The 57,404-nt window shown below is 55.8% G+C and carries 55 protein-coding genes (2 of these 55 cut by a window edge); 46 read left to right on the forward strand and 9 right to left on the reverse strand.

Annotated features, from left to right (window positions below; translation table 11 throughout):
• Together tyrS and PEL01S_RS11560 are read left to right on the forward strand one after the other, a co-directional pair.
• A protein-coding gene (gene tyrS, locus PEL01S_RS11555) for a tyrosine--tRNA ligase (protein WP_127460404.1) crosses the window boundary here: on the forward strand, positions 1-829 show its 3' portion. It extends 428 nt beyond the left edge of the window; the window shows 829 of its 1,257 coding nt (coding positions 429-1,257); its start codon lies beyond the left edge, outside the window; the stop codon is at positions 827-829.
• 180 nt (positions 830-1,009) lie between these two features.
• Positions 1,010-1,303 carry a hypothetical protein gene (locus PEL01S_RS11560; RefSeq protein ID WP_127460405.1) on the forward strand — a complete coding sequence of 98 codons (294 nt, stop codon included), beginning with the start codon at positions 1,010-1,012 and terminating at the stop codon, positions 1,301-1,303.
• A gap of 253 nt (positions 1,304-1,556) precedes the next feature.
• On the opposite strand, the gene rpsD is transcribed toward PEL01S_RS11560, so the two are convergent.
• Positions 1,557-2,156: a 30S ribosomal protein S4 gene (rpsD, locus tag PEL01S_RS11565; protein WP_063177714.1), complete on the reverse strand. Its 600-nt coding sequence runs from the start codon at positions 2,154-2,156 to the stop codon at positions 1,557-1,559.
• A gap of 336 nt (positions 2,157-2,492) precedes the next feature.
• Here rpsD and PEL01S_RS11570 point away from each other — a divergent pair, with 336 nt between their 5' ends.
• From PEL01S_RS11570 to PEL01S_RS11585, 4 genes are all read left to right on the forward strand, one after another.
• Positions 2,493-3,080, forward strand: a complete 588-nt coding sequence (locus PEL01S_RS11570; RefSeq protein ID WP_127460406.1) for a TVP38/TMEM64 family protein — start codon at positions 2,493-2,495, stop codon at positions 3,078-3,080.
• Between the two features lie 30 nt (positions 3,081-3,110).
• Positions 3,111-4,229 (forward strand): aminopeptidase, encoded by a 1,119-nt coding sequence (locus PEL01S_RS11575; protein ID WP_127460407.1) that lies wholly within the window; start codon positions 3,111-3,113, stop codon positions 4,227-4,229.
• Between the two features lie 100 nt (positions 4,230-4,329).
• Positions 4,330-4,578, forward strand: coding sequence for an HPr family phosphocarrier protein (locus PEL01S_RS11580; RefSeq protein WP_010498192.1), 249 nt, complete (start codon positions 4,330-4,332; stop codon positions 4,576-4,578).
• 240 nt (positions 4,579-4,818) lie between these two features.
• Entirely contained in the window at positions 4,819-5,106 is a 288-nt protein-coding gene (locus PEL01S_RS11585; protein ID WP_010498194.1) for an Fpa/YlaN family protein, read from the forward strand.
• A 46-nt stretch (positions 5,107-5,152) separates the two neighbouring features.
• Here the strand turns inward: PEL01S_RS11585 and cax are convergent, their stop codons facing one another.
• Positions 5,153-6,205: a calcium/proton exchanger gene (gene cax / locus PEL01S_RS11590; protein ID WP_127460408.1), complete on the reverse strand. Its 1,053-nt coding sequence runs from the start codon at positions 6,203-6,205 to the stop codon at positions 5,153-5,155.
• A 101-nt stretch (positions 6,206-6,306) separates the two neighbouring features.
• Between cax and PEL01S_RS11595 the strand changes: the two genes are divergently transcribed.
• Together PEL01S_RS11595 and PEL01S_RS11600 are read left to right on the forward strand one after the other, a co-directional pair.
• Complete coding sequence (locus PEL01S_RS11595; protein ID WP_127460409.1) at positions 6,307-7,092, forward strand: SDR family oxidoreductase; 786 nt, start codon at positions 6,307-6,309, stop codon at positions 7,090-7,092.
• 155 nt (positions 7,093-7,247) lie between these two features.
• Complete coding sequence (locus PEL01S_RS11600; RefSeq protein ID WP_010498201.1) at positions 7,248-7,637, forward strand: Asp23/Gls24 family envelope stress response protein; 390 nt, start codon at positions 7,248-7,250, stop codon at positions 7,635-7,637.
• Positions 7,638-7,659: 22 nt separating this feature from the next.
• On the opposite strand, the gene ftsW is transcribed toward PEL01S_RS11600, so the two are convergent.
• Positions 7,660-8,802 (reverse strand): putative lipid II flippase FtsW, encoded by a 1,143-nt coding sequence (gene ftsW / locus PEL01S_RS11605; protein ID WP_063177722.1) that lies wholly within the window; start codon positions 8,800-8,802, stop codon positions 7,660-7,662.
• 13 nt (positions 8,803-8,815) lie between these two features.
• Positions 8,816-9,163, reverse strand: coding sequence for a YugN family protein (locus PEL01S_RS11610; protein WP_036688821.1), 348 nt, complete (start codon positions 9,161-9,163; stop codon positions 8,816-8,818).
• 243 nt (positions 9,164-9,406) lie between these two features.
• Here PEL01S_RS11610 and PEL01S_RS11615 point away from each other — a divergent pair, with 243 nt between their 5' ends.
• The 3 genes from PEL01S_RS11615 to PEL01S_RS11625 all read left to right on the forward strand — a co-directional run bounded on the left by PEL01S_RS11615 (position 9,407) and on the right by PEL01S_RS11625 (position 12,502).
• Positions 9,407-10,594, forward strand: a complete 1,188-nt coding sequence (locus PEL01S_RS11615; RefSeq protein ID WP_063177724.1) for a M20 metallopeptidase family protein — start codon at positions 9,407-9,409, stop codon at positions 10,592-10,594.
• A 162-nt stretch (positions 10,595-10,756) separates the two neighbouring features.
• Complete coding sequence (locus tag PEL01S_RS11620; protein ID WP_063177726.1) at positions 10,757-11,194, forward strand: CBS domain-containing protein; 438 nt, start codon at positions 10,757-10,759, stop codon at positions 11,192-11,194.
• Positions 11,195-11,335: 141 nt separating this feature from the next.
• Positions 11,336-12,502, forward strand: coding sequence for a Gfo/Idh/MocA family protein (locus PEL01S_RS11625; protein ID WP_063177820.1), 1,167 nt, complete (start codon positions 11,336-11,338; stop codon positions 12,500-12,502).
• Between the two features lie 71 nt (positions 12,503-12,573).
• On the opposite strand, the gene PEL01S_RS35220 is transcribed toward PEL01S_RS11625, so the two are convergent.
• Both PEL01S_RS35220 and PEL01S_RS35225 read right to left on the reverse strand, forming a co-directional pair.
• Positions 12,574-12,672, reverse strand: coding sequence for a thermonuclease family protein (locus PEL01S_RS35220; protein WP_231884570.1), 99 nt, complete (start codon positions 12,670-12,672; stop codon positions 12,574-12,576).
• The gene (locus PEL01S_RS35225) at positions 12,669-12,791 is read right to left on the reverse strand and encodes a hypothetical protein (protein WP_255320103.1); all 123 of its coding nucleotides are present in this window, start codon (positions 12,789-12,791) and stop codon (positions 12,669-12,671) included. The genes PEL01S_RS35220 and PEL01S_RS35225 overlap by 4 nt, the downstream gene beginning before the upstream one ends.
• Before the next feature lie 201 nt (positions 12,792-12,992).
• Between PEL01S_RS35225 and PEL01S_RS11635 the strand changes: the two genes are divergently transcribed.
• The 3 genes from PEL01S_RS11635 to PEL01S_RS11645 all read left to right on the forward strand — a co-directional run bounded on the left by PEL01S_RS11635 (position 12,993) and on the right by PEL01S_RS11645 (position 17,271).
• On the forward strand, positions 12,993-14,687 hold the full coding sequence (locus PEL01S_RS11635; RefSeq protein WP_127460411.1) for a DNA repair helicase XPB: 1,695 nt from the start codon (positions 12,993-12,995) through the stop codon (positions 14,685-14,687).
• On the forward strand, positions 14,684-16,735 hold the full coding sequence (locus tag PEL01S_RS11640; protein ID WP_127460412.1) for a helicase-associated domain-containing protein: 2,052 nt from the start codon (positions 14,684-14,686) through the stop codon (positions 16,733-16,735). Before PEL01S_RS11635 ends, PEL01S_RS11640 begins: the two co-directional genes overlap by 4 nt.
• 89 nt (positions 16,736-16,824) lie before the next feature.
• The gene (locus PEL01S_RS11645; RefSeq protein WP_063177733.1) at positions 16,825-17,271 is read left to right on the forward strand and encodes a YlbF/YmcA family competence regulator; all 447 of its coding nucleotides are present in this window, start codon (positions 16,825-16,827) and stop codon (positions 17,269-17,271) included.
• A gap of 41 nt (positions 17,272-17,312) precedes the next feature.
• Here PEL01S_RS11645 and PEL01S_RS11650 read toward each other — a convergent pair whose 3' ends face one another.
• The gene (locus PEL01S_RS11650; RefSeq protein ID WP_127460413.1) at positions 17,313-18,332 is read right to left on the reverse strand and encodes an asparaginase; all 1,020 of its coding nucleotides are present in this window, start codon (positions 18,330-18,332) and stop codon (positions 17,313-17,315) included.
• Between the two features lie 53 nt (positions 18,333-18,385).
• On the opposite strand from PEL01S_RS11650, the gene PEL01S_RS11655 reads away from it, so the two are divergent.
• The 6 genes from PEL01S_RS11655 (at position 18,386) to PEL01S_RS11680 (ending at position 25,367) form a co-directional block, all read left to right on the forward strand.
• Entirely contained in the window at positions 18,386-18,652 is a 267-nt protein-coding gene (locus PEL01S_RS11655; RefSeq protein WP_063177736.1) for a YlbG family protein, read from the forward strand.
• Between the two features lie 222 nt (positions 18,653-18,874).
• A complete protein-coding gene (locus tag PEL01S_RS11660) occupies positions 18,875-19,315 on the forward strand; it encodes a hypothetical protein (protein ID WP_127460414.1) in 441 nt (146 codons plus the stop codon).
• A 158-nt stretch (positions 19,316-19,473) separates the two neighbouring features.
• Positions 19,474-20,385, forward strand: coding sequence for a selenium metabolism-associated LysR family transcriptional regulator (locus PEL01S_RS11665; protein WP_127460415.1), 912 nt, complete (start codon positions 19,474-19,476; stop codon positions 20,383-20,385).
• A gap of 44 nt (positions 20,386-20,429) precedes the next feature.
• Positions 20,430-21,278: a PHP domain-containing protein gene (locus tag PEL01S_RS11670; protein WP_127460416.1), complete on the forward strand. Its 849-nt coding sequence runs from the start codon at positions 20,430-20,432 to the stop codon at positions 21,276-21,278.
• Positions 21,275-22,141, forward strand: coding sequence for a UTP--glucose-1-phosphate uridylyltransferase GalU (galU, locus tag PEL01S_RS11675; RefSeq protein ID WP_127460417.1), 867 nt, complete (start codon positions 21,275-21,277; stop codon positions 22,139-22,141). The genes PEL01S_RS11670 and galU overlap by 4 nt, the downstream gene beginning before the upstream one ends.
• A gap of 217 nt (positions 22,142-22,358) precedes the next feature.
• A complete protein-coding gene (locus PEL01S_RS11680) occupies positions 22,359-25,367 on the forward strand; it encodes a CheR family methyltransferase (protein ID WP_127460418.1) in 3,009 nt (1,002 codons plus the stop codon).
• A 61-nt stretch (positions 25,368-25,428) separates the two neighbouring features.
• Here PEL01S_RS11680 and PEL01S_RS11685 read toward each other — a convergent pair whose 3' ends face one another.
• A complete protein-coding gene (locus tag PEL01S_RS11685) occupies positions 25,429-27,198 on the reverse strand; it encodes an Rqc2 family fibronectin-binding protein (protein WP_127460419.1) in 1,770 nt (589 codons plus the stop codon).
• 196 nt (positions 27,199-27,394) lie between these two features.
• Here PEL01S_RS11685 and PEL01S_RS11690 point away from each other — a divergent pair, with 196 nt between their 5' ends.
• The 19 genes from PEL01S_RS11690 (at position 27,395) to spoVM (ending at position 48,452) form a co-directional block, all read left to right on the forward strand.
• Positions 27,395-30,187, forward strand: coding sequence for a calcium-translocating P-type ATPase, SERCA-type (locus tag PEL01S_RS11690; protein WP_127460420.1), 2,793 nt, complete (start codon positions 27,395-27,397; stop codon positions 30,185-30,187).
• Positions 30,188-30,336: 149 nt separating this feature from the next.
• Positions 30,337-31,173 carry a diaminopimelate epimerase gene (gene dapF / locus PEL01S_RS11695; RefSeq protein ID WP_127460421.1) on the forward strand — a complete coding sequence of 279 codons (837 nt, stop codon included), beginning with the start codon at positions 30,337-30,339 and terminating at the stop codon, positions 31,171-31,173.
• 32 nt (positions 31,174-31,205) lie between these two features.
• Entirely contained in the window at positions 31,206-33,101 is a 1,896-nt protein-coding gene (locus PEL01S_RS11700) for a bifunctional homocysteine S-methyltransferase/methylenetetrahydrofolate reductase (RefSeq protein ID WP_127460469.1), read from the forward strand.
• 29 nt (positions 33,102-33,130) lie between these two features.
• Positions 33,131-34,012, forward strand: coding sequence for a YicC/YloC family endoribonuclease (locus PEL01S_RS11705; RefSeq protein ID WP_127460422.1), 882 nt, complete (start codon positions 33,131-33,133; stop codon positions 34,010-34,012).
• A 151-nt stretch (positions 34,013-34,163) separates the two neighbouring features.
• Positions 34,164-34,424 carry an extracellular matrix/biofilm regulator RemA gene (gene remA, locus PEL01S_RS11710; RefSeq protein WP_009672664.1) on the forward strand — a complete coding sequence of 87 codons (261 nt, stop codon included), beginning with the start codon at positions 34,164-34,166 and terminating at the stop codon, positions 34,422-34,424.
• On the forward strand, positions 34,414-35,055 hold the full coding sequence (gene gmk / locus PEL01S_RS11715; protein WP_127460423.1) for a guanylate kinase: 642 nt from the start codon (positions 34,414-34,416) through the stop codon (positions 35,053-35,055). The genes remA and gmk overlap by 11 nt, the downstream gene beginning before the upstream one ends.
• 1 nt (position 35,056) lies before the next feature.
• Positions 35,057-35,272 carry a DNA-directed RNA polymerase subunit omega gene (gene rpoZ, locus PEL01S_RS11720; RefSeq protein ID WP_054974465.1) on the forward strand — a complete coding sequence of 72 codons (216 nt, stop codon included), beginning with the start codon at positions 35,057-35,059 and terminating at the stop codon, positions 35,270-35,272.
• Positions 35,273-35,347: 75 nt separating this feature from the next.
• Positions 35,348-36,553 (forward strand): bifunctional phosphopantothenoylcysteine decarboxylase/phosphopantothenate--cysteine ligase CoaBC, encoded by a 1,206-nt coding sequence (gene coaBC, locus PEL01S_RS11725; protein WP_127460424.1) that lies wholly within the window; start codon positions 35,348-35,350, stop codon positions 36,551-36,553.
• 7 nt (positions 36,554-36,560) lie between these two features.
• Positions 36,561-39,065 (forward strand): primosomal protein N', encoded by a 2,505-nt coding sequence (gene priA / locus PEL01S_RS11730; RefSeq protein ID WP_127460425.1) that lies wholly within the window; start codon positions 36,561-36,563, stop codon positions 39,063-39,065.
• 103 nt (positions 39,066-39,168) lie between these two features.
• Entirely contained in the window at positions 39,169-39,651 is a 483-nt protein-coding gene (gene def, locus PEL01S_RS11735) for a peptide deformylase (protein WP_063177759.1), read from the forward strand.
• Positions 39,648-40,604: a methionyl-tRNA formyltransferase gene (fmt, locus tag PEL01S_RS11740; RefSeq protein ID WP_063177761.1), complete on the forward strand. Its 957-nt coding sequence runs from the start codon at positions 39,648-39,650 to the stop codon at positions 40,602-40,604. The genes def and fmt overlap by 4 nt, the downstream gene beginning before the upstream one ends.
• A gap of 32 nt (positions 40,605-40,636) precedes the next feature.
• The gene (gene rsmB, locus PEL01S_RS11745) at positions 40,637-42,121 is read left to right on the forward strand and encodes a 16S rRNA (cytosine(967)-C(5))-methyltransferase RsmB (protein ID WP_127460426.1); all 1,485 of its coding nucleotides are present in this window, start codon (positions 40,637-40,639) and stop codon (positions 42,119-42,121) included.
• A 94-nt stretch (positions 42,122-42,215) separates the two neighbouring features.
• Complete coding sequence (rlmN, locus tag PEL01S_RS11750) at positions 42,216-43,301, forward strand: dual-specificity RNA methyltransferase RlmN (protein ID WP_108530449.1); 1,086 nt, start codon at positions 42,216-42,218, stop codon at positions 43,299-43,301.
• A gap of 8 nt (positions 43,302-43,309) precedes the next feature.
• Positions 43,310-44,080, forward strand: coding sequence for a Stp1/IreP family PP2C-type Ser/Thr phosphatase (locus PEL01S_RS11755; RefSeq protein ID WP_063177830.1), 771 nt, complete (start codon positions 43,310-43,312; stop codon positions 44,078-44,080).
• A gap of 7 nt (positions 44,081-44,087) precedes the next feature.
• A complete protein-coding gene (gene pknB, locus PEL01S_RS11760) occupies positions 44,088-46,292 on the forward strand; it encodes a Stk1 family PASTA domain-containing Ser/Thr kinase (protein WP_371860696.1) in 2,205 nt (734 codons plus the stop codon).
• On the forward strand, positions 46,292-47,203 hold the full coding sequence (gene rsgA / locus PEL01S_RS11765; protein WP_127460428.1) for a ribosome small subunit-dependent GTPase A: 912 nt from the start codon (positions 46,292-46,294) through the stop codon (positions 47,201-47,203). Before pknB ends, rsgA begins: the two co-directional genes overlap by 1 nt.
• 1 nt (position 47,204) lies before the next feature.
• Positions 47,205-47,873: a ribulose-phosphate 3-epimerase gene (rpe, locus tag PEL01S_RS11770; protein ID WP_063177767.1), complete on the forward strand. Its 669-nt coding sequence runs from the start codon at positions 47,205-47,207 to the stop codon at positions 47,871-47,873.
• On the forward strand, positions 47,874-48,125 hold the full coding sequence (locus PEL01S_RS11775) for a hypothetical protein (RefSeq protein WP_063177769.1): 252 nt from the start codon (positions 47,874-47,876) through the stop codon (positions 48,123-48,125). It begins immediately after the preceding gene.
• Positions 48,126-48,371: 246 nt separating this feature from the next.
• Positions 48,372-48,452 (forward strand): stage V sporulation protein SpoVM, encoded by an 81-nt coding sequence (spoVM, locus tag PEL01S_RS11780; RefSeq protein WP_014652194.1) that lies wholly within the window; start codon positions 48,372-48,374, stop codon positions 48,450-48,452.
• A gap of 181 nt (positions 48,453-48,633) precedes the next feature.
• Here spoVM and rpmB read toward each other — a convergent pair whose 3' ends face one another.
• A complete protein-coding gene (gene rpmB / locus PEL01S_RS11785; RefSeq protein ID WP_010498258.1) occupies positions 48,634-48,822 on the reverse strand; it encodes a 50S ribosomal protein L28 in 189 nt (62 codons plus the stop codon).
• Between the two features lie 192 nt (positions 48,823-49,014).
• Between rpmB and PEL01S_RS11790 the strand changes: the two genes are divergently transcribed.
• From PEL01S_RS11790 to hmpA, 7 genes are all read left to right on the forward strand, one after another.
• Positions 49,015-49,377 carry an Asp23/Gls24 family envelope stress response protein gene (locus PEL01S_RS11790; RefSeq protein WP_063177771.1) on the forward strand — a complete coding sequence of 121 codons (363 nt, stop codon included), beginning with the start codon at positions 49,015-49,017 and terminating at the stop codon, positions 49,375-49,377.
• A 78-nt stretch (positions 49,378-49,455) separates the two neighbouring features.
• Positions 49,456-51,270, forward strand: a complete 1,815-nt coding sequence (locus PEL01S_RS11795; RefSeq protein ID WP_503826318.1) for a DAK2 domain-containing protein — start codon at positions 49,456-49,458, stop codon at positions 51,268-51,270.
• A gap of 61 nt (positions 51,271-51,331) precedes the next feature.
• Positions 51,332-52,183 (forward strand): DegV family protein, encoded by an 852-nt coding sequence (locus tag PEL01S_RS11800; protein WP_127460430.1) that lies wholly within the window; start codon positions 51,332-51,334, stop codon positions 52,181-52,183.
• A 1-nt stretch (position 52,184) separates the two neighbouring features.
• Positions 52,185-54,239 (forward strand): ATP-dependent DNA helicase RecG, encoded by a 2,055-nt coding sequence (gene recG / locus PEL01S_RS11805; protein ID WP_127460470.1) that lies wholly within the window; start codon positions 52,185-52,187, stop codon positions 54,237-54,239.
• 138 nt (positions 54,240-54,377) lie between these two features.
• Complete coding sequence (locus tag PEL01S_RS11810; protein ID WP_127460431.1) at positions 54,378-54,665, forward strand: stage VI sporulation protein F; 288 nt, start codon at positions 54,378-54,380, stop codon at positions 54,663-54,665.
• Positions 54,666-54,781: 116 nt separating this feature from the next.
• On the forward strand, positions 54,782-56,137 hold the full coding sequence (locus tag PEL01S_RS11815) for a right-handed parallel beta-helix repeat-containing protein (protein WP_127460432.1): 1,356 nt from the start codon (positions 54,782-54,784) through the stop codon (positions 56,135-56,137).
• Positions 56,138-56,335: 198 nt separating this feature from the next.
• Positions 56,336-57,404: the 5' portion of an NO-inducible flavohemoprotein gene (gene hmpA / locus PEL01S_RS11820; RefSeq protein ID WP_127460433.1), read on the forward strand. Its footprint extends 182 nt past the window's final position; the window shows 1,069 of its 1,251 coding nt (coding positions 1-1,069); its start codon is at positions 56,336-56,338; the stop codon falls past the right edge of the window.

Genomic DNA, 57,404 nt, shown 5'->3' on the forward strand with positions numbered 1-57,404 from the left:
GCTCACGTTCGTCGATGTCGTAGAGCTGTCGGCCAAGCTGACGGTGGCGCGCATGCTGGAACGGGACGATTTTTCCAAACGTTATGCGGGCGGCCAGCCGATTCATATCCACGAGTTTTTCTATCCGTTGATGCAGGGCTACGACTCGGTGGCGCTAAAGAGCGATATTGAGCTGGGCGGAACGGATCAGAAGTTCAATCTGCTGATGGGACGTACCTTGCAAAAGGAATACGGCGTCGATACGCAGGTAGCGATCATGAACCCGCTGCTCGAAGGGCTGGACGGCGTACAGAAGATGAGCAAGAGCCTTGGCAACTATATCGGAATCGACGAGGAGCCGAATGAAATTTACGGCAAAGCGATGTCCGTGCCGGACGAGCTAATGCTCAAATATTACGAGCTGGCAACCGACCTTTCGAACGAAGAGCTGCAGCAGCTTCGCGACGGACTCGGCAACGGTACCGTTCATCCGCGGGATGCCAAGATGCGGCTCGCTTACACCTTTGTCCGGATGTATCATGGTCAGCAGGCTGCGGAAGAAGCGCAGCAGCATTTCGTGACCGTCTTCCAGCAGCGTGCGCTGCCGGAGGATATCCAGGAAGTAGCCCTGCCGCAGGAGGCGCTGGAAGACGGTAAGATCCGCATTGTGAAGCTGCTCGTCACGCTTGGTCTGCAAAGCTCGGGCAGCGAGGCGCGCCGGAGCGTGCAGCAGGGCGCGGTGAAGATCAACGAGGAGAAAATCGACGATCCGAATGCCGAGCTCGCGCCGCAGGGCGGCGAAATCGTGCAGGTCGGCAAACGCAAATTTGCCCGTATTAAGTTAGGTTAAGCCATATAACAAAAGGATGCTCCGCAAGTCGGTATCGACGGCGGGGGCATCCTTTTTTAAAAAAAAGAACTTGACAAGCGGATGGAAGTGTGGCGAAGCCCCTTGAAAAAACGATTTTTACTCGAAAGAAAAAACTGCCCTTGACGTGGTATATTTATATTAGAAATGTGGTAACGCACATTGGAGGTGGATAATACGAAAACCGTTAAGCTTTATAAATGGGAGAATTTACAGGCGGATAGTGATTGGAAGGTAAAACGTAGTTTCTCTATGTGGTATTGTGGCCATTATGATTTCGTAGATTGTGACGAGGGCGTTGAATATGTTTTACCTGAAGGTTATGTAATAGCAGAAAATGACTTAGGTGAGGAACTTATTTATGACCATACTGGTGACTATTGCGAAATTTCCATATCTCATAATAAGCCTGTTTTGTATAGTAACGCTGGGCGCGTGGAGTTGGTTAGGGCATGAGTTAAGTTTAAGGAATAATTGAACAAACCAAAGAACCCAGAGAATAGAGCTGGGTTCTTTTTTTATCTGGCGCTTGAAATATAAGAGCGTCTGCCCACATTATTTTTAGCCCCAAACCAGCCCCATTTAGCCCCAAATGGATGCATTATAGTGCATTAACTTGCAATATTGATTGAATGAAAAAAAAGCCCGGAACCCTTGATAAACAAGGGTTTTTGGGCTTTTTGTCGTAGTAATTTGCGCGTTAATTCTATTAGCGGCTGTAGAACTCGACGATTTGTTTTTCGTCGATTTCTTGAGCGAGCTCGGAGCGCTCAGGCAAACGAACGTACTTGCCTTCCAATGCGCCTTCGTTGTATTCGAGGTAAGCTGGCAGGTAGTTGCGGTTTGCCAAAGCTTCTTTAACGGAAGACATGTTGCGGCTTTTCTCGCGAAGGCCGATAACGTCGCCAGTGCTTACCGTGTAGGAAGCGATGTCGACTTTCTTGCCGTTAACCGTTACGTGACCGTGGGAAACCAACTGACGCGCGCCGGCGCGGGAGTTAGCGAAGCCCAGACGGTATACGAGGTTGTCCAAACGGCTTTCAAGCAGGAACATGAAGTTTTCGCCCGCGATACCTTGCAGCTTGGTAGCTTTGTTGAACAGGTTGCGGAATTGCTTCTCGTTCAAGCCGTACATGTGGCGAAGCTTTTGTTTCTCTTGCAATTGAACGCCATAGCCGGACAGTTTCTTGCGTTGTCCCGGACCATGCTGCCCCGGAGGGAAAGGACGTTTCAATTCTTTACCAGTACCGCTCAAGGAAATGCCGAGACGGCGGCTTAATTTAAATTTAGGACCAGTGTAGCGTGCCATAAGTTGGGAAGCTCCTTTTATCAATAATTTGGTTAAGTTAATAAACGGGTGAAGCGTGTGCCCGATTTTGCCTAAAGCGTTTCTTAACGATCCGCACCCGACAAGAAGAACCAGCCGCGGTCCTGTCGGCAGCAAAATCTTACAGAGGGTGACGCAAGCCTCCACCATAAGCACGGGCTGCCAGAGCAGCAATTCCGATGCTTATTCTCGACTTCTTATTTTATAAGATGGATATGGTTGTGTCAAGCATAGGAATGCGGTAAGCTCTCGAGCCAATAGGTTCGTGATCAGAAGCAATTTCTGGTACAATATGATATGCGAAGGGAGGCTTGACCATTGGCCAATTGGAATGTCCACCAGTTGTCTGAAGCGCTCCGTTCTCTCGGATGGATAGGTCATGTCGCGGGGGCGCTGCTCGTTGTGCTGCAGACGCTTTTCCCCGTTGTGCCTTTTGTCTTGGTAGCCGGGGCTAACGTCTTGATTTTCGGATTGTGGCGAGGGTTTCTGGTCAACTATGTGTTTGCTTGCCTTGGAGCGTTTATTGCGTACTATACGGCGAGGAATTACGGAAAGGCATGGGTGCAGGCGAAGCTTGCGAAGTATGATTTCATCGAGCAATGGAGCGGGAGACTGGAGCGGCACGGGCTTTGGTATATCGCAGCCAGCCGGATTATTCCGGTGATTCCTTCCTTCGGCATCAACTTGGGCGCTGCGGTCATGAAGGTCAAACCAAGGGATTTTGTGATCGGTACTTTGATCGGCAAAGCGCCGATGATCTTCCTAGAATCGGTTATCGGGCACGACCTATTCCATCTCGGCCGGTATAAAGGAAGACTTTTTGCCGCATTAGCCTTGTTTTTCGTCCTGTTGATCATCGGGAATTATTACAAAAACAAATGGACCAAAAACGGCAGCAAATCTTAACATCGTTAATGGAAAAAAGGAGAAGATTCGATGCGTGATCCCCGTTTAGAGCAGCTGGCTCGTAATCTTGTAGGGTATTCTTTGAATGTACAGCCCGGCGAAAGAGTGCTGATCGAGATGATCGGCTCCGAGCGTGAAATCGTCAAATGTCTCGTCCAGGAAGTGCATGCCCGCGGCGGCCATCCTTATGTGGAGCTGACGGACTATGCCGTTACGGCGGCAGTGCTGCGTTCTGCGACGCCTGAGTTTCTGGAACATTGGGCTGATATGCACCATCGTCGCATGAAGGATATGGACTGCTACGTTGGTGTTCGCGCCGGCGAAAACGTAAGCGAGCTGTCTGACGTGCCTGAGGATAAGATGAAGCTATACAAAAAAATTTACAGCCAAAAGGTGCACATGGAGCAGCGGATCAAGCATACCCGTTGGGTCGTGCTGCGTTATCCGAATCCGTCGATGGCGCAGCTTGCCGGCATGAGCACGGAAAAATTCGAAGATTTCTACTTCGACGTCTGCAACCTGGATTACGCTAAAATGTCCGATGCGATGACGCCGCTTCAGGAGTTGATGAACCGGACCGACCGCGTGCGCATCGTGGGGCCGGGGAAAACGGACATTTCTTTCTCGATCAAAGGTATCGGCTCCGTCAAATGCTGCGGCCGCCGCAACATCCCGGACGGCGAGCTGTATACCGCCCCGGTACGCGATTCCGTGAACGGCGTCATCGCCTATAATACGCCTTCCGAAAATTCCGGAGTTACGTTCGAGAACATCACCTTCCGGTTCGAGAACGGCAAAATCGTCGAGGCTACCGCGAACGATATCGCCCGGCTGAACAAAATTCTCGACACGGACGAAGGCGCCCGCTATATCGGGGAATTCAGCCTCGGGTTCAACCCGCATATTTTGTACCCGATGAAGGATACGCTGTTCGACGAGAAAATCGACGGCAGTCTTCACTTCACGCCCGGCCAAGCGTACGAGCAGGCGGACAACGGCAATCGATCCGCCGTTCATTGGGATTTGGTGCTTATTCAACGGCCGGAGTTTGGCGGGGGCGAGATTTATTTTGACGACCGCCTGATCCGCAAGGACGGACGTTTTGTCATTCCGGAGCTGGAAGGGCTTAACCCGGAAAATTTAAAGTAATCGATACGAAAATAGTGTTGCATGTTATTCCCTTCCACGGTATCATATTTGAAGAAAGCGATTTATCTTGTCCGTCACTAGACGCATGGAGGGATTTTGTATGCCAAACGCCAATAACGCCGCAATTGTGGAAATTTCTCAAACCGCCAATAAATTCAGATCATCCATTGTTCTTCAGTATGATAACAAGTATATCGATGTGAAGAGCATTCTTGGCTTGTTTACGACGCTGCTCACATCCAGCAACTATGATCTTCATGTTCACGGACCGGATGCCGACGAAGCGAAGAAAGCCATGGCTGAAGTATTCGAGAAGCACGGTCTTAAGATCAACAGCATTCAAGACTAAACCATACGATTTCCAGGTAAAGGCATTTTCGCGCAGCGAAGATGCCTTTATTCACTTTTTTGAGAATAATTCTCAAGGTATGGCGTCTATCTTGGTCTATCGACTTGTGTATTGTGCCGTTTTCGACTAATATAAAACTATCGGCGTTTAAGCGCCTGCTTCGGATAAGTACCGGGGCCGCATGTTCGTCCGGTTGACCGCCGGGGAACGCAAATGGTTGGATTACAGGGGGGGAGCACCATGTCGTCGGATGTGCTGCTCAGCTTGTCGCAGAAGGCTCTGCATCTGCTGCAAGAAGATGCGGACAAGATCGAGAAGCTGATTGAAGTGCAGATGGAAAACTTAACCACTCGCAAATGTCCTCTGTATGAAGAGGTGTTAGATACGCAAATTTACGGGTTGTCGCGGGAGATTGACTTTGCGATCCGGGCGGAGCTGATTACCGAGACGGCGGGCAGACAAATTTTAATGAAGCTGGAACGGAATGTAGCCCAGCTCTATGAGGCTATGAGTAAGAACAAAGAGTAACCTTCACTGGGAAGGTTACTCTTTGTTTTTTTGTATCGCATGGCTCCTACACCAAGAAGAACGCAATGCCCAGAATGATATAGACGACCAGCAGCAGCACGCCCTCGAACCACGTTGTGGCTCCGTCCTTAGAGATCGATTTGGCGATAAACGCGGCTACGCCGATGGCTATGATCTCGTAGGTCGTAAAGACGAGATCCATCGTTTTGCCGAAAAGGAGCGAGAGGAGCACTAACACAGGCGCGACGAACAGCGCAATCTGCAGGCTGCTGCCGACCGCGATTTCGACGGCGGCGCCCATTTTGTTTTTCCGGGCCATCATCACGGCGGCGCTATGTTCCGCGGCATTGCCGACGATGGCGATCAGGAAGGCGCCTACGAATAGCTCGGACAGCCCGTATTGATGGCTGAACGGCTCCAGCGTATGTACGAGCCACTCGCTCTGAAAGGCGACCATGACGGTGGCGATAATCAGAAGTACGATCGACAAGCCTTTGGACCATGCGGCTTCCCCGTGCTCGACCACCTCATCCGAGAGCTCGTTCTTGTGCGTAATCATCGAGAAGATGAGCCAGAGCAGGTAAGCGATGATCAGGATCACGGATACGATGACGCTCAGATTGGACGTTTCCTGAGTGGTGAAGCTCCGGGCGAAAGCGGCGGGAATGAACAGCGCAATAACGGCCAGCAGCATAAGCGACCCGTTATGTCCGGCCAGTTTCACGTTGAACGTCTGTTCCTTGTATTTTAATCCTCCGAGCAGCACGCTAAGTCCGAGCACAAGCAGCATGTTTCCGATGATGGAGCCGGTGATGCTGGCTTTGACGATCTCGAACATCCCGTCTTTCACCAGAAAGATGGCGATGATGAGCTCTGCGGCATTGCCGAACGTCGCGTTCAAAAAACCGCCCAGTCTTTCCCCGGCATAATGCGCGACGCTTTCCGTAGCTTTTCCCAGGAAACCGGCAACAAAGATGATAGCCACCGCCGAGATAAAAAATTGCACCGTAGGGCTGAACGTGGGAGCTCCGACATAATGAGCGACTGCGCTTAGGAGGAAGCTCGCCAGCAGACCGATCGTAAAAGCGTGGCGTTTCAAAAGGATCACCTCATGTGGTAAAGTATACCTAACTCGAATAAAACCTATTCTAATATAATCAATTTTTGGACAAAGTAAAATACTTCAGGGAGGAGTTTCATATGGATCTATATTTAAAAGGGAAAAAAGCAGTCGTCACCGCATCCAGCAAAGGATTGGGCCGGGCAATCGCCGAGCAGTTGGCGGCGGAAGGAGCCGATTTGCTGCTCTGCAGCCGGGATGAGCAGGCCGTATGCGACGTAGCGGCCCAGCTGGGGCAAAAATACGGCGTAACGGCTATTGGTATGGCCGTTGATCTAAGCAGCCCCGAGCAAATCGGCTGGCTTGTCCAGCAGGCGGCCGACCGGTTCGGCCGGGTTGACGCTCTCGTGTGCAATGCAGGAGGGCCGCCGAGCGGCAGCTTCCTGTCGCTGGACGAGGAAGCATGGCTCCATGCCATTCAAGTGAATCTCATGAGCGTTGTCAGGCTTGTCAAAGGCTTCCATCCGCTGATGAAGGAGCAGGGCGGGCGGATCGTCACGATCGCTTCGTCGTCGGTGAAAGTGCCGATTCCCGGCTTGGTGCTGTCCAATACGCTGCGAACGGGCATCGTCGGTCTAATGAAGACGCTATCGGTCGAGTGGGGCCCGGACGGGATTTTGCTGAATACCGTATGTCCCGGCCGAATCAGTACGGATCGTCTGGTTGAGCTGGATACGGCTAAAGCGGCCCGCGACCAGATATCGGTTGAAGAAATACGGGAGAGCATGGTCAAGGACATTCCGCTCGGTCGTTACGGCGAACCGGAGGAGCTGGCTGCCACGGCCGCATTCCTGCTTTCGCCGCGCAATAGCTACATGACCGGTTCAGTCTTTTATGTCGATGGCGGGTCGATTAAGGCCATTTAGAAGTATTTTCAGGCGGGGTGTTAGCAGCTTGTCCCGGCAGGCAGCTCCGGCAAATTCGGGTGATGTCGAAACCTGTCAAATGGTTGCGCGGTACATTTGCTTTCCCGCTTGGAAGTTATTACAATAGAGCTATAATCCTTGAAGGAGTGATCCTCATGAGCGAAGAAATTCAAACAGGTCTTATCCGCATTTCAGATGACGTCGTAGCGACTATTGCAGGATTGGCTGCGCTGGAGACTCCAGGGATTGCCGGTATGTCGGGAGGAATTTCCGAAGGATTGGCGAAGCGTCTGAGCGGCAAAAACGTGCAGAAGGGCGTTTCGGTGGAAGTGGGTCAAGTGGAAGCGGCTATCGATCTTCGAGTGATTGTCAATTTCGGAAGTAAAATCCATGAGGTGTGTCGCGATCTTCAAGAAAATGTGCGCGATGCGGTAGAGAACATGACCGGTCTGACGGTCGTTGAAGTCAATATTAAGGTTGAGGGCGTCGCATTTCGCGAGGAAGAGCAAGCCGTCGTGGAGGACCCGAATAACCGGGTCAAGTAAGAACAAGAAAGAGAGCCTGACCTCAGGCTCTCTTTTTCGTTTCCCGTTCTTTTTCCGGCTTATTGTACTCTCTGGATATGCTGAGCAGAATACCGAGGCCGGCCAGCGTCGTTAGCATCGAGGTGCCGCCGTAGCTGATCAGCGGCAGCGTGACGCCGGTCATCGGAATCGTATTGGTGACTCCGCCCATGTTGATGAACGCCTGAATGCCGATCATTCCGACAATCCCTACGCCAAGCAGCATGCCGAAGGTGTCCTGGCAGCGGAGCGCTACGATCAGCCCGCGCCATAGAAAAGCAAGATACGCCAGCAAAAAGAGGAAAGTGCCAATGAAGCCGAGCTCTTCTCCGATAATTGCAAAAATAAAATCGTTGTGCGCCTCCGGCAAATAGTGCAGCTTCTGCACACTTTGTCCGAAGCCGGCTCCCGTCAGACCGCCGTGTCCGAACGCATATAGCGATTGCATAAGCTGGAAACCGCTTCCGTGCGGATCTTTGGCTGGGTTCCAATAAGCTGTAAACCGCGCAAAGTGGTGACTGGTCCCGTTTGTGACGATGTAATAAATCATGCCTACGATGGTCAAGAATACGACACCGCCGGTACCCAGATAAAATACATGCTTGAGCTGCGCCCCACCGACAATGATAATCAGCATGGCGCAAAGCACCAGCACCATTGTGGAACCGAGGTCGGGTTGCATCATAATCAGCGCGGAAATGAAACCGATAACGACGAGCGGCGGCATAAGTCCTCGTTTGAAGTCCTGGAACCGGTCGCCTTTTTTGCTGATAATCGAAGCCAAATAAACGATAATCGCAAGCTTGGCGAATTCGGTCGGCTGTAGGGAGAGACCGCCAATGCGAAGCCAGCTCGTAGCGCCGTTCATTACCTTACCGACAATCGGAACGAGCAGAAGAAGCATCGAAACAACGAAAAGAGCCGGTATGACCCACTTCTGAAATTTCCGGAAATCTACATTCATGCAAAAAAACATAACGATCGTACCGACACCGGCAAATATCGCCTGTTTTACCGCCAAGTACCAGGGATCGCTAGCTCTATACGCCATGCTTGCGCTAAAAACAAACGCCAACCCGAAGCACACGAGTGAAAACGTCAAGAAGAGCAGCAAAAAATCGGGCGTTCCTCGACGCGGGGTTGTCATAACAATCCTCCGCTTATTGAGTCAGCTTGACTTTCAGTTCAGCGAGCTTGCCGCTAGCCGTTTTCATGATGTAGTCCGGAATGGCAGCCTGATAGTTGACACCGTGCGGGAAGGACGCTTGGCCGATGTAAACATCCTCGACATAAAGAATGGCATAAGGCGATTCCAGCTTCCCGGATTCAACGCGGGTATTGATGCGCAGGAAATAATCGTTCGTAGATTCGCGATCCGGCAATTGCAGATCGTATGTAGCACGGTAATATTCCCATTGCCAACGCACGAAGCCGAGCTGCTCCATCACTTCGTCCAAATGCGCAAGGTCGCTTTTTATGCCTTTAATTCCGCTATTTTCAATAATCACAACAAAACCCTCCTAGAAATATGTACCTCGACTCTACAGTTAACCCTTTATTCATGATAGTATGTTTCCCTTTCTTGTGCAAGCCTAATGCACGGAGGGAAATTGCCCGCCAGAATAAAGTTGTGAAATTCTTGTGACACATGGATGAAACCGTTTAAAGGATTTGATAAAATGGTACTACATTTCAGCGATCGCTTATTTATATACGCTGGACAGCGGCAAGAGAAGACGGAGGGGTACCCTATGAAATCGATAGAAGAAACGCTGCAAGCGTCAGTGCCCGATATGATCGCTTGGCGTCGCTATTTGCACCGCCATCCCGAGCTTTCGTTCGAGGAATCGAAGACCGCGGCTTTTGTTGCGGACTTGTTGAAGCAATGGGGGCTGGAGGTTCGGACGGGCGTTGGTGGGCACGGAATTGTAGCCAAGCTGCGCGGGGCATCGGACGGGCCGACGGTGGCGCTGAGAGCCGATATGGATGCGCTGCCGATTCAGGATGAAAAAAGCTGCGAGTACGCCTCTTCGGTGCCGGGAGTGATGCACGCCTGCGGCCATGACGCTCATACGTCCGCTTTGCTCGGCGTCGCCAAAACTCTAAGCAGTCACCGGGAAGCGCTGAGCGGCACCATCGTATTTATTTTTCAGCCGGCCGAAGAGATGACCCCTGGCGGGGCGATGGGAATGATTGAGGAAGGCGCGCTTGACGGGGTCGATGTCATATACGGCATTCATTTATGGACGCCGTTTGAGGTTGGCGCGGCTTATTGCAAGCCCGGCCCGATGATGGCGGCGGCGGATGAATTTGTGATCGAGATCAAAGGAAAGGGCGGCCACGGCGGCCTGCCACATGAGACGGTAGACAGTGTGTATGTCGCCTCGCAACTGGTTGTCAATTTACAGTCGATTGTGAGTCGCAGCACCGACCCTACACAGCCCTGTGTCGTTAGCGTGGGATCAATACACAGCGGTACGAGCTTCAACGTAATTGCAGAGTCCGCCGTGCTTAAAGGAACGGTCCGGACTTACGATCCCGCTCTGCGCATGCAGGTGAAAGAGCGGCTTGAGACGATCGTAGAGCAGACATGTCTGATGAACGGGGCAACCTACACACTCGATTACAAGCTTGGTTATCCTCCCGTTGTCAACGATGCGAAGGAAGCGGAACGGTTTTACCGCGCGGCAACGTGGGCTATGGGCACGGACGGCGGACGGACGGCGCCGCTCATTATGGCCGGTGAAGACTATGCCTATTATCTGGAAAAAATTCCGGGTTGCTTTATGTTCGTTGGCGCGGGCAATAAAACGAGGGGCGTTGTGCACCCGCATCACCATCCGAGATTCGATATTGACGAAGCGTCGATGGAGCACGCGGCCCGTTTATTTATTGCCATGATCCAAGATTATATGAAGGAAAATGGGACGAGAGCTTGATATCGTCTCCCGGGAAGTAATAACGGGCGGAACGAATGGGAAGCCGGGGGAAAGGGGATTCTAAGCGTGCAGCGGCCTGGGGACTTTCTTGTCTTCGATGGAACATGTGGCGAGAGTTTCGGCAACAGGCTGCCAATTCCTTTTCTCAGGAGGGTGTTTGCCATGAGTACCAGAACGCTTCGGGAAATTATGACGACGGATTGTTCGACGGTCACGTTGAAGGATAACGTATACGAGGCGGCCGTGAAGATGAAGCAGGAGGATACGGGCTTTATTCCCGTTGTCGAAGGAAGGAAGCTGATCGGGGTACTGACGGACCGGGACCTGGTCATCCGCGGGTATGCGGAGAAACGGGAAGGCTCCGCGGCGATTAAGCAAGTAATGAGCGACAGGGTAGTATCCGTTCCACCCGAGACAACGGTGGACGAAGCGGCAAAAATTATGGCTAAAGAGCAAATTCGCAGGCTGCCGGTAGTGGCGAACGGCGATCTGGTCGGGATCGTATCTATCGGAGACTTGGCCGTCCGCGACAAGTTCGAGGATGAAGCGGGCGAAGCGCTCAGCCAAATTTCCGAACAGGATAAGCTAACGGTACATTAATCAACTATCGTTCTTTCGTCCGGTAAAGGTCGAAGGAACGATTTTTTTATTTATTGTTTTGTTCACGTGTGCATTGTATAATAAAGGAGTTGAAAAGAAGATTAATTTAGGTAATGACATGTCATGAGAGGCGGGGAAACGATGAGCAAGGTACGATTCGGACTTATTGGAATCGGCAATATGGGGAAGGGTCATACGAATTATTTTGCCAAAAATGAAGTGGCCGGAGGCGAGCTGACTGCCATTGTGGACACGAACCCGGAGCGTCTCGAATGGGTTCGCCAGCAGTACGGAGACCGGTTCCAGCTGTTTGACAATCTGGATTCGTTTTTCGCTTCGCAAGCCTTCGATGCCGTTCTCATCTGCACGCCGCACTATGATCACCCGGACTTGGCGATTGCGGCATTCGAGCACGGCTATCATGTGCTGGTCGAGAAGCCGGCAGGCGTCTACACGAAGAAGGTTCGCGAGATGAATGAAGCTGCCGCCCGTTCCGGTAAAGCCTTCGGCATCATGTACAATCAGCGCACGAATCCGTTGTACCAAAAGCTGCGTGACCTCGTCTCCTCCGGAGAGCTTGGCGAAATCCGCCGCACCAATTGGATCATCACGAACTGGTACCGCTCCCAAAGTTACTACGATTCCGGCGGCTGGCGGGCGACCTGGGCGGGGGAAGGCGGAGGCGTTTTACTTAACCAAGACCCACATCAGCTTGATTTGTGGCAGTGGACGATCGGTATGATGCCTAAGCGGGTGCGCGCGTTTTGCCATTTTGGCAAATACCGCAATATCGAAGTGGAGGACGACGTGACCGCTTACGTCGAATACGAGAACGGAGCGACCGGTTTGTTCGTGACGACGACCGGCGAAGCCCCGGGAACGAACCGGTTCGAAGTGAGCGGCGACCGAGGCAAAATCGTCATCGAAGACGGCAAGCTGACGTTCTGGCGGCTGCGGGTGCCGGAGTCTGAGTTCAACCGCGACTTTAAGGGCGGCTTCGGCGCGCCGGAATGCTGGAAATGCGAAATTCCGGTAGGCTCCTCGGAAGGATCGCAGCACAAAGGGATTACGCAAAATTTCGTCGATCATATTTTGCATGGTACTCCGCTGCTGGCGCCGGGAGAAGAAGGGATCAAAGGACTGACCCTTTCGAACGCGATGCATCTGTCCACCTGGACCGACAATTGGGTCGATCTTCCGATCGACGAAGACCTGTACTACGAAAAGCTGCAGGAACGGATTCGAAACTCCAGTTACAAAAAAGAAACCCGCAAGCTGGACCATATGGATGTCAGCGGAACTCATTAATGTAATAAAGCAGGCATTAGCCAAAAATGAAACGGCCGGGACGAATGCGCCCGGACCGTTTTTTTCGTTTTTTATTTATTGTTGGCCCACAGCCCTTTTTTCTTGCTGCGCGCTTCCCGCTCCAGCTTGATGAAGCAGTCCTGGAACATCACGTTAGGCGGTACGGTCATCGTATTGGCGTAGCCTTCAATGCCGGGTATTGCTTCAAGATTTCCTTGGCGAAGGCATCGCCGTCCGTCCCCGATTTCGAGCAGGCCGCAAGCAGCACGATCGCCAAAATAAACAGCATTGCTATCGGTTTTCTCCCCAGGCCCCCATGACTCCATGCTCCTCTCTCATTTCTCCAATTACAAAAAAGCACGTCGTCTATTGTAGAGCTTCCCGCTCCTTGCTGCAAATGGGGCAGCGGCCGGGATTGTCTGACAGATGTTTAAATCTAGCTTGCAACCCTCATACTAAAACTGACAGCTACAAGTGGAGGGATCGGGATATGACATTTCATAAAGACCGCCCGTTGATCGTGCAAACCGACTTTTGCGTGCTGCTCGAAGTGCGGCACCCGGCTTTCGAAGAAGCGCGGACCGGACTTGCCAAGTTTGCGGATCTCGTCAAATCGCCGGAAAACATCCATACATACCGCATGTCGTCGCTTTCTCTCTGGAATGCCGCAGCTGCCGGACTGACTTCCGAAGAGATTGTCGGCTTCTTGGACCGTCATGCGAAATTCGGCGTTCCGACCGGCGTAAAACAAGATATCCGGCGCTTCGTCGAGCGGTACGGGCTGGTTCGGATGGAAAGGCTGGGCGACGATTTGCTTCTCATTTCGGAAGACGTGGAAGCGATCAAGGAAATGGTTTCTTTCCGTTCCTTACGGTCGTACGGGCTGTGTCAGGTCGATTCGCAAACGCTTCGTTTTTCGGCGCGGTATCGGGGGCTTCTCAAACAGGAACTCGTTAAGCTCGGCTTTCCGGTCGAAGATCTGGCAGGCTATAGCCGGGGCGAATCGCTTCCTATCCGGCTTCGGACGGAAGAGGCCGGGGGGCAGGCGTTCGAACTGCGGGAATATCAGCGGTCTGCGGTCGATTCCTTTTATCGGGAAGGGAGCCTGCATGGAGGCAGCGGCGTGCTGGTCCTGCCCTGCGGCGCCGGGAAAACGGTGATCGGCATCGCCGCGATGGGAAAGCTAAACTGCGCGACGCTGATTTTAACCTCAAACAGCACTTCGGTTCGGCAGTGGAAGAGGGAAATATTGGATAAAACGGACGTTACGGAAGATTTGGTCGGCGAATACACGGGAATGCAGAAAGAAGTGCGCCCGATTACGGTGGCCACGTATCAAATCTTGACGTACCGTAAATCGAAGGACGACCCGTTCGTCCATATGGACCTGTTTAATAAACGCGACTGGGGCTTGATCGTCTACGATGAGGTGCATTTGCTTCCGGCTCCGGTGTTCCGGGTTACGGCCGACATTCAGGCGACGCGCCGGCTTGGTTTGACGGCGACGCTGATCCGCGAGGACGGCCGGGAAGAGGATGTGTTCTCGCTCGTCGGGCCCAAGCGCTATGAGATGCCGTGGAAGGAGCTGGAGATGCAAGGCTGGATTGCCTCGGTTGAGTGCGTCGAGATCCGGGTTCCGATGGCGGACAAAGAAAAGGAAGCTTACCTCGCCGCGGCGCCAAGACATAAAATGCGGGAAGCCAGTGTCAACCCGGGCAAGCTGAAGGTTGTCCGCGAGCTGCTGAGCAAACATGACGGGGAGCAAATTTTAATTATCGGCCAATATTTGGAGCAGCTTCATCAGCTTGCGGAAGCTACAAAGCTTCCGATGATAAGCGGCGAAATGCCTTATGAGGAGCGGGAAGCGTTGTACTCCGGCTTTCGCAGCGGGACGGTTCCGGCGCTGATCGTATCCAAGGTAGCCAACTTTGCGGTCGATCTGCCCGATGCGACAGTAGCGATCCAAATCTCGGGAAGCTTCGGTTCGAGGCAGGAGGAGGCGCAGCGGCTCGGACGGATATTGCGGCCCAAGGCGGGCACGAACCGGGCGGTTTTCTACACGCTCGTCAGCGAGGATACGAAAGAGCAGGAGTTCGCGCTGAACCGGCAGCTGTTCTTGATCGAGCAGGGCTACCGCTACCGGATCGAATGGACGGACGAATCGAAGGAGGCGGTCTCGATATGAATTATGCGCAATTGCTGACGCGGATGCCCCGCGAGCTGAAGAGCCGGTTGGAAGCGGAAACGGTCTATGCGCCGTGGCTGGGCCAAGGAGCTTCGCTCGGTCGACTATGGACTGATCCCGTCGTGATGGAGACCGTCTGCAACCGGCTGAGCCGTTCCGAGCGTACGGTGCTTGAGGCGATTGTGCGGCGGATCGGCTGCGAGCCGTTTGACGATGCGGAATTGGAGCGGGCGGCAGCCGGTCCCTTATCAGGGGCCGAGGTGAAAATGGGCCTGGCCGGATTACTGCGCAAAGGCATCGTATTTTCGTTTCTCAAAACATGGGGGGAGCATCTATATTTAATGCCGGAGGACGGATTTGCCTGCTGGCAAACCATTCTGTTTCCCGACTTGCCCTCCGGGCTCGGCGATGCGCCGGGAAGCGGAGGATTGAGCTCGATGCCTGCTTTTCCCGGCGAACCGAATTTGGCGCGCGATCTGTTTTATTCGCTGGTGTTTGCCGCGGAACAGGGGCTTAAGCTGACCAAAAACGGAACTTTGCACAAAAAGCAGCTTCAGAAGTTGTCCGAGCGGGTGCGGCTCGGGGAAGAGGCGCTTGAACCGCTTTCGCTGAAATATGCGTATGCCGATACGTATTCCCCGAAGATTGCGTTGGTGCTGGATATGCTTTTGCGGCTACAGCTTGTCGTTTCGGAAGACGAAGAGTTGAAGCTGGGCGTCGAAGCGGTAGACGTTTTTCTGGATCAGCCGCTGGCTGTGCAGATGCGCCGTTTGTACGGGCTGTGGAAAACGCTGGCGCTTCCTGCCGCTGCATGGCTGCAGCACGCCGTCTTCCTTCTGGAGCGCGTAGATGGTGGGACATGGATAACGGCGGAGCAATTGCTGGAGCGGTTGGAGGCGTTCAGTCTACTGCCGAGGGCGATAGAGAGCGAGGAAAGATCCGAGCGAAACCGGTATTTGCTCGGGCTGTGGCTGGAGCCACTTGCTGCGCTGGGATTTCTGGAACGAAGCTTCGATCCGATCGGCGGGCCGGGTGCCTACCGGTGGACGTTTCCGCTCGTTTTGCGGGGCGAGCTGGCCGGGGAGGACGAAGCGGAAGACGGCGGCTTTATGGTTCAGCCCGACTTTGATATCCTGGTGCCTCCGGATGTCGCGGGCAAAGTGCGCTGGGAGCTTAGTTGTCTCGCCGATCTGGCGGCGCGGGATCAGGTAAGCGTCTATAAATTGTCGAAGGAAAGCGTCAAGCGGGCTCTGGAAAATGGCCGTACGGCTGCGGAAATATGCGATTTTCTGGAACGTCATGCGCTCTACGGCGTGCCGGATCATATCCGGTTAAGCATTGGGCAGTGGGCGAAGCCGTACGGCAAAACCGTCTTTACCCAAGTGCTGCTGCTTCGCTGCGCCGATGATGAAACCGCCCGAACGGTAGCCAAGCTGCCTGCCGCTTCCCCGTACGTGAAGGAAATGCTGAATGAGCGGAATTTTCTTATTGCGGCCGCAGATGCGAAGCCGCTTGCGGTTGCTTTGGAAAAAGCGGGCTTTATGCCCGGGCTGCCCGTTATCCCGGCGGCGCACGCAGAAACGGATAAGGAAACGAACTCAAGCCGCTTCCCGAAGCTGTCTGCCGACCAGACCGCATCCGGAAAGAAGCTGCTTTCCGTCGAGCCGTTGGACAAAGGGCTGATTTACTCGAGAAATTCCGTCGGCTTTCTCAGACTGCAGGCACGGCTCCCGGAAGCCTCCGACGTGTATCCTTCCTTGCAGGATATTCCATCGACATGGCTTCGGGATTATCGGAACTATCATTTATCGACGCGCAAAGAAATCGTCGAAAAGGCGATTGAAATGCGTTCGGTGCTGCAAATCCGAAAAAATGGCACCGATTTTCGCATCGTTCCCCGCAAAGTCCAGGAAACGCGGGGAACCTGGTGCATGACCGGACTCGGTCTGTCTGGGGGCGCGCAGGACGAAACGTCGGAGGTGCGATGGCTGGCGGAGGAGTGGCAGGAAATGAGGCTGATTCTTCCCGGGATCAACGATAAATATTAATTCAGCACGGCCGTCCTCAAGTATGGTATGATAAACATGTCTGACATGGTCCGACGAATCATATCCGAATGAAAGGACGGTGTTGCTGCATGGCGGTAACGGAGACGCATACGCTCGACATGTCTGCCATACTGCTTGGGTCATATGATCTGGCTGACCGCATCAAGTTCTCCGCAGAAACGGCGGATTATTTATATTGGAAACAGCGCAAGGATACCGACGAGGAAGTTCGACAGTTGGTGAGGGAGTTTCTCAAAGCCAAGGAATTGTTCGAGGAGTGCGAACGCTTCGGGCATTTTCATCCGAATTATCATGAGGCGCTTGACCGGGTCAAGGCGGTTCAGGATCGGCTTGATGCCGTAGAATCCGTCCGGCGCTTCAAGGAAGCAGAGAAACGGTTGGACGACCTGCTGCACGACGTATCGGAGATCATCGCGCGTTCCGTATCGGATACGATCAAAGTGCCTTCGAACGATCCGCTTGCGGCCGGAGGAGGATGCTCTTCCGGAGGAAGCTGCAGCGGCAAGTGCGGTTAACAAGAAATAAAATGGGCCCGGGGCTATCCCGGGCCTGTGCTTTAGGCGTGATGAAGACGGAAGACCGGCCGGACGATGCCGACCTGATCGCCGCGGCGGTTGTTCACCGCCGGCTGGTGGAAGCCGGCAAGCTGCGCTGCCTCCTCAGCGTTTAGCAAACCGAGCTGGAGCAGCGTTTCGGCTGCAGCGGGATAGATCGCGCGCCCGGCGCCGTCTTCGATTTTGACGGCAATGCCGATGCCCTGCTCCGGCATGGTGGCCGCATATAAGCCCTCGGCTCCCATTTTGCCGATGATGCGGCCTTGCGTCAGTTCGGCAAGTCGGGTATCGAATCTGTCACTGCCGGCTACATAGAACGGTGCTTGCCGAATCGCTTCAATGATCGTCCGGCAAGCCTTCGCCCGCTCCGGAGACAGGCCGTCCGGCCGCCCGAGCCGTGCGTAAGCGAAGGCGAGCGAGGCCAGCGGGACGGCGAATACGGGGACGCCGCAGCCGTCGGTTCCAAGCGTGATGCTTTCCGGTGGAACCCCGCACATTTCGGCGACCGTCCGGAGCATTTTTTGCTGGACAGGATGCCCGGGTGCGATATACTGTTGTATAGGAACATTCATGAGCTTGGCAAGCGCTAGCATACCGGCATGCTTACCGGAGCAGTTGTTATGAAGCTGTCCGGATTCGCGCCGCTCCCGCTTTAACGCATCGGCCGCGGGTTTATACATCGGTTCCTGCGGGCCGCAGGCTAGAGCGCTTTCATCCAGTCCCAGCTTTCGTAAAATCTCCAGAGCGGTTGCTGCATGCTCCGGTTCCCCTCCGTGCGAGGCGCAAAGCAGCGCTGTCTCCGATGGCGTCAACCCGAACCGTTCGCTTCCGCCGGCTTCTAACAGCGGGATGACTTGCAGCAGTTTGGCTGTCGAGCGGGTAAACGTGTAAAATTCCGGATTCCCGGCGTACGCCAGCAGTTTCCGCTCGTGATCCACAACGGCGATATGGCCGCGGTGTACGCTTTCGGTCATTGATCCGCGGGAGATTTCGACTAACAATTCGTTTTCCGGTGCACCCATCGTTCATCGGTCCTTTCCTAATCCTATAGCAAACAGAAAGAAGGTCATTGTCCATGTTTACCGAGCGAAGCGGCATTATTGTCTGGGTAAGCGATTTGAAATCGGCCGGCAAGCATTTGGAGAAATATGGGAATGTCCATTTTATTTCCAAAAGACTGCACTATGCCGCGATGTACGTTTATTCCAGCCGTTTGGACGAAACGATGAAGCAGCTTCAGAAGCTGCCGTTTGTAAAAAAGGTGGAACGCTCGTATCGAAACGAGATCAAAACCGAGTATAACAGTAACGTTCCGGATAAGACAAGATTCTATTCCCTGTAATTTCGGAGCGAATACACGATCATAGCTTACGATAAGAAAGGAGCTTCTGTGCGCAGAAGCTTCTTTTTTTTGGCATGCGTACCTTAGACAAGCAGCGAGTTCTGACTTAGGTTTCTAAAGTTTTTTTAATTTGATTCTCGAGTTGGAATAAGGCAAAATAATAGGTAGCTTTAGGTGTACATAGGGTAACGGAACTATTTTTGTAGGAAAGGGGTTGGGGTGTTGAACGGAGGGAAAGTCGACGGCCGGGAACGAAAAAACGTATCGCGCGACGGGCTGCTTAGAGGCAAGCCGATTGCGGATATCGTCGTCACCCATCACGCTCGCAGCCGATGGGTCGATCGGGTGGAAACGGAGAAGACAGGCTTTCACGACATTACGGCTTTTTTATGGAGCAAGCTGAAGTCGAACTCGATCCAACCCTACTACAAAAACGAGCAGGATGTTTACCTGATCGATGAGGATTTGGTCATGGTCGCCGAATTTGTCAAGATGGACACATCGGAATCGGCGGAGGAACCGGAGGCGTACAAAATGATCGTCGTCACGTTCCTCGGGAGGATGTCAGAGACGATGGAGCTGCGGGATTTGCGCTCCTATTATTCATGGCTTCGCCATTCGCGGCGCATGACGCTGATCAAGAACAGCCGTAAGCGGAGATAAGCTGCAAAGATTCAAGCATGCCGGGAGTCGGCATGCTTTTTTAGCGCTTTCCCGCCCACAAGAAAACCAACCGCTGATCCGCGGTCGCGCATCCTAGAATTAGCTTCGATAAAGGTTTTCTTATATAATGAGGCTACAACGCTTGCGGAGGAGTCGTTATGGCGCTTAACTTTCACCAGCTTCATATTTTTCATACCGTTGCGGAGAAGGGGAGCTTCTCCTATGCCGCGCAGGCGCTGCATATGACACAGCCGGCGGTGACGATGCAGGTGCAGTCGCTTGAGGACTATTTCGGGACGAAGCTGTTCGTACGGTCGACCAAGCGGGTCGAGCTGACCGAAGCCGGCCGGACGCTGCTGCCGTTTGCGTCCCGCAGCATTGAGCTGATGAGGGAAACGGACATCCGAATGTCCAAATTCACGCATATGCTGGAAGGCCGACTGCATCTGGGCGCGAGCTTAACGGTGGGGGAATACGTGTTGCCCCGGCTGCTCGGACCGTTCGGACAAGAATATCCGAACATCTCCGTCAGCATGAAGGTCATCAATACGAAGCAAATTTTGGAGGAAGTGCTGAGTCATCAGTTGACCTTCGGCTTGGTGGAGGCCGATGTGCATCATCCGGACGTGCATACGGAAGCCGTATTGAACGACGAATTGAAGCTGATCGTGCCAAGGCGTCATCCGCTTGCCGAACGTGAGCAGATCGGTCTGGAGGAGCTTGCAAAGTATCCGTTTATTTTGCGGGAGCAGGGCTCGGGAACGCGCAAGGTGATGGAGGAGGAGCTGGCCCGGGCCGGCTGCGATGTGTCCGCCCTGAAAATCGTGATGGAGCTCGGTAGTACGGGGGCGGTAAAATCGGCCGTGGAGGCGGGACTCGGCATTTCGATCGTGTCGCAATCCTCCGTCAAGCATGAAGCTGCACTTGGTGTCTTGCAGGTGAAGAACGTCGAAGGGGTTTCCTTCGCCCGCAGCTTTCATGCCATTTACTTAAACTCTACGCTGCTTCCCATCTCGGCCGTGACCTTCATGACCTTTTTGCGGGAGCGCGATTTAAGCCAGTGGCTATAACAGCAGACTTTGGTTTGGAGAAAAAAAGGAGGTCTGTAGGTTCTATGGCATTCGCAGATTTGCATACGCATACGCTGGCCTCGGATGGTACGAGGCCGCCTGCCGACAATGTCCGGCTGGCCGCAGAAGCGGGACTCGCAGCGGTAGCGATAACTGATCATGATTCGGTTGGCGGACTCCGGGAGGCGATGGAAGCGGGCTTGAAGTACGGCATCGCTGTCGTGCCGGGCGTGGAGATCAGCACCGTCCATGCCGGACAGGACATTCATGTGCTCGGCTATTGGATCGACGATACGGACCCCCAATTTCTGTCGAGGCTTGCAGAGCTGAGAGAAGTGCGCAACCGGCGCAACGAGATGATCGTGAACAAGCTTCAGGAGCTGGGACTGTCCGTTACGATGGACGACGTGCTCGAATCGCTGCGGACCTCGAAAAAAGCGGGCGACACTGTAGGCCGTCCGCATATCGCCGATGCCTTGGTGCGCAAAGGGTATGTAAGCTCGATGGCCGAAGCGTTCGACCGTTATTTGGCCAAAGGGGCGGCAGCCTATGTGAACCCGCCTCGCATCACGCCGCAGCAGGCGGTGGAGTGGATTTTGGAGGCCGGCGGAGCTCCGGTGCTGGCGCATCCTGGGCTGTACGGGCAGGACGAACTGATCCCGCTGCTTGCGGAAGTCGGGCTCGTCGGTGTGGAGGCATTTCATTCCGACCATACACCGGAGCAGGAAGCGCACTATGAAGTGTTGGCCGCCGCGCACGGCTTGTTAGTAACCGCGGGATCTGATTACCATGGCGAACGGGGCGGCGTCGTGTTTCATGCGCCGATCGGGGCGCGCCGCGTCGATGCGGACGTCGTAGACCGGCTATTCGAACGGAGGGGGATGCGGTCATGACCGTACGCAAAGCGATTATTCCGGCTGCGGGACTCGGTACCCGATTTTTGCCGGCCACCAAGGCGCAGCCGAAGGAGATGCTGCCGATCGTCGACAAGCCGGCGATTCAATATATCGTAGAGGAAGCCATCTCGTCCGGTATCGAAGATATTATGATTATTACCGGGCGCAATAAGCGGGCCATCGAAGACCATTTCGACAAATCGATGGAGCTTGAGACTATTCTCGAAGAAAAAGGAAATCGGGAGCTGCTCGACATCGTTCAGTCCGTATCGAACCTGGCTGACGTTCACTATATTCGTCAAAAGCAGCCGCTTGGGCTCGGCCACGCGGTGCTTTGCGCCCGCAAATTTATCGGCAATGAGCCGTTCGCCGTGCTGCTTGGAGACGATATCATTCAATCAGAGCCACCTTGCCTGAAGCAAATGATCGATCTGCACGAGGCGACGAATACGTCGGTGATCGCTTGCCAGGAAGTGCCCTGGGACGACGTGGACAAATACGGTATTATCGCGCCCATGGCAGGGCAGCAATCACATTGTTATATCGACGGCTTGATCGAGAAGCCGGAACGCGGACAAGCCCCGTCCAACTGGGCGATTATCGGGCGGTATATCCTCACTCCGGATATTTTCGATATACTCGAGCATAGCGAGCCCGGCCGCGGCGGCGAAATTCAATTGACCGACGCGTTGCAGGTGCTGAACCGGCTGCGGCAAATGGTGATGTTTCCAGTACCGGGCAGGCGCTTTGATGTCGGCGACAAGCTGGGTTACCTCGAAGCGACGATCGAGATGGCACTGGAGCGGGAGGAGCTTCGCGGACCGTTCGAAAGTTATTTGCGCAAGCGGTTAGGCTTGTAGGAAGACCGTCCTTCTAGCGGAATGTATCCGCCGGAGGGGCGGTTTTTATTTTAGGATACCGGTGTACCACGCTGTCAAAAAAAATGAGCGAAATTGGAAGAAAACGGGTATACTTGAGCTGTAGCTTTATTTTTGATACGGAATCCTGTGGACGTAACGAGTTAAACATGGAAGGGAACCGGGATTCATGTACCGGCTGGGAAAGAGGTTGAAATGAATGAACGGTAATCAAGCATTGCAGTACAGGCTGTGTCCGTACGAATCCGGGGGGAAAATCGTCGGAAGAGGAGCGCCGGCCGGCGGGCTTGAAGCATTGCCGCAATTTAGGCCGGAAGACGGCGAACCGGAGCCCGTGTATGACGAACTGGCGCTGCAGCGGGTTTGCGGACTGCTGAACAAAGCATGCGGAGTCGACTTCCAGAACTACAAACGAAGCAGCCTCATCCGGCGCATCGAGCGCCGCATGGGCAGACTGAACCTGACAGGGATGGAGGATTATGCGCGACTGTTAGCAGACGAGCGGGACGAACTGCTCGCGCTGGGCAAAGATCTGCTTATCGGGGTGACGCATTTTTTTCGCGACCCACAGGCATTCGAGATCATTCAGAAAAAAGTCATTCCCGCCATCGCGGAAAACAGACGGCACGAACGGCATATCCGCGTCTGGGTTGCGGGATGCTCCACCGGCGAAGAAGTCTACTCCCTCGCTATGCTGTTTCATCAATTCAACGAGTGCTCGGCGGAGCCTTATGCGGTCAAAATTTTCTCCACCGATCTGGACTCGGACTCGGTTGCTGCGGCCAGCCAAGGCATCTATCCCGAAGCGGCGGTGAACAGCCTGCCGAAACCATGGCTGAGACGGTATTTTACCCGAAACGGAGACCTGTATCACATCGATAAAGACATTCGCAAGATGGTCGTGTTTGCGCATCACAACATGGTGGAGGACCCGCCGTTCAGCCGCTTGGATCTGATCGCCTGCCGCAATCTGTTGATTTACCTGCGATCGGAGACGCAGCAGAAGGTGCTGTCGACGTTTCATTTCGCGCTTAATCCGGATGGGTTTATGTTTTTGGGACCGAGCGAAACGATCGGCCGGCTTACGCATTTATTTGTCCCTTATAATCGCAAGTGGAATATTTTCAGGCAGAAGCAGCCGCCGGGACCGGGGCCGGTGTTCGCAAGCGAGATCGACAGGGGCGACCCCAGCGCTCCCCAGACACGTCCGACAGCAGCGGCATGGCGGGATCGTCGGCCGTTGAAGGACGTACAAAGCTTCATGAAAACGGACGAGTTGTATGCGGCTTTTGTGGACGAGCACATGCCGCCCTGTATGGTAATCGCCGAAAACAACGAAGTCATTCATCTCAGCGGCAACGTGAATCCTTATGTAACGCTGGCGAAGGGAAGGCCGAGCTGGAACATTTACAAAATCGTCGAGGCTCGCCTGGCAGTGGCGATTGTAACAGCCATGCAAAAAGTCCGCAAAGAAAAGCGGGCCGTTTATTATCAAAACATGAAGGTAAGCGGCTCCGAGCCTTCGTCACCCGTTAACCTGATCGTAAAGCCGTTTTCATTGAAAAATAAAAAATTCGACAAGCTGGTACTCGTTTTGTTCGAGAAGCCGGAGCATCTTGGCCATCCGGTCCGGGCCGCCGACGAATTCGAACCGAGCGTCAACCATCGGATGATCGAGCTGGAGCAAGAGCTGCGGCAAGCGGAGGAGTCGCTTCAAGCAACGATCGAAGAGCTGGGGATGTCCAACGAGGAGCTTCAAGCAACCAACGAAGAGCTGGCGGCGGTGAACTCGGAATATCAGTTCAAGCTTCAGGAACTGGCCGAAGCGAACGACGATATGGACAATTTTTTGACCGGCACCAACATCGGTACGGTCTTCTTGGACACCGACCTGTGCATTCGCCGGTTTACGCCCGCCATCACGAAGGAAATCAACTTATTTGAGGTTGATTGCGGGCGTCCCTTCGGATACATTTCGCATAACTTTGATGACGAGGGCATCTTAAGCGACGTTCAAAACGTGCTGAAGACGCTGATTCCCATCGAGCGGGAGATTCGGAGCCGCGGCGGGCTGTGGTACAGCATGCGCGTTTTGCCTTACCGTACGAACGATCATGTGATCAAAGGCATCGTCCTGACATTCGTGGACATCACGGAGCTGAAGTCGTCCAACGAGCAGCTGCTTAAGCTTTCTTACGCCATAGAGCAAAGCCCCTGCGTCATCGTCATTGCCGATGCGGAGGGGAAGATCCAATACGCGAACGCCAAATTTACGGAAATGACCGAGTTCCAAATGGCTGGAGTGGCGGGCAGTTCCCTTCGCGAGCTGAATCATTGGGACGCCTCCGGGACCTCGTTCGAGGAAGTCTGGAGCGTGCTCTCGTCCGGACACGAGTGGAAGGGTGAGCTGGAATGCCGGCGCAAAAACGGGCCGAATTACTCGGAATCCGTCAAAATATTGCCGATTAAAGATCGGGATGGCCGGATTATCCATTATCTTAAAATCGCCGAGGACATTACGGAGCGGAAGCAAACGGAGGAATTGCTGCGGAAGTCGGAGATGCTGTCGGCCGTCGGCCAGCTTGCCGCCGGCATCGCGCATGAAATTCGCAATCCGCTGACCGCACTCAAAGGCTTTACCAAGCTGATGAACTCGGGAGGGCAGCACGGAAACTATTTGTCCATCATGGCGGACGAACTGGAGCGGATTGAAGAGATCGTCGGCGAGTTGCTCGTGCTGGCGAAGCCGCAGGCGGTCGACTTTTTGCCGAAATCTGTGGCTTCGATCCTGCATGACGTCATTATGCTGCTCGAAACGCAAGCCATCATCAGCAAGGTGACCATTGAAACGGACATCGAGGATGAGCTCCCGCTGGCAAACTGCGTCGAAAACCAGTTGAAGCAGGTATTCATCAACGTGCTGAAGAACGGAGTGGAAGCGATGCCGGGAGGCGGCACGTTCCTCGTCAAGGCGGAAAAGTCGGAGCGAGGCAGCATACGCATCAGCTTTATCGACCAAGGCTGCGGCATTCCGGAGGCCAAGCTGGCGAAGCTGGGACAACCGTTTTATACGACAAAAAACAAAGGAACGGGTCTTGGGCTCATGGTCAGCTACAAAATTATCGAAAATCATCGCGGGTCCATGACCATAACGAGTAAGGAAGGGTTCGGAACGACGGTCGTGATTGAACTTCCGGCGGTGCCGTAAATGAAAAAGCACCTGAATCCGCAATACTGCGGATTCAGGTGCTTTTGCTCGCTGTTCGGGTTTATTTTATGGCTACCTGCAGCTGCTTGATATTCCCCGGGTCGGGCGTGACGAACAGCGTTTTTTGATGGTCGTAGATCACGAATCCCGGCTTGGCGCCGCTAGGCTTGCGCACGTGACGGATGAGCGTATAATCGACCGGCACCTGGCTCGATTCCTTGGCTTGGCTGAACCAGGCGGCAAGCTGGGCCGCTTCGTTCAAGGTAGCATCGCCGTACTCGGCGCTGCGAATGACGACGTGAGAGCCCGGAATATCTTTCGTATGCAGCCACGTATCGCCGGAGTGGGCGAGCCGGTTCGTCAAGTACTCATTTTGCGTGTTGTTTTTGCCGACATAGATCGGGATGCCTTCGCTTGAAGTGTAGCAGGCCAGAGCCGGCTTTTGGTTCGGCTTTTTTTTGCGTCCTTTTTTGCCGCGGTCCCGCACGTAGCCTTGCTCCGTCAGCTCCTCGCGGATTTCCTCGATATCGGTCAGTCCCGCGCTGGCAAGCTGCTGCAGCAAATTGTCCAAATAGCGGATTTCCTCGTGCGCCTCGGTCATCTGCTGCTGAACGGCAATCAAGCTGTTTTTGCTTTTGGTATATTTCTTAAAATACCGTTGGGCGTTCTCGGACGGCGTCAGCAGCGGATCAAGCTCGATCGTAATGGGACGCTGCTCTTCATCGTAATAGTTCACGACCTCGATTTGCTTGTCGCCTTTGCGGATTTGGTGCAGCGAAGCGGTAAGCAGTTCGCCCAGAATGCGGAAGCGGTCCGCTCCGCGGGCGTCCTCCAGCGTCTCTTCCAGCTTTTCCAGCTTTTTGATGTTTTTGTTGCGTTCGTTGCTGAGCAGCCGGAACAGATCGGCTACGCGCTGCTTCACGGTATCCCGCTCGGCCTTGTCTCCGTAATAGGCCTCGAGACAGACACTGATCGAGGCGAAGCGCTGCGTCTCGCCCTGCACGTGGCTTAGCTCTGTAATGGAGAAGAACGTTTTGCCCGTCGACGCTTCTTCGACAATAACCGCCTCTGTCGCTCCGGCTTCCAGCTTTTCGGCGAGCTCCCGGAACGGAGCCCACAGCTTCGCGGGCATTTCGGACGGCAGAGGTAGCCCTCCGTTGGCGGCGCGGTACACAAGCTCACGGGCGATGAGCGGGCTGAACCCGCTAAAATGCCCGACGAGCACCTGTTCCCAGAAGCGCGGGGAAGCGGGCTCATCGGCCGCCTCGGCCGCTTCGGCAAGGAGAGCGGTGAACCGCTCCTCGCTCAGCCCGAACGGAAGCAGCTTGTGCTGCTCCGGCGGCGCCGTGTAGACGCTGCCCGGCATGACGATGCGGTAGCTGCTGATCGCCGGCGTGACGTGATGAATGCCGTCGGTAATGATCCCGGTCGCCGGGTCCTTCAAAATAATATTGCTGTGGCGGCCCATAATCTCCACGACGATAGTTTTGAGACTAAGGTCCCCGAGCTCGTCGCGCTGCCGGATGTTCAGATGCAATATCCGCTCGAGACCGGGCTGCTCGATCGCTTCGATGATGCCTCCCTCGCAGTGCTTGCGCAGCAGCATGCAGAACATCGGCGCTTCCAGCGGATTCAGGAAGCTCTGCTCGGTGAGATGCACCCGGGGGTAGGTGGGATTGGCGGACAGCAGCAGCTTAAGGTTGCGGCCAGTCGCGCGGATTTGCAGAACGATATCGTTTTCCGATGGCATCTGCACTTTATTGATGCGGGCCCCGACGCAGCATTGCAGCTCGCGGGCCAGACTATGAACGACGAGACCGTCGAAAGACATGCGGGACAACTCCATTCTTCATGCGCAAAAAGCGATTTTTGAGTGCTACCCTCTATCATGCCATATTTTGAAGCAAATTTTAAGTCGTCGGGCTCGCATGTGTCTGAGGTGGCCCCGGCGTTCCTTTCCCAGGTGCTAATTTCCAGCTTGTCTGAATAGATTTAACATAGACAACCTTTTGGGAGGGAAAAAGCAGATGAGTCAGAAGAAGTGGTATCAAATGTCGACGGAAGAAACCCTGCAGTCGTCCGGGACAGAGCCTTCAAAAGGGCTGACTATGGAGGAATCGGAAAAACGTCTGGCCGCATACGGCAAAAACGAGCTGGCGGAAGGACAAGGCGTGTCTCCCGTGACGCTGTTTTTGAACCAATTCAAAGACTTCATGGTGCTCGTGCTCGCCGGAGCGACACTCGTGTCGGGTCTGCTGGGCGAATATTTAGACGCGGTCGCGATCATTGCGATTATTATCATGAACGGCATTCTCGGCTTCGTGCAGGAATTCCGGGCGGAACGATCGCTGCGGGCGCTGAAGGAGCTGTCGGCGCCGAACGCCAAGGTGCTGCGGGAGGGCCAAGTGGAGCTCATACCGGCACGATGGCTGGTTCCGGGGGATATCGTCGTGCTGGAAAGCGGCGACCGGGTGCCGGCGGACATCCGGTTCATCGAGACGAATGGCCTTTATGCGGAAGAGTCCGCGCTGACAGGGGAATCCATGCCGGTCGCCAAACATACGGCGCCGCTGGAGGGAGAAGACATCCCTCTGGGGGATCAGCGAAATGTAGGCTTTATGGGAACGATGCTGACGAGAGGAACGGCCAAAGGCGTCGTGGTTCGTACCGGCATGGCAACGGAGATGGGCAAGATCGCCGACCTGATCCAAAATACCGACGCCACCGAGACGCCTTTGCAGCACCGACTCGAGCAACTCGGCAAAATATTGATCGTCGTGGCGCTGGCGCTGACGGTGATGGTTGTGGTTGCTGGCATCCTGCACGGGCAGGAACCGTACGGCATGTTCCTCGCCGGAGTGAGCCTGGCGGTCGCCGCGATTCCGGAGGGGCTGCCGGCGATCGTGACGATCGCTCTGGCGCTTGGGGTACAGCGGATGATTCAGCGCAAGGCGATCGTCCGCAAGCTGCCTTCCGTCGAGACGCTCGGCTGCGCTTCGGTCATCTGCTCAGACAAAACCGGCACGCTGACGCAAAATAAAATGGCCGTGACCCATTTATGGACGGGCGGCGAGCTGCTTGAGGTGACGGGGAACGGCTACGACCCGCGCGGCGATATTTTGAAGCAGGGGCAGCACGTCGATGTGCGGAAAAACCAGATGCTGCGCCGGCTGCTGCAGGTTTCCGTGCTCTGCAACAACGCGGAGCTGCGGGAGGAGCGGGTGGAGTCCAAGAAAAATCAGCCGGACGACGAGACGGAGGGCGTGTGGAGCATCAAGGGCGATCCGACGGAGGGAGCGCTTGTCGTGCTTGGGGCCAAAGCCGGTGTTACGCAGCAATCGCTCGAAGGCTTGTATCGGCGCATCGTGGAGTTTCCGTTCGATTCGGAGCGCAAGCGGATGTCGGTCATCGTCGAGCATCAGGGCGGCCGGATGGTCTGCACGAAGGGAGCGCCTGACGTTCTGGTGCAGCAGTGCGCCTACGTGCTGTGGGACGACAAAATCATCCCGTTCACTCCGACGCTCAAGCAGAAGGTGATGGCGGCGAACGAAGGGATGGCTAAAAACGCGCTCCGCGTGCTTGGCCTGGCTTACCGCGATTTGAAACTGACGGAACGGAGCGAGGAAGAGACGGCGGTGGAAAGCCAGCTTGTGTTCGTCGGTCTGACCGGGATGATCGACCCGCCGCGCAAAGAAGCGCGGGAAGCGATTCTCAAATGCCGCAAGGCCGGAATCAGAACGGTCATGATCACCGGCGATCACCAGACGACGGCGGAGGCCATCGCCAGGCAGATCGGCATTCTGCCGCAGGACGGCCTTGCTCTGAACGGCCAGCAGCTTAGCGCGATGAGCGACGACGACCTGGATAAGCGGATCGGCGAGGTGTACGTCTACGCGCGCGTATCGCCGGAGCATAAGCTGCGCATCGTCAAGTCGCTGCAGCGCCAAGGCCACGTCGTTGCGATGACCGGCGACGGCGTGAACGACGCGCCGGCGATCAAGGCGGCGGATATCGGCATCGCCATGGGGATCAGCGGGACGGACGTATCGAAGGAAGCGTCCGCGCTCGTGCTCAGCGACGATAATTTTGCCACGATCGTCTCGGCCATCGAGGAAGGACGCGGGATTTACGAAAATATCCGCAAATTTATCCGCTACTTGCTCGCTTCGAATGTCGGCGAAATTTTGACGATGTTCCTCGCCATGCTGGCCGGGCTGCCGCTGCCGCTCGTGCCGATTCAGATTTTATGGGTCAATCTCGTGACGGACGGCTTGCCGGCCATGGCGCTCGGCGTGGATCAGGCGGAGAAGGATCTGATGCAGCAGAAGCCCCGCCTGGCCAAAGAAAATATTTTCGCTCGACGCCTTGGGTGGAAAATTATCAGCCGCGGCATTCTGATCGGACTGTGCACCCTGGCGGCGTTCTACATTACGCTCAAGCAGGGTGGGGACGGCCCGGGTGCGCTCGTCAAGGCGCAGTCGGTCGCTTTCGTCACGCTGGTGATGGCGCAGCTCATCCACGTATTCGATTGCCGCAGCTCACGCTCGATTTTCCACCGGAACCCGCTGCAGAACAAGTGGCTTGTGATGGCGGTCGTCTCTTCGCTGCTGCTGATGCTGCCGGTGCTCTATGTGGAGAAGCTTCAGCCGATTTTCAAGACGGTGCCGCTCGGGGTTATGGATTGGGTGCTTGTGCTCGTATTTGCAGGCATCCCGACATTTCTAATGGGCATCGGAAGCCTGATGAGCAAGCCGCGGAAACGGAAGCCTGCGTCTTACGGAGGCGGCGGGGCGAAGGCGATGAAGCCGGTCGTACGGTAAAGAGGACAAGAGCCGGACCCTTGCGAAAGCAGAGGGTTCGGCGATTTGCATTTTCGCCCGAATTCGGATAAAATTTTGCGGAACCGCTATGCACGGCTGCGAATTTGCGATATAGTAGGGTGTAAAACGCTGAAATGGGAGCCAAAACGATGAATTTCACGAAAATGCAAGGGTTAGGCAACGATTTTATCGTCTTGCACGGCCACAAGGAGCTTCCTACGGACGCATCCGGGCAAGCGATCCGGTTGTGCGACCGCCATTTCGGCATCGGCGCGGATGGTCTTGTCTACCTGCTTCCTTCGGCAAAAGCCGATTATATGATGCGAATCATCAATTCCGACGGCTCGGAGGCGGAGCAATGCGGCAACGCCATCCGCTGTGCGGCCAAATATATTTACGATCACGAGCTTGTTCCCCGGGACAAGACGGAGCTGACGATCGAAACGATCGGAGCCGGGGCGCAGGCGGTGCAGCTGACGGTTAAGGAAGGGCGCGTCGCTGCGGTACGTGTCGATATGGGCGCGCCGGTATTGAACGGGCTCGAAGTTCCTACGACGATCGACGAGCCGCAGGTCATTGGGTATCCGGTCACCGTCGATGGACTCGAATTCCGGTTCACCGCCGTGTCGATGGGCAACCCTCACTGCGTCATTTTTGTCGAGGATGCGGTCGGAACGGATCTGCACGCTTGGGGTCCAAAGCTCGAAACACACGCGTTATTTCCACGTAAAATTAATGTAGAGTTTGCGACGGTCCAGAGGCGCGATTACGCCGATATGCGGGTATGGGAACGCGGCGCGGGTCCGACGCTCGCCTGCGGAACGGGCGCCTGCGCCACGCTGGTGGCCGGGGTGCTCACCGGACAAATGGACCGGGAAGCGGTCATTTCCTTAAAGGGCGGCGAGCTTCGGATCGAATGGAACGAGTCGGACAATCATGTCTATATGACAGGTCCGGCGGAAATCGTGTTTAAAGGAACGCTGTAAGGTCCATCATGGAGAGAAGGGAGATGCCGTTGGTGAAACCGGATTTGCGAGAAGCTCTCAGACGTCAGGTGCTGGTAGGGGACGGGGCCATGGGTACGTACCTGTATCAGATGGGTTTTCCTGTCGGCATTTCTTATGAAGAATTAAATTTATTGGAGCCCGATGTCATCATGGACGTGCATCGGCGTTATTATGAAGCGGGAGCGCGTTTAATCGAGACCAATACGTTCTCGGCGAACCGCGAAAAGCTGTCCAAATACGGGCTGGAGCAGGAGATGGAGGCGATCAACCGCGCCGGCGTTGAGCTGGCGAAAAAAGCGGTTGGAGACGACGCCTACGTTATCGGCGCTATCGGCTCGATCCGGGCGGGCAAACGCAAGAACGTCCGCACCGCCAAGGTCAAGGAAGATTTTCGCGACCAAATCGAGGTGCTGGTCGATACGCCGGTGGACGGGCTGCTGCTCGAGTCGTTCTACGATCTGGAGGAAATGCTGATCGCGCTGAGGCTGATCCGCAAGGTCAGCGAGCTCCCGGTCATTTGCCAGTTTGCCACCGAAGGCACGGGCTCGACGCATGACGGCATCCTGCTGACGGAAGCGTTCCGGAAACTGACGGCGGCCGGGGCGGATGTGGTCGGCTTCAACTGCCGGAGCGGTCCGAACGGGCTGCTGCGTTCGCTCCAGCGGGTCGCTGGCATGGAGGGCGCGCCGCCATTCTCGGTGTTCCCGAACGCAGGGATCGCCGACTATGTGGACGGACGCTACACCTATGCGGCGACACCGGAATATTTCGGGGAAACCGCCCGGAAATTCGTCGACCTGGGAGCGCGTATCGTCGGCGGCTGCTGCGGCACGACGCCCGAGCATATCGCCGCCATGGCGCAGTCGCTTCAGAACTATGCGCCCGACCCGGGTGCTTTGCGCTTACTGCAGGAAGCTGGCGAGGGAAGCGGGGCCGGCCGCATTGTGACGCGTCTGCAGCCCGTACCGTCGCCTCCCGCTCCGGAGCCGAATCTCGCTGAGCTCGCGAAGGAGCGCTATACCGTCATCGTGGAGCTTGACCCGCCGCGTGATCTGGACATTGAGAAGTTCATGCAGGGGGCGCAGGCGCTCAAAAATGTCGGGGTCGACGCGCTGACGATGGCGGACAATTCGCTCGCCGTCACACGGATGAGCAATTTGGCGCTCGGCAGTCTGGTGAAAGAGAGAATCGGCATGAAGCCGCTCATACACATCGCCTGCCGGGACCGCAACATGATCGGCACCCAATCGCATATGATGGGGCTGCATGCGCTCGGCATCGACCATGTGCTGGCTGTGACGGGCGATCCGGCCAAATTCGGCGATTTGCCGGGTTCGAGCTCCGTGTACGATCTGACGTCGTTCGAGATCATCCGGATGATCAAGCAGTTGAACGAGGGAATTGCTTTTTCCGGCAAGTCGCTGAAGAAGAAAGCGAATTTCGTCGTCGGAGCCGCCTTCAATCCGAACGTCAAGCACTTGGATAAAGCGGTGCAGCGGCTTGAGCGCAAAATCGAGTCCGGCGCCGATTATATCATGACCCAGCCGGTCTATAATGCGGAGCTGATCGAGAAGGTGTACGAGGCGACGAAGCATCTGGACGTTCCGATCTTTATCGGCATTATGCCGCTCGCCAGCGGGGGCAACGCTGAATACCTGCACAACGAGGTTCCGGGCATTCAGCTATCGGACGAAGTCCGGCAGCGGATGAACGGGCTCAAGGGCGAGGAAGGACGAGCTATGGGCGTGCAGATCGCCAAGGAGCTTCTTGATGCGGCGATGCATTATTTTAAAGGAATTTACCTGATGACGCCGTTCCTTGCTTACGAGATGACCGTACAACTGACGGAGTACGTTTGGGAGAAAGCGCATCGGCTTGATTCCCACTTGTACCCACTATCAAAATGAATTAGAATAGGATAATGGATGTGAAGGCCATGGTCATCAGTATGACCGGCTTCGGACAAGCCGCACGTACGACGGACGGCTTCCGGATCCAGATTGACCTGAAATCGGTCAATCACCGTTACTGCGAGATCGTGGTACGGATGCCCCGGGAATTTGCCCGTTACGAGAACGCGGTTAAGGCCGCCGTTCAGCAGCATGTAAGGCGTGGACGTGTCGATGCGTTCGTTACGGTCGAACGCGACCGCGACGTACCGCAAGCCGTCGAGATCGATTGGAGCTTGGCGATGGGCTATGCTCAAGCGGCCGAACAGCTGCGGGAACGGTTATCCCTTAAGGATGAGCTGAGCCTGCGCGATTTGCTTGCCATTCCCGGCTTGGTTGCGATCGGGCAAAATCAGGAGATGGCCGAGGAGCGGATGGAAGCGGAGCTCATTGCCTGCGCAGCGGAAGCGGCAAGGGAGCTTTCGGACATGCGTGAGAAGGAAGGCGCCTTTCTTCAGAACGATCTGATACAGCGTATCGGGACGATGGAGGATCATTGCAGCACAGCCTCGGGGATCGCGCCTCAAGTGGTCCAAGACTATGCCGGCAAGCTCCGCGCCCGGATCGAAGAGCTTTTGCAGCAAGCGCCTCCGGACGAGCAGCGGCTTGCCATGGAGATCGCCGTCTTCGCCGATCGTGCCAGTATCGCCGAAGAGCTGACTCGTCTGCAAAGCCACTGCAAGCAGTTCCGGGAGCTGCTGAAATCTTCCGAACCGGTGGGCCGCAAGCTCGATTTCCTCGTTCAAGAGATGAACCGGGAAGCGAATACGATCGGTTCCAAAGCGAATCACGCCCAGTTGGCCGCCGTAGTGGTCGACATGAAAGCGGAGCTCGAAAAAATACGGGAGCAGATTCAAAATATCGAGTAATTTTAGTAATTAACTCTTTCTTTTAAAATGATTTTTGTTTATTGCGGTTGGCGGAGAACAGAGGATCTGCCGGAGGCAGATGCTGCTGATTCGCAGCCACTGACGAACAACCTCTCATTTTAAAAGAAAGTTCCAGGGGGAACCTATAACAATGGCGATCAAACTAATCAACATCGGTTTCGGGAATATCGTATCGGCGAATCGAATCATTTCCATTGTCAGCCCGGAATCGGCACCGATCAAACGGATCATCCAAGAAGCGCGCGACCGCCATATGCTAATCGATGCGACTTACGGTCGCCGCACCCGCGCCGTCATTATCACGGACAGCGATCATGTCATTTTGTCCGCGGTACAGCCGGAAACGGTGGCGCATCGACTTTCCAATAAGGACGATGATCATGACGAGTAATGTAGGATGTACCCCTGCGGATAAGGGAATTTTGATCGTGCTTTCCGGTCCTTCCGGCGTCGGCAAGGGTACCGTCTGTAAAGCGCTGCGGGGCTGTGCGCCGGATATCGTATATTCGGTTTCCGCAACAACGCGGGCTCCGCGGCAGGGCGAAGTGGATGGGGTTAACTATTTTTTTAAGACTAGAGAACAATTCCAGCAAATGATCACGCAGGACCAGATGCTGGAATGGGCGGAATACGTAGGCAATTATTACGGAACGCCGCGTAAGTTTGTACAAGACACGCTGAACGCAGGCAAGGACATTATTTTGGAGATCGAAGTGCAGGGTGCGTTGAAGGTGAAGCAGAAGTTCCCGGAAGGGGTCTTCATTTTTCTGCTGCCTCCGTCGCTGCCGGAGCTTGAAAGCCGCATCGTCGGACGCGGTACGGAATCCGAAGAAACGATTCGCAGCCGCATGTCGGTGGCGGTCGACGAGATCGCGATGATGGAGCATTACGATTACGCCATCGTCAACGATCAAGTAGATCTCGCCTGTTCTCGCATCCGCAGCATTTTGACGGCGGAGCACTGTCGCAAAGACCGTATGGTTTCCAAAATTCAACACTGGATGGCTGAGGTGAAAAAATAACATGTTGTATCCTTCTATCGACAAGCTTTTGGACAAGGTAGACAGCAAGTATTCGCTCGTAGTAGCGGCCGCCAAACGGGCGCGCATGCTGCGTGACGGTTCCAAAACCGAAGTAAAACAAAAGAAGTCGCATAAATATGTAGGCCTGGCTCTGGAAGAAATCTATGAAGACCATATTTCCTACGAGAAATTGCAAAACAAAGAGTCCCTAAAGTAAACAACAACCCTCGTGGTTGTTATTTTTTTCGCAAGGATACGATTCATTGCCCGTAAGGGAAAGGAGCGAAGCCCCATGTTGAACGGAAAAACGGTATTGCTCGGGGTCAGCGGCGGCATTGCCGCTTACAAAGCGGCGGCGGTGTGCAGCAAGCTGACGCAGGCGGGAGCCGACGTACGGGTGATCATGACGGAATCGGCGACCAAATTTGTGGCGCCGCTGACGTTTCAAACGTTGTCGAGACACGACGTTATCGTCGATACGTTCGACGAAAAGGACGCTTCCGTCGTATCGCATATTGATCTGGCCGACAGGGCGGACGTCGTCGTGATCGCCCCGGCCACCGCCAACATTATCGGCAAAATCGCGCTGGGCCTCGCCGATGATATGCTCAGCACGACGCTATTGGCCACCATGGCGCCGATTCTCGTAGCTCCCGCCATGAACGTGCATATGTATGCGCACCCGGCGGTGCAGACCAACATGCAGAAGCTTGCGGAGCGCGGCGTCCGGTTCATCGAGCCCGGCACGGGTCAACTGGCTTGTGGCTATGTGGGCAAGGGGCGCTTGGCGGAGCCGGAAGAGATCGTGGCTGCGGTCGAACGGTTTTTCCAAGAGAAGCGGCTGCTTGAAGGGAAGCGTGTGTTGGTAACGGCCGGCGCGACGGTGGAACGGATTGACCCCGTCCGGTACTTGACCAACGATTCCTCGGGCAAAATGGGGTATGCGATCGCCGAAGAAGCGCGGCGGATGGGGGCGAGCGTGACGCTCGTTACGGGCAAAGCTTCGATTGCTGCGCCCACTGGCGTGACCGTGGTCAAAGTCGAATCCGCGCTGGAGATGATGGAAGCGGTCCTTTCCCGGCTGCCCGAGCAGGATGTGATTATCAAGGCCGCGGCTGTGGCCGATTACCGGCCTGCGGAGCAGGCGGAGCACAAAATCAAGAAAAACGAAGATGAAATGACGATGCGGATGGTGAAAAATCCGGATATCGCGCAAGCGGTCGGCGAACGGAAGAAGCCGTCGCAGCTTCTCGTCGGATTTGCAGCCGAAACGCAGCATTTGGAGACGTTTGCGCAGGAAAAGCTGAAGAAGAAGCGCTGCGATCTGCTGGTAGCCAACGACGTGACGATGGAAGGCGCAGGCTTCGGGACCGATACGAACGTCGTACGGATTTATGATTCCGGGGGGCTGGTTGAAGCGCTGCCTCTGATGTCGAAAGGACAAGTCGCGGCCAGATTGCTCACGCTAGTTGCGGATCGTCTCGGAAAGGGGAGATGACCGACGAATGTACGCCAAAGTTATTGTGGATGTCCCGGCCCGGCCTACGAACCGGGCATTTGACTATATAGTACCGGAAACGATGCGAGATTACATCGCCGTGGGGAGCCGCGTAGGCGTTCCCTTCGGCCCTCGGACCGTGCAAGGGTTTGTCGTAGAGCTTCACGACGGAACGGACCTCGACCCGGAGAAGCTGAAGCCAATCCGCCTGACGATGGACGTCACTCCTCCGTTAACCCCCGAGCTTGTCAAGCTGGGCCGCTGGATTAGCCGCACGTACCTTTGCCACGAAATTATTGCGCTGCAAGCGATGATCCCCGGCGCGCTGAAGGCCAAGTACGAACGGCATGTTAAGGTGGCCGACGACCTGGAGACCGAAGAAAAGCAGCCGGAGCTGCTGCCTCTGCTCCTCCCCGAGCAGGAAGAAATCCTCGCGCATGTCCGCAAGCACGAATCGGTCGAGCTGGAATCGCTGCTGCAAACCTTTTCGGAAAAAGGCGCACTGATCAAGCAGCTGCTGGAAGACGGTCGGCTGACGGAAATTCAAATGGTTAAAGACCGGATGTCGACGAAAAAGGCACTTTATGTGTTTCCGCCGAACGATCCCGATCAGTTGGAAGCGTGGCAAGCCGAGCTGCCAGCCCGTGCGGCCAAGCAAAAGCAGGTGCTCGCATTTCTGCAGGAGCATCCTGAACCGATCAAGCTGACGGAGCTGCTGACGAAGCTGCAAATCACCGCCGCTGCGGTCAAAGGGCTTGTCGAACGAGGGTGGCTTCGGCTGGAGGAAACCGAAGTGCAGCGCGATCCCTATGCGTCGCGCACGTTCAAGCCGACCTCGCCGCTCCCACTGACGCCCGAGCAGCAATCGGTGTTCGAACGGATCAGAGAAGCGGCGCAAGGACGGACGCGTCGCGTCTTTTTGCTGCACGGCGTGACCGGCAGCGGCAAGACGGAGGTCTATCTCCAGTCGATCCAATCCTGCTTGGATCAAGGCCGCGAAGCGATCGTGCTCGTCCCGGAAATTTCGCTTACGCCTCAGATGGTCGAACAGTTTAAAGGAAGGTTCGGCAATCGGGTCGCCGTGCTGCACAGCCGTCTCTCCAATGGCGAACGCTATGACGAATGGCGCAAAATCGTACGCCGTGAAGTCAGCGTCGTAATCGGCGCGCGCTCGGCGATTTTTGCTCCATTCACCAATATCGGACTCATTATTATTGATGAAGAACACGAATCGACCTATAAGCAGGAAGAAAGCCCGAAATATCATGCTCGCGATGTGGCAATCGCCCGGGCGGGCGAGCATGGAGCCTCGGTCGTGCTAGGTTCCGCTACGCCTTCATTGGAAAGCATGTACCGGACTTCCGTCGAGGCTGCGGCTTCGGCAACCCCGGATCGTCCGGCATTCGAATTGCTTTCGATGCCTTCGCGCGTTGAGGGAAGGCCGCTGCCAAGGGTAAACATCATCGATATGCGCGAGGAACTGAAAAACGGCAACCGGTCGATGTTCAGCCGCGCCTTGTATAAAGCGATCGAAGATCGGTTACACAAGAAGGAACAGGTCGTCCTGCTGCTGAACCGGCGGGGGTACGCCACGTTCGTCATGTGCCGCACCTGCGGCTATGTCGCGGATTGTCCGCATTGCGATATTTCGCTGACGTACCATCAAAGCTCCAAGGCGATCCGCTGTCATTACTGCGGCTACGCGGAGCGCGAACTGGCCGTCTGTCCGGACTGCGGCAGTGAGCATATCCGCCACTTCGGCACGGGAACGCAGCGGGTCGAGGAGGAGCTCGGCAAGCTGTTTCCCGGGATTCGCGTCATTCGCATGGACGTTGACACGACAACGGAAAAGGGCTCACATGAAAAATGGCTCACGATGTTCCGGAATCGTCAGGCTGACGTGCTGCTCGGCACGCAGATGGTCGCCAAGGGGCTTGATTTTCCTTACGTGACGCTCGTCGGCGCGCTCGCGGCCGATTCCGTTCTGAACCTGCCCGATTTCCGCGCCGCCGAACGGTCGTTCCAGTTACTGACGCAGGTAGCGGGACGCGCCGGACGGCATGAGCTGCCCGGCGAGGTGTTCGTGCAAACGTACACGCCGGAGCATTACAGCATTATGAGCGCGAGCAAGCACGATTATATGGGCTTTATGCGCAAGGAGATGCTGATGCGCAAGCTGCACAATTACCCGCCATTTCATCGGCTCGTCTTGATTACGCTGTCGCACGAGCAGGTGCAGCTGCTGCTTCGCGCAGGCGAAATGCTCGCTTCCCGTCTGAAAGAGCTCGCGCAGACGATGCAAGCGGACGGAACCGAGCTGGAGGTGCTGGGGCCCGTCGCTTCGCCGATTTCAAGGATCAAAGATAGATATCGGTTTCAATGCATGATAAAATATCGGGGAGAGACGGACATTTCCGCCTTGGTGCAGAAAGCGGCCGCTGTGCTTGACGATATCGTGAAGCAGCAAAAGCTGACGGTATCGATCGATGTCGATCCCCAAGTATTAATGTAACGGAGTTGTCAACCGGTCCATGCGGCCGGAATATACATAACGTAACAGCCGGCTGCGGAAAAGCCGGTTCATTCTCTTGAAACGAAAAGGATGGTGCTTATACATGGCAATCAAAATCATCGTGAAAGATCCGGACCCGGTGCTGCGTGAAAAATGCAAGCCCGTTCCTAAAATTACGCCGAACATTCATAAGTTGCTGAACGACATGGCGGATACGATGTACGAGGCGGAGGGCGTAGGACTGGCCGCGCCGCAGATCGGCATTCTCAAGCGGGTCATCGTCATGGACGTCGGCGACGAGCATGGCTTGATCGAGCTGATTAATCCGGAGATCATCGAGCGGGAAGGGGAGCAATTCGGACCGGAGGGCTGCTTAAGCATTCCCGGATTTACGGGCGATGTGAAGCGGGCTGCCCGAGTGAAGGTCAAGGGGCTCAATCGCGACGGTGAGGAGATCGTCATCGAAGGGACTGAGCTGCTGGCCCGCTGTATCCAGCATGAGGTGGATCATTTAAACGGGGTGCTGTATACGGACTTGGCGGAAAAAATGTATCGCAGCGAGCAACAGGATCGTGATGACGCATGAGAGTGATTTTTATGGGTACGCCGGATTTTGCCGTGCCGTCTCTCCAAACGCTGCTGAACGATAAAAATCTGGAGGTCGTCGCGGTCGTCACGCAGCCGGACCGTCCGGTCGGGCGCAAGCGCGTACTGACGCCGACCCCCGTCAAGGTCGAGGCGGAGAAGCACGGCCTGCCCGTGCTTCAGCCGGAACGGCTGCGCCGCCCGGAGTCCGTCGAGGCGATCCGCGCTCTGCAGCCGGATCTCATTGTGACTGCGGCGTTTGGACAAATTTTGCCGAAATCGGTACTCGATCTGCCGAAGCTGGGCTGTATTAATATTCACGCGTCGCTGCTCCCCAACTACCGCGGCGGGGCGCCGATTCACTACGCCGTGATGAACGGTGACGCCGTCACCGGCGTTACGATCATGTACATGGCGGAAGGCTTGGATACCGGCGACATGATCAGCAAGATCGAGGTACCTATCGAGGACAGCGATACGACCGGCACAATGTTCGACAAGCTGAGCTTGGCCGGAGCGAAGCTGCTGGAGGAGACGCTGCCGGATTTGCTGGCGGGTCGCGTGCAGGCGGTGCCGCAGAACGATGCGGAGGCGGTGTATTCGCCGAACATTACCCGCGAGCAGGAGCGGATCGATTGGACAAGGCCGGCGGAGCAGCTGTGGAATCTGGTACGGGGGCTGCATCCCCGGCCGGGAGCTTATACGTTATGGAACGGCGAAGTATTGAAAATATGGACGTGCGCCAAGCCTGCCGAGTCGGAGCAAGTGCCTGACGGCATACAGCCGGGCACCGTGCTGGAAGCGGGAGAACGGGGAATCGCCGTGGCTGCCGGGCAAGGCGTGCTGCGGATCACGGAGCTGCAGCCGGCGGGCAAGAAGGCCATGGACGCCGCCGCGTTCGCGCGAAGCGGACAGTTGGCGCCGGGCACCGTGCTTGGGACATCGGGCGATTGAGCTGTGAGCGATAGAAGAAAAGCGGAGGAATTATGAGCGAAACGAATCAACCGTCCTCCGGACGGACCAAGCGTGCGGAAGCGGCAGGCGGACGACAGGCCGGCAGCACGGCTTCGGGTGGAGCCAAGGGCAGCCGTCAGGGGAACGCATCCCGGGCAAGCAAAGGCCCGGTTCAAGGCTCGGCCAGGGAAGCGGCGCTTGACGTGCTGGTGCGGATCGAGCAGGACCGTTCGTACAGCAATTTGCTGCTCAACCAGACGCTGCAAAAGTACAAGTTGGATAAGCCGGACGCGGGGCTCGCGACCGAAATCGTCTACGGAACGGTGCAGCGGCTCGGCACGATCGACTTTTTCCTGGAGCGGTTCGTCAGCAAAGGGCTGGCGAAGCTGCAGCCGTGGGTCCGCAACCTGCTGCGGCTGAGCTTTTACCAGCTGCACTATTTGGACCGGATTCCGGACCATGCGATCGTCAACGAAGCGGTTAATATCGCGAAGAAGAGGGGCCACCAAGGCATCTCCGGCATGGTCAACGGCGTGCTGCGCAGCGTGCTCCGCAGCAAAGGCGAGCTCGTCCTGCCTGGCGGGCTGCCGGCTGAGCAGCGCATCGCGCTTGCGCAGTCGCACCCGGAGTGGCTGGTGCGACATTGGGTCCGCGAGTTCGGCGAGCGGACGGCCGAGCGACTCTGCGAGGCCAACAATACGCCGCCGCGCGTGAGTCTGCGCGCGAACGGCCTGAAGCTCGGCCCGGGCGAGCTGGCCGAGCGGCTGCGGCAAGGAGGGCTCGAAGCGGAGCCCTCCGCGGTTGCGCCCGCCGGCGTGATCGTGCGCGGCGGCGGCAATATGGCCCTCTCGCCGGACTATGCGGCGGGCCTGTATTCCGTCCAGGACGAGAGCTCTATGCTCGTCGCGGAATGGGTAGACCCGCAGCCGGGCGAGCGGGTGCTGGACTGCTGCGCCGCGCCCGGCGGCAAGACGACGCACCTTGCGGAGAAGATGGGCGACCGCGGGGAAATCGTCGCTTGCGACGTGCACGAGCATAAGCGGAAGCTCATCGAGGAGCAGGCGGAGCGCCTCGCGCTGCGGTCGATTCGGACGCTGACGGCGGACGCGCGCCGGTTGGCGGAGCATTTTGCCCCGGAAAGCTTCGACCGCATCCTGCTCGACGCCCCTTGCTCCGGGCTTGGCGTCATCCGGCGGAAGCCGGACATGAAATGGAGCAAGAGCGAAGCGGAACTGGCGGAGATCTGCGATATCCAGCGGGAGCTGCTGGAGGCGGTGCATCCGCTGCTGAAGCCGGGCGGCGTCTTGGTGTACAGCACGTGCACGGTGGAGAAGGCCGAGAACGAAGACATGATCCGCGCCTTTTTGGAGCGCCATCCTTCGTTTGAGGCGGATCTGCCCGAAGTGCCGGAGACGATCAAAGGCCGGTTGGATGAGGAACTGGCTGCGGTGCGGATCATGCCGTACGATTACGGCTCGGACGGCTTTTTTATCGCCCGGCTGCGCAAACGAGCATAGAACCGCAAAATGTGGTAAAATAAAACGTGGCCTTTTTGGGGGATTTTCCCCCGAAAGGGCTTCACTATAGACTAAACAGGTTGTGATGCATACAATGAACGAAATAGACAGCAGATGGCAGCCGAAAAACGAAAAGCCGTACGTCTACGACTTTACCCTGGAGGATTGGCAGCAGTGGGTCAAGGACAACGGAGAGGCGGGCTTTCGCGCCGGCCAAATTTTCGATTGGCTGTATGTGAAAAGAGTTTCAAGCTTCGACGGGATGACGAATCTTCCGAAAGCGCTCCGGGACCGGCTTAAGGAGCAGTTCGATTTCGTCACGCTCAAGGAAGTGGCGCATTACCGTTCGAAGGACGGGACCGTCAAGTTTTTGTTCGAGCTTAACGACGAGAATGCCATCGAAACGGTCATCATGAAGCACAGCTACGGCAATAGCATCTGCGTAACGACGCAGGTCGGCTGCCGGGTCGGCTGTACGTTCTGCGCCTCGACGCTTGGTGGGTTGAAGCGGAATTTGACGTCCGGCGAGATCATCGCCCAGGTGGTCAAGGCGCAGCAGCTTTTGGACGAAACGCAGGAGCGGGTCAGCAGCATCGTCATCATGGGAATCGGCGAGCCGTTCGAAAATTATGACGCGGTGATGAAGTTTCTCAAGGTGATGATCCATCCGAAGGGGCTGAATATCGGCCAGCGGCACATTACGGTGTCGACCAGCGGCATCGTTCCGAACATTTACCGGTTTGCCGACGAGGATACGCAGATCAATCTGGCGATTTCGATCCATGCGCCGAACGATGCGCTGCGTTCCAAGCTGATGCCGGTCAACCGCCGGTATCCGTTTGCCGAGCTGATCGAAGCGTGTCAATACTACGTCGCAAAAACCGGACGGCGTATTACGTTCGAATACGCGCTGATGGGCGGCGTGAACGATCAGGCCGAGCACGCGGAGGAACTGGCAAAAGTATTAAAAGCATTTCCTATGGCGCACGTGAACTTGATTCCGGTCAATTTCGTTTCCGAGCGTGACTATGTGCGCACGCCTCGGAATGATATCTTTACGTTCCAACGCATTCTGGAACGCAACAAAATCAACGCCACCATACGCCGGGAGCAGGGCAGTGATATCGCGGCCGCCTGCGGGCAGCTGCGGGCGAAGCATATGGAGTCGGGTGCGAGGTGAAGCAAGCGATGCTGAGATTGGCTTATCAATCCGATATCGGCCGGGTGCGGGCGGTCAATGAAGACCGCGCAGCCGTTCATGAGGGCTTGAACGGCTGGACCCTCGCCATTGTCGCAGACGGCATGGGAGGCCATCAGGCCGGAGATATCGCAAGTCAAATGGCGGTGGAGCTTATCCCGCTGCAGGTGAAGTCCTTGGACCCGAACCGGTCGTCCGAGGAGAGGCAGCATAAATTGAAGGAAGCGATCGAAACCGCCAACGATAACATTTTTGAATTTGCGTCCGGACGCGAAAATTACCACGGGATGGGGACGACCGTCGTTGCCGTGCTGGCGAACGACGAGCGGGCTGTCGTTGCGCATATCGGCGACAGCCGCGTCTACCGGATTCACGACGGGCAGATCGAGCAGTTAACAGAGGATCATTCGCTTGTGAACGAGCTGGTCAAAAGCGGCCAGATCACCCGTGAGGAAGCGAGCCACCATCCGCGGCGCAACGTTCTGACGCGGGCGCTCGGCACTGAGCCGACGATCGAGGTGGACGTGCAGGAAATCGGTTGGGACCCCGGGGACTTGCTGCTGCTGTGCAGCGACGGACTAAGCAGCTTGGTTGAGCCGGGCCAAATGCTCCAAACCGTGAAGGAGACGGACGGCTTGGAACGCAAGGTCGACCGCTTGGTTCAGGCCGCGCTGGATGCCGGGGGCGACGACAACGTAACGGTGTTGCTGATCGAGAACGGGCCGGATTCGGCGGTACATGACGACGGAGAAGCGGGGTGAGGAAGGAATGATCGGTAAGCAGCTTGGAGGACGCTACGAGATTTTGGGACGCGTCGGCGGCGGCGGAATGGCCATCGTATACAAAGGACTCGATATTTTATTGCATCGGCATGTCGCCGTGAAGGTGCTGCGTCAGCAGTACGTGCACGACGAAGAATTCATTCAGCGTTTTCGCCGCGAAGCGCAAGCCGCAGCCTCCTTGTCGCATCCGAACGTAGTCAGCATATACGACGTCGGCCAAGAGGAAGAAATCCATTACATCGTGATGGAGTACATCGAGGGAACGACCTTGAACGAGCTGATTAAGGAAAAGGCCCCGCTGCAGGTGGAGGAAGCCGTTCATATTGCGGGCCAGATTTGCGACGCTCTCGATCACGCGCATCATAATCAAATCATCCATCGCGATATTAAGCCGCACAACATTTTGATCGGTAAAAACGGCCGCGTCAAAGTGACCGACTTCGGGATTGCCCGCGCCGTCACGTCTTCCACGATTACGCAGACCGGCTCTGTCGTCGGCTCGGTTCATTATTTCTCGCCCGAGCATGCCAAAGGGACGCCGACCGGCGAGCAATCGGACTTGTACTCTCTCGGGATTGTCATGTACCAGATGCTGACGGGCCGGCTGCCGTTTCTCGGCGAAAGTCCGATCAGCGTAGCCTTGAAGCATTTGCAGGAGGATGTTGAGGAGCCCCGCAAGGTGAATCCGCTCATCCCGCAAAGCGTGGAAAACATCATTCTGCGCGCGATGCGCAAAAGCACGTCCGAGCGGTACCGTTCAGCCAAAGACATGCTGAGCGACCTCGAGTCGTGCCTGCTGCCGCACCGCCGCAACGAGCCGAAAGTCAACTTTTTGGACGACGATGAGCTGGATGAGGAAAAGACGCGGGTCATGCCTGCGCTGCGGCCGGGACAATACGCCGTTGTGGAGGATGACGACGATCCGCAGCCCCGTGCGAAGGAAACGGCGCCGCCCGAAGAGAAGAAGAAGGGCTGGGTCAAGCCGCTGGTCTGGTTCGTGGTGCTTATGGCGCTCGTCGGCGGCATGTGGTATGCAGTTCAGTACGTGCAGCAAACATTGGCGGTACAGCGGGTCGATATCCCGAATGTAGTGGATAAGCCGCTTGCCGAAGCCGAGAAAATATTAAGGGATAACAAGCTCGTACCGGAAGTGGAGCGCCAGAATGATGAGGTGAAGCCGAAAGATATCGTCATTCGGCAGAGCCAGTCGAATATGCAGGTTAATGCGGGTACGACGATCAAGCTGGTTGTCAGCGATGGGCCCGAAAGTAAAAAAATGCCCGATGTTACCAAGCTGAAGCTGGCAGATGCCAAAACGAAGTTGACCTCTCTTGGTTTTAAGTCGGAAAATATCAAGATCGTTCAACAGTTTCTGGAAGCCGAGCCGGAAACGGTGACGTCTCAAAAGCCTGCGGTGAATGAGGAGTACACGTTGCCGGGCGATGTTAAGGTCGAGCTGACCGTTAGCAAAGGACGAGAAACGTTCAAAATGCCGAACCTGGTCGGCAAAACGGAAAACGAAGCCAAATCGATCCTTAGCGAAAAAAATCTGAAGCTTTCCAAGGACGGGATTGTCCGCCAGCCGAGCTACAAGCAGAGCAAGGGCCGTGTGACGAAGCAATTTCCGTTCGAGCCGGACGACGACGTAACGCCGGGTACGGAAATTACGCTGACCGTCAGCTCGGGCCTTCCTCCAGAAGCGGGACAGATGACCGTACCGGTGCAAATTAAGCCGACCAAGGAAGGGCAGGCGGGTACGGCTAAAGTTATTCTGAGCGATGCGGCGGTCGAAAATTCGGAATACCAGAAGCTTACGAACGTGACCAAGACGGAAACGCTTGAGGTGAAGCTGGTCGTCTCGCCTGATAAAGATGCGACGATCCAGATTCGTGGGGATAACATTCAGAATGATTCGATGACAATCACCTATAAGGATTATCAGGATCAAAAAGGCGGCAAGACTCAGTCTCAGTCGAACGGTACCGGTACGCCATCGAATGCAGGCACTGGGACGAACGGCGGCGGCAAGACCGAGCCGCCGGCCACTCCGGCTTCCGGCACGGGGGCCGAGAGCGGCAAGCAGACGCAGCAGGGAAGCGGCGGAACGACGACGCCGCCGACCGGGCAGAACGGAGGCGCAGCAACGCCTCCGGCCGGGAATACGACGGGCACAGGAGGCAAGAATCCATAATGCCAACCGGGTTAATCGTGAAGGCACTAAGCGGATATTATTACGTGCTTGCCGACGACGAGCAGACGAACGAAGCGGTGCAATGCCGGGCACGAGGTATTTTCAAAAAGCGCGGCATTTCGCCGCTCGTCGGCGACCGTGTGGTGTATGGACTGACGGAGAACGGGGAAGGAACGGTGGACGAAATTCTTCCCCGTTCCTCCGTGTTGATTCGGCCGCCGGTGGCAAATATCGATTTGGTTGTGCTGGTGTTCTCGGTGACCGAGCCGGCGCTTAATTTGCCGCTGTTGGACAAGTTTCTGGTACATACGGAAAGCGCCGGGCTCGATACGCTGATCTGCTTGACCAAGCATGATCTCTTGTCCGAAGGAAGCTCGCCTGACGGCGTTTCCGAGGAATTGGCGCCGGTGATCCGGCTCTACGAGTCGATCGGTTACCCGATGCTTGTGACAAGCGCCAAGGAAGGCATCGGCGTGAGCGAAGTTTTCGGCCGGCTTGCGGGCCGGATCGGGGTAGTTGCGGGGCAGTCCGGCGTCGGGAAGTCGTCGCTGCTTAACGCCATGGTGCCCGGGCTGTCGCTCGAAACGAACGAAATCAGCATGAAGCTTGGCCGGGGCAAGCATACGACGCGCCACGTCGAACTGATCCGGCTGCAAAACGGCGGGCTTATCGCCGATACGCCGGGCTTTAGCCAGCTCGATTTTTTGCAGGTGGATGCGGAGGGACTTAGCGGGGCTTTTCGGGAATTCGCGCCTTATGCCGCAGCGTGCCGCTTCCGTGGCTGCTTGCATCTGCATGAACCGGGCTGCAAGGTTCAGGAGGCCAAGGAAGCGGGCCATATCGCCGCATCAAGGTACAACCATTACATTCAATTTTTGAACGAGATCAAAGACAAAAAAAGGAGGTACTGAGATGCTGCGCATTGCTCCTTCGATCTTATCCGCGAACTTCTCCAAGCTGGGCGAAGAAATTACCGACGTCGAGCGCGGCGGGGCCGATTGGATTCACGTCGACGTGATGGACGGACATTTCGTGCCGAATATTACAATCGGACCGCTGGTGGTGGAGGCGATCCGTCCGATAACGAAATTACCGCTCGATGTGCATCTGATGATCGAGCAGCCGGATCGCTATATCGCCTCGTTCGTTCAGGCAGGCGCGGACCTCATTTCGGTTCATGCCGAGGCGTGCGTCCATCTGCACCGGACGCTTCATTATATTAAGGAACAGGGCGTCAAAGCGGGTGTTGTGCTGAATCCGGCGACTTCGCTCCATGCTCTGGAGTATGTGCTTGAGGAAGGGCTGCTCGACTATGTGCTGCTGATGACGGTTAACCCTGGCTTCGGGGGGCAAAAGTTTATCTCCGCGGTGCTACCGAAAATCGCCGGACTGCGCCGGATGCTGGACGAGCGCGGGCTTCAGCACGTTGACATCGAGGTCGACGGCGGAGTCAATACCGAGACGGCCAAGCTCGTTGCCGAAGCGGGCGCCAATGTGCTCGTTGCCGGGAACGCGGTGTTCAACCGGCCGGACCGCGCCGAGGCGATCCGTGCGATCCGGGAAGCCGGGAGCGGCGGGTAAATGCGGGCGCTCAAAATTTTAGCCTTCTGTTTACTATGCGCCGCTCTGTTGTTTGTGTTTTCCATCATCGACGGCGTGGTGAAGTTTGTATTTTCGCTGGGGGCTTTGTACGTCGGTATCCAGTTTTTTAAGCGATACGAAACGCGCGGCCCTCGCATAGCTTTCGTTTTAACCACGATCTTATTCTATTTTGTTTATACGGTGTTCTACGCGTTGTATTTGGCTATTCAGCAGCAGCAGGCTGCGGTGTGAGAAAAAGGGCCCGCGAGGCATAAACGGCACGGGGTTCGCATACACATGGTTACAAAAGTACGGCTTCCGGCTTTTGTAGCCTTTTTTGTTTTTTCGGTGCCTGGAATTTGCATGGCACGTTTTGGGTAGCAGCGGAATATACTTTTAACGAGGTGGTTTACTGCGCGCATGGCTCGAGGTCGGCTTTGCGTCGCAAAGCCAAGCGATGCTGACTTTGCTGCGCAAAGTCTGGAGGGAGGGTGCAAAATGAAATTTTACACTATCAAGCTTCCGAAGTTTTTGGGTGGGTTTGTGAAAGCCGTACTTAACACTTTCAGCAAAAACTGAAGGTACGCTCGTCCATATTTAGGCGGCGTCTTCCAGGCTAGGGCAGGCGCTACACCCGAAATCAACGGCTCAGCCGTCCTTGTCTTTATAAGACAAGCGCGTTTGTCAAGGTTGATGCGATTTCATGCTTATCAACTAAAAAAAGCACCTGAGCCAGGTGCTTTTTGTCTGCGGACGCAGATTACACGCGAGTTACTTTTCCGGATTTAAGAGCTTTCGTGCTCACCCAAACGCGTTTCGGTTTGCCGTCGACCAGAATGCGAACCTTTTGAACGTTGACACCCCAAGTGCGTTTCGCTTTGTTGTTCGCGTGGGATACATGGTTGCCGGTACCCGGGCCTTTACCTGTGATAAAACATTTGCGGGACATTGATTACACCTCCTTAAAGCATACACGCTTCAAAAACACACTTAAACATCATATCACAGCGGCCCAAAGGCCGTCAACGCAGCTTCTTCGTTTTCTTGCCCTGCAGCCCGAGTTTTATTTATTTCTTGCGGCGAATATAGTACAATGATTCGTAGTCCATGCTAATTTTGGGATCGAAGGAGCTGTATGGAGATGACAATCGAACTGGCTTCAGAATATGGGAAAATTTATGTTACGGAAGAAGTAATCGCCGTGCTTGCGGGTTCGGCGGCGCTGGACTGCTACGGACTTGTCGGGATGGCTTCGCGCAATCAATTCAAGGACGGTATTGCCGAACTGCTGCGCCGGGACAATTTGCGCCGGGGAGTCGAGGTTCACCGCGACGAGCAGGATGTCCTGACCATTGATTTATATATCGTCGTCAGCTATGGTACGAAAATTTCGGTCGTTGCGCATAACGTGCAGAGCAAAGTCAAATACATGCTCGGAGAAGTCGCGGGCCTGCAAGTGGCTAACGTGAACATTTTTGTCCAAGGCGTGAGGATTGCGGAATGAGACCTGTGATGACAGCGGTTGTGGCCGAAACATGTTATGGATCGCCGACAGGGTTATAGCGAAAGGGGAACGGTCTTTTTGAGTAAGCGCTTGAAAGAAATGAATGGACTAGATTTCATCCGAATGGTAGAAGCGGGAGCGCATAGACTGACGATGAACGCAGAACGGGTCAATGCGCTCAACGTCTTTCCGGTACCGGACGGCGATACGGGCACCAATATGAATTTGACCTTGACTTCCGGGGTGGAAGAGCTTCGCCGCCGTCCGTCGGACCACTTGGGTAAAGCAGCGGAAGCGCTTGCTAAAGGCTTGCTGATGGGCGCCCGCGGCAATTCGGGCGTGATTCTGTCGCAATTGTTCCGCGGTTTCGCCAAAGCCGTATCCGACCTGCCTTCGGCCAACGCCCAGCAGGTGGCTGCGGCGTTTCAGAACGGCGTGGACATGGCCTATAAAGCTGTCGTCAAGCCCGTGGAAGGCACGATTCTGACCGTAGCCAAGGAAGCGGCCAGGCAGGGCGTACAGGCCGCCAAGCGGCAGCCGGATGTCGCTGTCGTTATGGCGGAGCTGCTGGATCAAGCGAAAGAGGCATTGGCCAAAACGCCGGACATGCTTCCCGTATTGAAGCAGGTGGGCGTCGTCGATTCCGGCGGACAGGGGCTCGTATATATTTACGAGGGCTTTGTATCCGTTTTGGACATGGAGGAAGCGCCGCTGGAGGAGCCGGCCGACATGCCTTACGTCGCTTTTGGCGCGGTACAGCCGTTGGAGGAGACGCTTGAGCCCGCGGCGGTGCCGCTTGATTTTACCGGCCATGAACGCGCTCAGGCGAAGCTGGCGACGGAGGATATCGAGTTCGGGTATTGCACGGAATTTATGGTGACGCTGAACCCGGGCAAGCTGAACGGCCGCAAGTTTGACGAGGCCCTGTTCCGCGAGGAGCTATCCACCTTCGGTGATTCCCTGCTTGTCGTGGCCGACGACGATCTGGTCAAAGTGCATATCCATGCCGAATTCCCGGGCAGCGTTATGAATCTGGCCCAGAACTACGGAGATCTCAGCCGGATCAAAATTGAAAATATGCGCGATCAACATACGCATCTTCTGATGGAGCAGGCCGGACCGTCCGGCGCGGTCGCGGCATTGGCCAAGGCGACGCATTTGCTGGACGCGGCGAAGGAGCTCGAAATGGGTCAACCGTCCGCCCCGGCAGAGAACGATCCGTCTCGCGAGCTCAAGCCGTATGGCTTTGTTGCCGTATCCGCGGGGGAAGGCATCTCCGGTATTTTCGGCAGCTTGGGCGTCGACCGGATTCTGCACGGCGGACAAACCATGAATCCGAGCACCGAAGATATCGTCCGCGCCGTCAGCGAGGTCGAAGCGAAAACCGTGTTCGTGCTTCCGAACAATTCGAATATCATCCTGGCTGCTCAGCAGGCCGTGGAGCTTGTGGAGGATAAGCAGGTAGTCGTTATTCCCAGCAAGTCGATTCCGCAAGGCATTGCCGCTGTCATTGCCTTCCAGGAAGAGGCGGCTCCCGAAGAAAACATCGACGAAATGCAGCAGGCGCTGCAGCAGGTACAGGCCGGTCAAATCACCCATGCCGTACGCGATACGCAAATGGATGGGATCGATATTAAAGAGGGCGACTATATCGGTATTCACAACGGCCGCATCGTTTCCTCGGCTCCGGATCTCGTCGATTCCTGCAAAAAGCTGATTGACTCCATGCTGGATGCGGGTGCGGAGATCGTGACCCTGTATACCGGAGCGGAAGCGGTGCAGGAGCAGACCGAGGAGCTTGTCGGGTATGTCGAACAAACGTATCAAGAGGTGGAAGTGGAAGTGCAGGACGGCGGACAGCCGCTCTATTACTATATTATTTCCGCAGAGTAAACGATTCGATTTCGACCTATGTCTTATAGATCAAAATTTTGCAAAGAATTGAGGGAGGCTATTGAGCCAGGTTCGTATTGTAACGGACAGCACGGCGGATATTCCGGCCGACCTGCGGGAGCGGCTTGGCATTGAGGTGGTGCCGCTTAAAGTATTGTTCGGCTCGGAGGCATTTCGCGACGGGGTTGATATGGGTCCGGTGCAATTTTATGACAAGCTGGCCTCGTCCGGTATTTTTCCGACCACATCGCAGCCGTCGCCGGCCGATTTCATCCAAGTATACGAGAGGCTGGCGGACGAAGGCGCCGACTCGATCATCTCGATTCATTTGTCATCGCAGTTGAGCGGCACTTACCAGTCCGCCCTCGTGTCGAAGTCGATGATCGACGAGAAGGCGGATATCGAGGTGGTGGACAGCCGTTCGGCTTCCTGTGGCATCGGTATGCTCGTCGTAGCTGCCGCAGAGGCGGCAAAGCAGGGGAAAAGCAAGTCGGAAATTTTGGAACGGATTGCGTCGCTGCGCCAAAACATCGGGCTCTATTTTTTGGTGGATACGCTCGAGTATTTGCATAAGGGCGGACGGATCGGTAAGGCTGCGGCGCTCTTCGGCTCCTTGCTTAATATTAAGCCGATCCTGTCGGTCAACGATGACGGAGTCGTGTACTCCGTTGATAAAGTTCGCGGACAGAAGAAAGCGATGAACCGGATCGTAGAGCTGATGCAGAAGGATTTTGCTGGCAAGCCGATCGATTTAATCATGGCTTATACGACTGGCCGCGAGACGGCAGAGGAATTTTTCTCGCTGCTGAAGCAGCATTTTGATGTAAAAAGCGTGCAATACACGCATATCGGGCCCGTCATCGGAGCGCATGTCGGACCCGGAACCGTAGCGGCCTTTGCCATACCGGTCTGATATGACCTTGGATCTTTATTCGCTTCCGGTCACGAAGGTGTCCGGCGTCAAAGGCAAGAAGCCCGAGGAGCTGCTTGCGCTCGGCATCTCGAGCGTCGGAGAGCTCCTCGATTATTATCCTTTCCGCTACGAGGATTACACGCTTCGCGATTTGACGCAGGTGAAGGACGGAGACCGGATTACGGTGCAGGGCACAGTCGCAGGGGTTCCCCAAGTGCAAATGTACGGGCGTACCAAATCGCGCATGACCTGCAAAATCGTAGTCGACCCGCTCTTCATTACGGCTGTCTGGTTCAACCGGCATTTTTTGAAGGATAAGCTGACAGCCGGTACGGATATCGTCTTGACCGGAAAATGGGACCAGAAGCGGCTGCACTTGAACGTGACGGAGGTCGAATTCCCGGGCCGCGGCACGTCGCAGACCGGCACGCTGCAGCCGGTTTATTCGGTGACCGGATCGATCACGCAAAAATGGTTCCGGCAAACGACGAAGCAAGCGCTGCTGCAATTCGGCGACCTCATTCCCGAGGTGCTTCCGGGCAAGCTGCTGCGCAAATACAATCTGCTGCCCCGCAAGCAGGCGGTTGCTCTGCTGCATCTGCCGGGCAGCATGGAGCAGGGACAACGGGCGAGACGCCGGATGGTGTACGAGGAGCTGTTCTTGTTCCAGCTCAAGATGCAGGCGTACCGCACGCTGAATCACGAGCGGGCGGATGGGGTCGCGCATCCCGTAGATTTGCCGGCTGTCCGCGCGTTTGTGCGCGCGCTGCCGTTCACGCTGACGGCTTCCCAGAAAAACGTGCTGGCCGAAATTCTTCATGATCTGCAGCAGCCTTTCTGCATGAACCGCTTGCTGCAGGGCGATGTGGGCGCGGGAAAAACCGTCGTCGCGGCGGTGGCGCTTTTTGCTGTCGTCAAAGCCGGCTATCAAGGCGCGCTGATGGTGCCGACGGAAATTCTTGCGGAGCAGCACAAACGCTCGCTCGATCGCTTGTTCGAGCCGTACGGCATTCAGACGGCGCTGCTGACGGGCAGCTTGACGGAGCGGACGCGCCGGGAGGTACTCGGCTCGCTGCAGATGGGGATGGTCGACATCGTCGTCGGCACGCATGCGCTCATTCAGGAGGATGTGTTTTTTCGCCGGCTCGGGCTCGTCGTTACGGACGAGCAGCATCGGTTTGGCGTACAGCAGCGCAGCATTTTGCGCCGCAAAGGGATGAATCCGGACGTGCTTACGATGACGGCGACGCCGATCCCGCGGACGCTTGCGATCACCGCTTTTGGCGATATGGACGTCTCGACGCTGCGGGAGCTGCCTAAGGGGCGCAAGCCGATTCAGACGTACGCGGTCACGCACAATATGCTGGAGCGCGTCCTTGGCTTTATTCGCCACGAGGTGGCTGAAGGGCGGCAGGCGTATGTGATCTGCCCGCTGATCGAAGAATCCGAGAAGCTCGACGTGCAGAACGCGATCGACGTGCACGTGCAGCTTCAATTTGCTTTTCCGGAGTACAAAGTCGGGCTGCTGCACGGACGGATGGCCCCGGCGGAGAAGGACGATGTGATGCGCGAATTCAGCCAAGGCCGGCTTCACGTACTGGTCTCGACGACGGTTATTGAGGTCGGCGTGGACGTGCCGAACGCCACGCTGATGGTCGTCTACGACGCCGACCGGTTCGGATTATCGCAGCTTCACCAGCTGCGGGGCCGGGTCGGACGGGGGGAGCACCAATCGTACTGCGTGCTAATTGCCGATCCGAAGAACGAAGTCGGCAAGGAACGGCTAAAGGCGATGACGGACACGAACGACGGCTTCGAGATTGCGCGCCGCGACCTCGAATTGCGGGGGCCCGGAGATTTTTTTGGCACGAAGCAGAGCGGGGTGCCGGATTTCCGGCTTGCCGACATGGTGACCGATTTCGAAGTGATGGAACAGGCAAGAGACGACGCGGCCGGGCTTGTCAAGCAGCCGGATTTCTGGACCGAAGCCGACTACGTGCCGCTTCGTCATTATCTGCAGCGCGAGCACATCTTTGACAGCGAGATGCTGGATTAGACGAAGCCAGCCTGACGCTCCGCCTGCGGGGCGAAGGGAAAGAAGGCGGAAGAAATAGGTACACAAGGCCAAGCTCTCCGACATAGACTTACTGTGTGGTAGTTGTAAGTCTATTGCAAGAACGCGGAGGTGTGCGGCATGAGCTATACGCAGTACAGCTTTGATCCTGCGCAAATCGAGCGGATCAAGCTGAAGATGAAAAATCCGGAGACGAAAGAACGGGTCAAAATGATTTTGCAGGGCGTGACGAAGTACGATTTGCAGGACCGCGTGAAGGTTCGTCGGTTTGTCGGCATGCTGACGAAGGTGCTCGGAGAAAGAGTCACCGAACAGCAGACCGAGCAGCTCGTCCAGTTCGTCATCTCGCAAAAAATCGATCCGAACAATGCGTTTCATCTGATTAAACTGTGGAGCATGTTCCGCTAAGCGGGCATGTTCTTTTTTTGTCGGAGCGCGGGGCTTCGGCCCAATTGTCAAATGAAGCGGAGAAGGCTATAATGCTGATAGATTGCTAGATTGTGGAAGGGGGAACGATATACGATATGTCGACTTCGGAATCTTCATCTTCATCCAAAGACAAAGCAATGTCCCGCCGTGAGCTGTTGGCCACGATGGGCACGGCGACAGCCGGAATAATTCTGGCCGCCGGTACGGGTTGGAGCGGCACGGCCGCGGCAGAGCCGATGCCCAATCCGATGCAGAATCCGGGATTTCGCCCGGAATCGGTCACCTGGATTAACGTAAAAAACTACGGGGCGCAAGGGCTGGGGCGTTTTGATCAAAACGACGCGCCGGCCATTCAATCGGCCGTCGAAGCGGCGGGGCCTATGGGAGGGACCGTTTATTTGCCGCCCGGGCGCTACATTCTGAGATCCTCCATTATGCTCAGGCCAAATGTACGTTTGGTCGGAGATGGGCCAGGCGCATCCATACTGAAGGCGGCGGAGTCGAATCTATCCATGGTGATGGGGCTCGGCACGAAGAAAAATGCGGTCGAGGGACTTGGCTTCGAAGGCATGGGCGCCCTATCGCTGACAAATTCCAAGATGACGGAACGCGGCATTTATTTTGAAAAATGCGAGCACGTCTCCGTTCGGAATTGTCATTTCACCGCCATCGTCAATGGCGTGTGGCTCAACGACAGCAGGCACGTCTCGGTTAGCCAAAGCTCGTTCTCTCAGCTATTTGCTTATGAAAATTTCTACGAAGGCTACGGGATCTTTGCCGAATCGGCGGCGAATTTCCGGCTGACGGATAACCGGTTTCACTTGTTGAAAAGACCTTGCATCTATATTTCCGCGGGCAGCTCGTATTCGATCGTTTCCGATAACGTGGCGCAGCAATGTGAGGATGCTTTTATCGTAGTATCCTCCAAGCTGAAGCCGAGCTCGTACCATCGGATCGAAGGCAACATTTTGTCGGCGGAAGGGCTGGAAAACGGCGCTTTTGCGAGCAAACAGGGCATCGTGCTGCGCGATTACTGTACGGACAATGTAATCGTCCATAACGTCATTTCCCGAGCAAAAGAAGCCGGCATCTCGCTGACGGGCGACGGCGCGGCAGCCGACGAGCGGCCATTTGGCAACATCGTTTCCGGCAACAAAATCGATCAGACGGAGCGCGGCATCGTCCTGCTGAACAGCGACGTCACCACGGTGACGGGCAACGATGTGCGCCGGGTCCAAACCGGCATTGCGCTTGAAACATCCGGCAATGCCGATGGCTCCTTCAGCAGGCACAATCTCGTTACAGGCAATATGCTGTCCCGCTGTTCGGCGGCCGCCGTCCAGATCGCCGGTAGCCGCTGTGAAAATAACACGGTATATGGCAATGCCGGTACGGGTAACGGCGAAGGGCTGACCGATCAAGGGAAGGATACGTCGAAGACGGGCTTTTAACCTCTGGAACATGCAATCCCGGGATCAAATAACTCAGCAAGCGACAGCCGGTCGGAATTTTCCTAACTCCGACCGGCTGTCTGCTTGCCACAAATCGTTTTGTTTTGGTGTGATCTAAATCACAAAGGCGTTCCGGGCGTCCTTGTATACTTTCTCATGAAGGTAACGAAATCCGCAATGATGAAACGAGGGATAACGATGTTAAACGAACAGACGATTCGCATTATTCAATCGACGGTCCCGCTTCTGGAGTCGAAGGGGACAGAAGTAACGAAACGATTTTATGAAATTTTGTTCACCGAGCATCCCGAGCTGCTGAACGTCTTTAACCATACGAACCAAAAGCAGGGACGCCAGCAGACGGCACTGGCTAATGCCGTATATGCCGCCGCCGTGCATATCGATAATTTGGCTGCCATTCTGCCTGTGGTGAAGCAGATCGGGCACAAACACCGGAGTCTTGGAGTTAAACCTGAGCACTATCCGATCGTGGGCCGGACACTGCTGACGGCCATGCGTGAGGTGCTTGGCGAGGCAGCTACGGACGAGGTGCTTCAGGCGTGGGAAACCGCCTATGGCATCATTGCCGACGCCTTCATCGGCGTAGAAGCAGAAATGTACGCTCAGGCCGAGCGGCAAGCAGGCGGCTGGGAAGGATTCCGGGCGTTCCGGGTGGAGCGCAAGCAAAAGGAAAGCAGCGTCATTACGTCGTTTTATTTGGTTCCGCTTGACGGTGGCGCGATTGCCTCGTTCGAGTCTGGGCAGTATGTCAGCGTGAAGCTGGAGGTACCCGGCGAGACCTATACGCATATTCGGCAATACAGCTTGTCCGATGCGCCGGGCAAGCCGTATTACCGTATCTCTGTCAAACGCGAGGACGGTGCGCCGGACCGCCCGGACGGCAAAGTGTCCGTCTTCCTGCACGAGCGCGTGAGCGAAGGCGATACGCTATGGCTGACGGCTCCCGCCGGGGACTTCACACTCGACACCTCCGACCCGCGCCCGGTCGTATTGCTGAGCGGCGGCGTCGGTCTAACTCCGCTGCTCAGTATGCTGAAAACGCTCGGCGGAATGGCGCCGGACCGGCAGGTCACGTTCGTTCACGCGGCTCTAAACGGCGAGACGCACGCGATGCGCGCCGAGGTGGAAGAGCTGGCTCGCAGGCATCCGGGATTTTCGTACCGCTTTTGCTACCAATCGCCGACCGCTGCCGATCGGGCCGGGGATACGTTCCACAAGGAGGGCTACATCGATCTGGAGTGGTTGC

Origin of the sequence: Paenibacillus elgii NBRC 100335, assembly GCF_004000865.1 — a bacterium.
GTDB lineage: Bacteria > Bacillota > Bacilli > Paenibacillales > NBRC-103111 > Paenibacillus_G > Paenibacillus_G elgii.

Bases quoted from the DNA above. Each gene is read 5' to 3' on its own strand.
- gmk (WP_127460423.1), top strand. From the start codon at position 34,414: ATGACGAGTAATGTAGGATGTACCCCTGCGGATAAGGGAATTTTGATC.
- PEL01S_RS11645 (WP_063177733.1), top strand. From the start codon at position 16,825: ATGGCGGTAACGGAGACGCATACGCTCGACATGTCTGCCATACTGCTT.
- PEL01S_RS11685 (WP_127460419.1), bottom strand. From the start codon at position 27,198: ATGTCTTTCGACGGTCTCGTCGTTCATAGTCTGGCCCGCGAGCTGCAA.
- PEL01S_RS11680 (WP_127460418.1), top strand. From the start codon at position 22,359: ATGAACGGTAATCAAGCATTGCAGTACAGGCTGTGTCCGTACGAATCC.
- PEL01S_RS11815 (WP_127460432.1), top strand. From the start codon at position 54,782: ATGTCGACTTCGGAATCTTCATCTTCATCCAAAGACAAAGCAATGTCC.
- rsmB (WP_127460426.1), top strand. From the start codon at position 40,637: ATGAGCGAAACGAATCAACCGTCCTCCGGACGGACCAAGCGTGCGGAA.
- PEL01S_RS11665 (WP_127460415.1), top strand. From the start codon at position 19,474: ATGGCGCTTAACTTTCACCAGCTTCATATTTTTCATACCGTTGCGGAG.
- PEL01S_RS35225 (WP_255320103.1), bottom strand. From the start codon at position 12,791: ATGCTGTTTATTTTGGCGATCGTGCTGCTTGCGGCCTGCTCGAAATCG.
- dapF (WP_127460421.1), top strand. From the start codon at position 30,337: ATGAATTTCACGAAAATGCAAGGGTTAGGCAACGATTTTATCGTCTTG.
- rpmB (WP_010498258.1), bottom strand. From the start codon at position 48,822: ATGTCCCGCAAATGTTTTATCACAGGTAAAGGCCCGGGTACCGGCAAC.
- PEL01S_RS11625 (WP_063177820.1), top strand. From the start codon at position 11,336: ATGAGCAAGGTACGATTCGGACTTATTGGAATCGGCAATATGGGGAAG.
- PEL01S_RS11705 (WP_127460422.1), top strand. From the start codon at position 33,131: ATGGTCATCAGTATGACCGGCTTCGGACAAGCCGCACGTACGACGGAC.
- PEL01S_RS35220 (WP_231884570.1), bottom strand. From the start codon at position 12,672: ATGACCGTACCGCCTAACGTGATGTTCCAGGACTGCTTCATCAAGCTG.
- rlmN (WP_108530449.1), top strand. From the start codon at position 42,216: ATGAACGAAATAGACAGCAGATGGCAGCCGAAAAACGAAAAGCCGTAC.
- fmt (WP_063177761.1), top strand. From the start codon at position 39,648: ATGAGAGTGATTTTTATGGGTACGCCGGATTTTGCCGTGCCGTCTCTC.
- PEL01S_RS11595 (WP_127460409.1), top strand. From the start codon at position 6,307: ATGGATCTATATTTAAAAGGGAAAAAAGCAGTCGTCACCGCATCCAGC.
- PEL01S_RS11585 (WP_010498194.1), top strand. From the start codon at position 4,819: ATGTCGTCGGATGTGCTGCTCAGCTTGTCGCAGAAGGCTCTGCATCTG.
- PEL01S_RS11615 (WP_063177724.1), top strand. From the start codon at position 9,407: ATGAAATCGATAGAAGAAACGCTGCAAGCGTCAGTGCCCGATATGATC.
- PEL01S_RS11620 (WP_063177726.1), top strand. From the start codon at position 10,757: ATGAGTACCAGAACGCTTCGGGAAATTATGACGACGGATTGTTCGACG.
- recG (WP_127460470.1), top strand. From the start codon at position 52,185: ATGACCTTGGATCTTTATTCGCTTCCGGTCACGAAGGTGTCCGGCGTC.
- PEL01S_RS11640 (WP_127460412.1), top strand. From the start codon at position 14,684: ATGAATTATGCGCAATTGCTGACGCGGATGCCCCGCGAGCTGAAGAGC.
- rsgA (WP_127460428.1), top strand. From the start codon at position 46,292: ATGCCAACCGGGTTAATCGTGAAGGCACTAAGCGGATATTATTACGTG.
- pknB (WP_371860696.1), top strand. From the start codon at position 44,088: ATGATCGGTAAGCAGCTTGGAGGACGCTACGAGATTTTGGGACGCGTC.
- priA (WP_127460425.1), top strand. From the start codon at position 36,561: ATGTACGCCAAAGTTATTGTGGATGTCCCGGCCCGGCCTACGAACCGG.
- rpe (WP_063177767.1), top strand. From the start codon at position 47,205: ATGCTGCGCATTGCTCCTTCGATCTTATCCGCGAACTTCTCCAAGCTG.
- PEL01S_RS11775 (WP_063177769.1), top strand. From the start codon at position 47,874: ATGCGGGCGCTCAAAATTTTAGCCTTCTGTTTACTATGCGCCGCTCTG.
- PEL01S_RS11810 (WP_127460431.1), top strand. From the start codon at position 54,378: ATGAGCTATACGCAGTACAGCTTTGATCCTGCGCAAATCGAGCGGATC.
- def (WP_063177759.1), top strand. From the start codon at position 39,169: ATGGCAATCAAAATCATCGTGAAAGATCCGGACCCGGTGCTGCGTGAA.
- PEL01S_RS11650 (WP_127460413.1), bottom strand. From the start codon at position 18,332: ATGGGTGCACCGGAAAACGAATTGTTAGTCGAAATCTCCCGCGGATCA.
- PEL01S_RS11580 (WP_010498192.1), top strand. From the start codon at position 4,330: ATGCCAAACGCCAATAACGCCGCAATTGTGGAAATTTCTCAAACCGCC.
- galU (WP_127460417.1), top strand. From the start codon at position 21,275: ATGACCGTACGCAAAGCGATTATTCCGGCTGCGGGACTCGGTACCCGA.
- PEL01S_RS11635 (WP_127460411.1), top strand. From the start codon at position 12,993: ATGACATTTCATAAAGACCGCCCGTTGATCGTGCAAACCGACTTTTGC.
- remA (WP_009672664.1), top strand. From the start codon at position 34,164: ATGGCGATCAAACTAATCAACATCGGTTTCGGGAATATCGTATCGGCG.
- spoVM (WP_014652194.1), top strand. From the start codon at position 48,372: ATGAAATTTTACACTATCAAGCTTCCGAAGTTTTTGGGTGGGTTTGTG.
- PEL01S_RS11655 (WP_063177736.1), top strand. From the start codon at position 18,386: ATGTTTACCGAGCGAAGCGGCATTATTGTCTGGGTAAGCGATTTGAAA.
- PEL01S_RS11790 (WP_063177771.1), top strand. From the start codon at position 49,015: ATGACAATCGAACTGGCTTCAGAATATGGGAAAATTTATGTTACGGAA.
- coaBC (WP_127460424.1), top strand. From the start codon at position 35,348: ATGTTGAACGGAAAAACGGTATTGCTCGGGGTCAGCGGCGGCATTGCC.
- ftsW (WP_063177722.1), bottom strand. From the start codon at position 8,802: ATGACAACCCCGCGTCGAGGAACGCCCGATTTTTTGCTGCTCTTCTTG.
- rpoZ (WP_054974465.1), top strand. From the start codon at position 35,057: ATGTTGTATCCTTCTATCGACAAGCTTTTGGACAAGGTAGACAGCAAG.
- PEL01S_RS11575 (WP_127460407.1), top strand. From the start codon at position 3,111: ATGCGTGATCCCCGTTTAGAGCAGCTGGCTCGTAATCTTGTAGGGTAT.
- PEL01S_RS11755 (WP_063177830.1), top strand. From the start codon at position 43,310: ATGCTGAGATTGGCTTATCAATCCGATATCGGCCGGGTGCGGGCGGTC.
- rpsD (WP_063177714.1), bottom strand. From the start codon at position 2,156: ATGGCACGCTACACTGGTCCTAAATTTAAATTAAGCCGCCGTCTCGGC.
- PEL01S_RS11670 (WP_127460416.1), top strand. From the start codon at position 20,430: ATGGCATTCGCAGATTTGCATACGCATACGCTGGCCTCGGATGGTACG.
- PEL01S_RS11600 (WP_010498201.1), top strand. From the start codon at position 7,248: ATGAGCGAAGAAATTCAAACAGGTCTTATCCGCATTTCAGATGACGTC.
- PEL01S_RS11690 (WP_127460420.1), top strand. From the start codon at position 27,395: ATGAGTCAGAAGAAGTGGTATCAAATGTCGACGGAAGAAACCCTGCAG.